The sequence below is a fragment of the Vibrio sp. Vb1018 genome (assembly GCF_033338775.1).
GTDB lineage: Bacteria > Pseudomonadota > Gammaproteobacteria > Enterobacterales > Vibrionaceae > Vibrio > Vibrio alginolyticus.
Window position 1 is genome coordinate 173,015 of sequence record NZ_JAWOTI010000002.1, and the last position, 57,671, is coordinate 230,685.

The 57,671-nt window shown below is 43.3% G+C and carries 54 protein-coding genes and 1 pseudogene (2 of these 55 running past the window's edge); 19 read left to right on the forward strand and 36 right to left on the reverse strand.

Going from position 1 to position 57,671, the window contains the following annotated elements; translation table 11 throughout:
• Window positions 1–526, reverse strand: partial view of a phospholipase A gene (locus tag R7Z10_RS03185; RefSeq protein WP_213867688.1) — the 5' portion only. It extends 503 nt beyond the left edge of the window; the window shows 526 of its 1,029 coding nt (coding positions 1–526); it begins with the start codon at window positions 524–526; the stop codon falls past the left edge of the window.
• Between the two features lie 226 nt (window positions 527–752).
• Window positions 753–1,256 carry a DUF2938 domain-containing protein gene (locus tag R7Z10_RS03190; protein ID WP_258647071.1) on the reverse strand — a complete coding sequence of 168 codons (504 nt, stop codon included), beginning with the start codon at window positions 1,254–1,256 and terminating at the stop codon, window positions 753–755.
• A gap of 84 nt (window positions 1,257–1,340) precedes the next feature.
• Here R7Z10_RS03190 and R7Z10_RS03195 point away from each other — a divergent pair, with 84 nt between their 5' ends.
• Entirely contained in the window at window positions 1,341–1,748 is a 408-nt protein-coding gene (locus R7Z10_RS03195) for a helix-turn-helix domain-containing protein (protein WP_213972736.1), read from the forward strand.
• 72 nt (window positions 1,749–1,820) lie between these two features.
• Here the strand turns inward: R7Z10_RS03195 and def are convergent, their stop codons facing one another.
• The 6 genes from def to R7Z10_RS03225 form a co-directional block, all read right to left on the reverse strand.
• A complete protein-coding gene (def, locus tag R7Z10_RS03200) occupies window positions 1,821–2,327 on the reverse strand; it encodes a peptide deformylase (protein WP_005388756.1) in 507 nt (168 codons plus the stop codon).
• Between the two features lie 234 nt (window positions 2,328–2,561).
• Window positions 2,562–3,026: an ABZJ_00895 family protein gene (locus tag R7Z10_RS03205; RefSeq protein WP_318103906.1), complete on the reverse strand. Its 465-nt coding sequence runs from the start codon at window positions 3,024–3,026 to the stop codon at window positions 2,562–2,564.
• 32 nt (window positions 3,027–3,058) lie between these two features.
• Window positions 3,059–3,388 carry a YceK/YidQ family lipoprotein gene (locus R7Z10_RS03210; RefSeq protein WP_053349143.1) on the reverse strand — a complete coding sequence of 110 codons (330 nt, stop codon included), beginning with the start codon at window positions 3,386–3,388 and terminating at the stop codon, window positions 3,059–3,061.
• 416 nt (window positions 3,389–3,804) lie between these two features.
• Window positions 3,805–5,250 (reverse strand): N-acylglucosamine 2-epimerase, encoded by a 1,446-nt coding sequence (locus R7Z10_RS03215; protein ID WP_318103908.1) that lies wholly within the window; start codon window positions 5,248–5,250, stop codon window positions 3,805–3,807.
• Between the two features lie 107 nt (window positions 5,251–5,357).
• On the reverse strand, window positions 5,358–5,900 hold the full coding sequence (locus tag R7Z10_RS03220; protein ID WP_318103911.1) for an AAA family ATPase: 543 nt from the start codon (window positions 5,898–5,900) through the stop codon (window positions 5,358–5,360).
• A gap of 290 nt (window positions 5,901–6,190) precedes the next feature.
• The gene (locus R7Z10_RS03225; protein ID WP_274648019.1) at window positions 6,191–7,534 is read right to left on the reverse strand and encodes a magnesium transporter; all 1,344 of its coding nucleotides are present in this window, start codon (window positions 7,532–7,534) and stop codon (window positions 6,191–6,193) included.
• A 215-nt stretch (window positions 7,535–7,749) separates the two neighbouring features.
• Between R7Z10_RS03225 and R7Z10_RS03230 the strand changes: the two genes are divergently transcribed.
• Window positions 7,750–8,625, forward strand: a complete 876-nt coding sequence (locus R7Z10_RS03230; protein WP_318058260.1) for a universal stress protein — start codon at window positions 7,750–7,752, stop codon at window positions 8,623–8,625.
• Window positions 8,626–8,668: 43 nt separating this feature from the next.
• Here R7Z10_RS03230 and R7Z10_RS03235 read toward each other — a convergent pair whose 3' ends face one another.
• A complete protein-coding gene (locus tag R7Z10_RS03235) occupies window positions 8,669–9,058 on the reverse strand; it encodes a MazG nucleotide pyrophosphohydrolase domain-containing protein (protein WP_005376487.1) in 390 nt (129 codons plus the stop codon).
• Window positions 9,059–9,084: 26 nt separating this feature from the next.
• On the reverse strand, window positions 9,085–9,513 hold the full coding sequence (locus R7Z10_RS03240; protein ID WP_318103914.1) for a PaaI family thioesterase: 429 nt from the start codon (window positions 9,511–9,513) through the stop codon (window positions 9,085–9,087).
• 211 nt (window positions 9,514–9,724) lie between these two features.
• On the opposite strand from R7Z10_RS03240, the gene gloA reads away from it, so the two are divergent.
• Both gloA and R7Z10_RS03250 read left to right on the forward strand, forming a co-directional pair.
• On the forward strand, window positions 9,725–10,111 hold the full coding sequence (gene gloA, locus R7Z10_RS03245) for a lactoylglutathione lyase (protein ID WP_005376490.1): 387 nt from the start codon (window positions 9,725–9,727) through the stop codon (window positions 10,109–10,111).
• Window positions 10,112–10,122: 11 nt separating this feature from the next.
• Window positions 10,123–11,223, forward strand: a complete 1,101-nt coding sequence (locus tag R7Z10_RS03250; protein ID WP_318103916.1) for an alkene reductase — start codon at window positions 10,123–10,125, stop codon at window positions 11,221–11,223.
• Window positions 11,224–11,328: 105 nt separating this feature from the next.
• On the opposite strand, the gene R7Z10_RS03255 is transcribed toward R7Z10_RS03250, so the two are convergent.
• Complete coding sequence (locus R7Z10_RS03255) at window positions 11,329–11,604, reverse strand: nitrogenase-stabilizing/protective protein NifW (protein WP_017820985.1); 276 nt, start codon at window positions 11,602–11,604, stop codon at window positions 11,329–11,331.
• Window positions 11,605–11,845: 241 nt separating this feature from the next.
• Here R7Z10_RS03255 and R7Z10_RS03260 point away from each other — a divergent pair, with 241 nt between their 5' ends.
• Window positions 11,846–13,696 carry an acyltransferase family protein gene (locus tag R7Z10_RS03260; protein ID WP_318103919.1) on the forward strand — a complete coding sequence of 617 codons (1,851 nt, stop codon included), beginning with the start codon at window positions 11,846–11,848 and terminating at the stop codon, window positions 13,694–13,696.
• 79 nt (window positions 13,697–13,775) lie between these two features.
• Here R7Z10_RS03260 and R7Z10_RS03265 read toward each other — a convergent pair whose 3' ends face one another.
• The 4 genes from R7Z10_RS03265 to R7Z10_RS03280 form a co-directional block, all read right to left on the reverse strand.
• A complete protein-coding gene (locus R7Z10_RS03265; protein ID WP_005376497.1) occupies window positions 13,776–14,246 on the reverse strand; it encodes an RES family NAD+ phosphorylase in 471 nt (156 codons plus the stop codon).
• A 1-nt stretch (window position 14,247) separates the two neighbouring features.
• Window positions 14,248–14,700: an antitoxin Xre/MbcA/ParS toxin-binding domain-containing protein gene (locus R7Z10_RS03270; RefSeq protein WP_017820987.1), complete on the reverse strand. Its 453-nt coding sequence runs from the start codon at window positions 14,698–14,700 to the stop codon at window positions 14,248–14,250.
• Window positions 14,701–14,865: 165 nt separating this feature from the next.
• Complete coding sequence (gene katG, locus R7Z10_RS03275; protein ID WP_318103922.1) at window positions 14,866–17,040, reverse strand: catalase/peroxidase HPI; 2,175 nt, start codon at window positions 17,038–17,040, stop codon at window positions 14,866–14,868.
• A 186-nt stretch (window positions 17,041–17,226) separates the two neighbouring features.
• A complete protein-coding gene (locus R7Z10_RS03280) occupies window positions 17,227–18,768 on the reverse strand; it encodes a glutamate synthase-related protein (RefSeq protein WP_318103924.1) in 1,542 nt (513 codons plus the stop codon).
• Window positions 18,769–18,924: 156 nt separating this feature from the next.
• Here R7Z10_RS03280 and R7Z10_RS03285 point away from each other — a divergent pair, with 156 nt between their 5' ends.
• Window positions 18,925–19,404 (forward strand): YbaK/EbsC family protein, encoded by a 480-nt coding sequence (locus R7Z10_RS03285; RefSeq protein WP_318103926.1) that lies wholly within the window; start codon window positions 18,925–18,927, stop codon window positions 19,402–19,404.
• A gap of 175 nt (window positions 19,405–19,579) precedes the next feature.
• Here the strand turns inward: R7Z10_RS03285 and R7Z10_RS03290 are convergent, their stop codons facing one another.
• The 3 genes from R7Z10_RS03290 to R7Z10_RS03300 all read right to left on the reverse strand — a co-directional run bounded on the left by R7Z10_RS03290 (window position 19,580) and on the right by R7Z10_RS03300 (window position 22,253).
• On the reverse strand, window positions 19,580–20,992 hold the full coding sequence (locus tag R7Z10_RS03290; RefSeq protein WP_318103928.1) for a coniferyl aldehyde dehydrogenase: 1,413 nt from the start codon (window positions 20,990–20,992) through the stop codon (window positions 19,580–19,582).
• Window positions 20,993–21,117: 125 nt separating this feature from the next.
• Window positions 21,118–21,690: a GNAT family N-acetyltransferase gene (locus tag R7Z10_RS03295; protein ID WP_318103930.1), complete on the reverse strand. Its 573-nt coding sequence runs from the start codon at window positions 21,688–21,690 to the stop codon at window positions 21,118–21,120.
• 104 nt (window positions 21,691–21,794) lie between these two features.
• The gene (locus tag R7Z10_RS03300) at window positions 21,795–22,253 is read right to left on the reverse strand and encodes an NUDIX pyrophosphatase (RefSeq protein WP_005376504.1); all 459 of its coding nucleotides are present in this window, start codon (window positions 22,251–22,253) and stop codon (window positions 21,795–21,797) included.
• 168 nt (window positions 22,254–22,421) lie between these two features.
• Between R7Z10_RS03300 and R7Z10_RS03305 the strand changes: the two genes are divergently transcribed.
• Complete coding sequence (locus tag R7Z10_RS03305) at window positions 22,422–23,327, forward strand: DMT family transporter (protein WP_005376505.1); 906 nt, start codon at window positions 22,422–22,424, stop codon at window positions 23,325–23,327.
• Between the two features lie 79 nt (window positions 23,328–23,406).
• On the opposite strand, the gene R7Z10_RS03310 is transcribed toward R7Z10_RS03305, so the two are convergent.
• Entirely contained in the window at window positions 23,407–23,721 is a 315-nt protein-coding gene (locus tag R7Z10_RS03310; RefSeq protein ID WP_318103935.1) for a multidrug efflux SMR transporter, read from the reverse strand.
• Between the two features lie 394 nt (window positions 23,722–24,115).
• Between R7Z10_RS03310 and R7Z10_RS03315 the strand changes: the two genes are divergently transcribed.
• Window positions 24,116–25,480, forward strand: coding sequence for an endonuclease/exonuclease/phosphatase family protein (locus R7Z10_RS03315; protein WP_047101437.1), 1,365 nt, complete (start codon window positions 24,116–24,118; stop codon window positions 25,478–25,480).
• A gap of 283 nt (window positions 25,481–25,763) precedes the next feature.
• On the opposite strand, the gene R7Z10_RS03320 is transcribed toward R7Z10_RS03315, so the two are convergent.
• The 4 genes from R7Z10_RS03320 to R7Z10_RS03335 all read right to left on the reverse strand — a co-directional run bounded on the left by R7Z10_RS03320 (window position 25,764) and on the right by R7Z10_RS03335 (window position 28,617).
• Window positions 25,764–26,297 carry a hypothetical protein gene (locus R7Z10_RS03320; protein WP_033906497.1) on the reverse strand — a complete coding sequence of 178 codons (534 nt, stop codon included), beginning with the start codon at window positions 26,295–26,297 and terminating at the stop codon, window positions 25,764–25,766.
• Window positions 26,291–26,677 carry an MAPEG family protein gene (locus R7Z10_RS03325; protein ID WP_005376510.1) on the reverse strand — a complete coding sequence of 129 codons (387 nt, stop codon included), beginning with the start codon at window positions 26,675–26,677 and terminating at the stop codon, window positions 26,291–26,293. Before R7Z10_RS03325 ends, R7Z10_RS03320 begins: the two co-directional genes overlap by 7 nt.
• A 209-nt stretch (window positions 26,678–26,886) precedes the next feature.
• Window positions 26,887–27,792: an EamA family transporter RarD gene (gene rarD, locus R7Z10_RS03330; protein ID WP_031778926.1), complete on the reverse strand. Its 906-nt coding sequence runs from the start codon at window positions 27,790–27,792 to the stop codon at window positions 26,887–26,889.
• A gap of 102 nt (window positions 27,793–27,894) precedes the next feature.
• Window positions 27,895–28,617, reverse strand: coding sequence for a sulfite exporter TauE/SafE family protein (locus R7Z10_RS03335; protein ID WP_005390054.1), 723 nt, complete (start codon window positions 28,615–28,617; stop codon window positions 27,895–27,897).
• Between the two features lie 444 nt (window positions 28,618–29,061).
• On the opposite strand from R7Z10_RS03335, the gene R7Z10_RS03340 reads away from it, so the two are divergent.
• Window positions 29,062–29,592: a prepilin-type N-terminal cleavage/methylation domain-containing protein gene (locus R7Z10_RS03340; RefSeq protein WP_318103940.1), complete on the forward strand. Its 531-nt coding sequence runs from the start codon at window positions 29,062–29,064 to the stop codon at window positions 29,590–29,592.
• Between the two features lie 49 nt (window positions 29,593–29,641).
• On the opposite strand, the gene R7Z10_RS03345 is transcribed toward R7Z10_RS03340, so the two are convergent.
• A complete protein-coding gene (locus R7Z10_RS03345; RefSeq protein WP_025998672.1) occupies window positions 29,642–30,622 on the reverse strand; it encodes a chemotaxis protein in 981 nt (326 codons plus the stop codon).
• 684 nt (window positions 30,623–31,306) lie between these two features.
• On the opposite strand from R7Z10_RS03345, the gene R7Z10_RS03350 reads away from it, so the two are divergent.
• On the forward strand, window positions 31,307–31,915 hold the full coding sequence (locus R7Z10_RS03350) for a response regulator transcription factor (RefSeq protein ID WP_017821556.1): 609 nt from the start codon (window positions 31,307–31,309) through the stop codon (window positions 31,913–31,915).
• Here R7Z10_RS03350 and R7Z10_RS03355 read toward each other — a convergent pair.
• The 5 genes from R7Z10_RS03355 to R7Z10_RS03375 form a co-directional block, all read right to left on the reverse strand.
• Window positions 31,912–32,799, reverse strand: a complete 888-nt coding sequence (locus tag R7Z10_RS03355; protein ID WP_033906494.1) for a LysR family transcriptional regulator — start codon at window positions 32,797–32,799, stop codon at window positions 31,912–31,914. The genes R7Z10_RS03350 and R7Z10_RS03355 overlap by 4 nt on opposite strands.
• 157 nt (window positions 32,800–32,956) lie before the next feature.
• Entirely contained in the window at window positions 32,957–34,327 is a 1,371-nt protein-coding gene (locus tag R7Z10_RS03360) for a GGDEF domain-containing protein (protein ID WP_213965852.1), read from the reverse strand.
• 9 nt (window positions 34,328–34,336) lie between these two features.
• Complete coding sequence (locus R7Z10_RS03365; RefSeq protein WP_017635347.1) at window positions 34,337–34,933, reverse strand: response regulator transcription factor; 597 nt, start codon at window positions 34,931–34,933, stop codon at window positions 34,337–34,339.
• Window positions 34,926–36,092, reverse strand: a complete 1,167-nt coding sequence (locus R7Z10_RS03370) for an EAL domain-containing protein (protein ID WP_064354730.1) — start codon at window positions 36,090–36,092, stop codon at window positions 34,926–34,928. The genes R7Z10_RS03365 and R7Z10_RS03370 overlap by 8 nt, the downstream gene beginning before the upstream one ends.
• Entirely contained in the window at window positions 36,076–39,741 is a 3,666-nt protein-coding gene (locus R7Z10_RS03375; RefSeq protein WP_318103946.1) for a transporter substrate-binding domain-containing protein, read from the reverse strand. Before R7Z10_RS03375 ends, R7Z10_RS03370 begins: the two co-directional genes overlap by 17 nt.
• Before the next feature lie 446 nt (window positions 39,742–40,187).
• Between R7Z10_RS03375 and ylqF the strand changes: the two genes are divergently transcribed.
• Window positions 40,188–41,132, forward strand: a complete 945-nt coding sequence (ylqF, locus tag R7Z10_RS03380; RefSeq protein WP_005376521.1) for a ribosome biogenesis GTPase YlqF — start codon at window positions 40,188–40,190, stop codon at window positions 41,130–41,132.
• Between the two features lie 337 nt (window positions 41,133–41,469).
• Window positions 41,470–42,651, forward strand: coding sequence for an alpha-hydroxyketone-type quorum-sensing autoinducer synthase (gene cqsA / locus R7Z10_RS03385; protein WP_237306315.1), 1,182 nt, complete (start codon window positions 41,470–41,472; stop codon window positions 42,649–42,651).
• A gap of 103 nt (window positions 42,652–42,754) precedes the next feature.
• On the opposite strand, the gene R7Z10_RS03390 is transcribed toward cqsA, so the two are convergent.
• Window positions 42,755–44,800: a response regulator gene (locus tag R7Z10_RS03390; protein WP_053303516.1), complete on the reverse strand. Its 2,046-nt coding sequence runs from the start codon at window positions 44,798–44,800 to the stop codon at window positions 42,755–42,757.
• 363 nt (window positions 44,801–45,163) lie between these two features.
• Here R7Z10_RS03390 and R7Z10_RS03395 point away from each other — a divergent pair, with 363 nt between their 5' ends.
• A complete protein-coding gene (locus R7Z10_RS03395) occupies window positions 45,164–45,781 on the forward strand; it encodes an HAD family phosphatase (protein WP_318103955.1) in 618 nt (205 codons plus the stop codon).
• Between the two features lie 89 nt (window positions 45,782–45,870).
• Here R7Z10_RS03395 and R7Z10_RS03400 read toward each other — a convergent pair whose 3' ends face one another.
• Window positions 45,871–46,419 carry a GNAT family N-acetyltransferase gene (locus R7Z10_RS03400; protein ID WP_318103959.1) on the reverse strand — a complete coding sequence of 183 codons (549 nt, stop codon included), beginning with the start codon at window positions 46,417–46,419 and terminating at the stop codon, window positions 45,871–45,873.
• A 271-nt stretch (window positions 46,420–46,690) separates the two neighbouring features.
• Between R7Z10_RS03400 and R7Z10_RS03405 the strand changes: the two genes are divergently transcribed.
• Window positions 46,691–47,815: a fatty acid desaturase gene (locus R7Z10_RS03405; RefSeq protein WP_318103962.1), complete on the forward strand. Its 1,125-nt coding sequence runs from the start codon at window positions 46,691–46,693 to the stop codon at window positions 47,813–47,815.
• 359 nt (window positions 47,816–48,174) lie between these two features.
• The gene (gene dcuC, locus R7Z10_RS03410; protein ID WP_005376528.1) at window positions 48,175–49,542 is read left to right on the forward strand and encodes an anaerobic C4-dicarboxylate transporter DcuC; all 1,368 of its coding nucleotides are present in this window, start codon (window positions 48,175–48,177) and stop codon (window positions 49,540–49,542) included.
• A gap of 102 nt (window positions 49,543–49,644) precedes the next feature.
• On the opposite strand, the gene R7Z10_RS03415 is transcribed toward dcuC, so the two are convergent.
• A complete protein-coding gene (locus R7Z10_RS03415) occupies window positions 49,645–50,001 on the reverse strand; it encodes a hypothetical protein (RefSeq protein ID WP_005376535.1) in 357 nt (118 codons plus the stop codon).
• A 576-nt stretch (window positions 50,002–50,577) separates the two neighbouring features.
• On the opposite strand from R7Z10_RS03415, the gene R7Z10_RS03420 reads away from it, so the two are divergent.
• The 4 genes from R7Z10_RS03420 to R7Z10_RS03435 all read left to right on the forward strand — a co-directional run bounded on the left by R7Z10_RS03420 (window position 50,578) and on the right by R7Z10_RS03435 (window position 54,653).
• Window positions 50,578–51,810, forward strand: a complete 1,233-nt coding sequence (locus R7Z10_RS03420; protein ID WP_005388232.1) for an OFA family MFS transporter — start codon at window positions 50,578–50,580, stop codon at window positions 51,808–51,810.
• Window positions 51,811–51,877: 67 nt separating this feature from the next.
• Window positions 51,878–53,491 (forward strand): VRR-NUC domain-containing protein, encoded by a 1,614-nt coding sequence (locus tag R7Z10_RS03425; protein WP_318103965.1) that lies wholly within the window; start codon window positions 51,878–51,880, stop codon window positions 53,489–53,491.
• Between the two features lie 163 nt (window positions 53,492–53,654).
• The gene (locus tag R7Z10_RS03430) at window positions 53,655–54,302 is read left to right on the forward strand and encodes an AcfA family outer membrane beta-barrel protein (protein WP_225473031.1); all 648 of its coding nucleotides are present in this window, start codon (window positions 53,655–53,657) and stop codon (window positions 54,300–54,302) included.
• 15 nt (window positions 54,303–54,317) lie between these two features.
• Window positions 54,318–54,653, forward strand: a complete 336-nt coding sequence (locus R7Z10_RS03435) for a YgiW/YdeI family stress tolerance OB fold protein (RefSeq protein WP_017635355.1) — start codon at window positions 54,318–54,320, stop codon at window positions 54,651–54,653.
• Between the two features lie 81 nt (window positions 54,654–54,734).
• On the opposite strand, the gene yegS is transcribed toward R7Z10_RS03435, so the two are convergent.
• The 4 genes and pseudogenes from yegS to R7Z10_RS03455 all read right to left on the reverse strand — a co-directional run.
• Complete coding sequence (gene yegS / locus R7Z10_RS03440) at window positions 54,735–55,637, reverse strand: lipid kinase YegS (protein ID WP_005376540.1); 903 nt, start codon at window positions 55,635–55,637, stop codon at window positions 54,735–54,737.
• A gap of 8 nt (window positions 55,638–55,645) precedes the next feature.
• Complete coding sequence (locus R7Z10_RS03445; RefSeq protein WP_005376541.1) at window positions 55,646–56,551, reverse strand: LysR family transcriptional regulator; 906 nt, start codon at window positions 56,549–56,551, stop codon at window positions 55,646–55,648.
• A 176-nt stretch (window positions 56,552–56,727) separates the two neighbouring features.
• A pseudogene (locus R7Z10_RS03450) lies at window positions 56,728–57,150 on the reverse strand (bifunctional diaminohydroxyphosphoribosylaminopyrimidine deaminase/5-amino-6-(5-phosphoribosylamino)uracil reductase RibD); the annotation flags it as partial.
• A gap of 49 nt (window positions 57,151–57,199) precedes the next feature.
• Window positions 57,200–57,671 carry the 3' portion of a BatD family protein gene (locus R7Z10_RS03455; protein WP_318103968.1) on the reverse strand. Its footprint extends 830 nt past the window's final position, so only the last 472 of its 1,302 coding nucleotides appear in the window; the start codon falls outside the window, past its right edge — the gene reads right to left on this strand; it ends in the stop codon at window positions 57,200–57,202.

Genomic DNA, 57,671 nt, shown 5'->3' on the forward strand with positions numbered 1-57,671 from the left:
TTTCACGGAATGGACGAGATGCTGCCCCCGTGTATACCTGCCAAAATGATTTAAGAGTCATTCCAAAAAACAGACCATCGCCATCAAACAACAAGTCATCATAGTTCATTGGTACTTTAAAACTGATTTGGAACTCCGCCTCTTCCTTACGCAGTTCATCGCCGTATTTGGTGTCGGCATACGCGCGTTTATTTACTCGATCACTGTACGTAAACGGAAGAATATAGTTAACGCGATGCGCGACCAGACTAAACGGTTCAAACGCGTTTTCTCGTTCTGATTCCAAACGCTTGTCGACCAAGCTTTCCTGAAGTTCTTCTGGCTCTTCAATTTCTGGATCAGCGGGCACTGTACTGGTTACTGTGTCAAGCTCACACTGCCCGCGAATGCTCTTTATGGTTTCCTCACCTTTGCTTTGCTTTATTTTGTCTAGCAAACATAAATCATAAGCACTGGCTGTTTCTCCCATCGCAACTGGCGCTGCCAATAAACTCAGTATTGATATCCCTGCCACTTTTGAAGCCATCTGAAACCCTTAATATTCTTTATGTCAAACCAAATAATTTTAGTTTTTCTTGGTGAACCGCTTGCCATTCTGACGTTAAGACAATGTTAAATGTCCGCCGACTTTACGTCTTGGATAAATGCAACAGACTTCGAACATATCGGCCAACTATGAGCAAAGCGCAAAAAACAACCAAGAGTTGAGCATCATAGATAAAAACCACTCGTTTGCATGATGCTCATGTTCTCTATGCAAAATACTGGCTCGTAACTTTGATTGCAAACCCGGCTATGAATAAACCCAAACCAAAACCCAAATGCGCCAATGTGCTAAGAAAACGGGCTTTCCAAGGTGTTGGGGTTTTACTCGCAGCAAAGCCAAATCCTAGACAAGGTTGAATGACCAAAAATGGGAAGATCAACGTTACCACGCCTGTAATTAAGCTGGGCATTAGACTGGGCTCTACCAACCAATGATGACCAAAAACAGTAACGTGAGCCAAAGCGAAAGTAACGCCGATGGCATAATGCAAAAACCAGCCAAGTGACTTTTCTCCCGGCATCGCCTCTGACGCCATAATTGGCGCATGCATAAACTTTCCTTGGGGCATGTACAAAACCCAGCGCGCAACCAACGCATAGTTTAATGAAGGAATACCAAACACTCTCCTTTGTAACCATGCCCATAAATCCATTATCAAAGTGGCACCAATCCCTATTAGCGCAGCTTGCAATCCCATTAAAAGCAGCATTTTTCTCTCCTCAAGTTTTTGATTTGTTAAGGTCTTAGTTGCATGCTACAACTTAAAGCCAACTTGAAGTCAATGGGGAATAATATGGATATTGCAGAAATGGTTAGAAAATCAGGATTGCCGACTTCAACGCTCAGGTACTACGAACAGCTGGGGTTAATTCGCTCGATAGGAAGGAATGGATTGAGACGCCAATATTCACCAGAGGTACTCAATACACTCAATTTAATTAGTTTGGGGCGTATCGCTGGAATATCGCTTAACGAAATGGCAGAAATGTTGAATCAATCAGAAGTTTCAAAGCCATATATCGATCGTGACTTACTAACGAAAAAGGCACTTGAGATTGATGAGCAAATAAAACGTTTGAAAGCGGTGCGAGACAGCCTAAACCATGTTGCCTCCTGCCCTCATGAGTCACATATGGACTGTTCTTCATTTCAGAAGCTTATGAAGGTCGTAAAGCGTTATGTCCCCCAAAAACAGAGATAAACCGCTCTCACTACCTTCCTATTCTTGATTTACAAGGAAGTAACTCGCGGTTGTGAGTTACTTCCTTTCATATTACTTAGCTTGCGATTTTACGTACTTCTTCACTTTTTTCATCGCCATTTTTTGCTTTAACGGTGAAAGGTAATCAATGAACAAGTTACCAGATAGGTGATCAATTTCGTGCTGCATCACAATCGCTAAGAACTCATCACTCTCGATTGTAATCGGGTTGCCATCACGGTCTAGTGCAGAAACAACAACTGACGTGTAACGCTCTACATCTGCGTAGTACTCAGGAACAGAGAGGCATCCCTCTTGACCAAGTGCTTTGTTTTCTCCGCTCACCACTTCTGGGTTAACCAAGATTAAAGGATCATTGCGTTCGTCAGAGATATCGATGACAACAACCGCCTCTTTTCTGCCTACTTGGGTTGAAGCTAAACCGATACCATTGCCCGTTGCGTAAAGTGTTTCTAGCATATCGTCTATCAGCGTTTGTACTGTCGATACATCAGTGACTTTTTCTGCTTTTACTTTAAGCCTTGGGTCTGGAATGGAGAGAATTTCGAGGACTGCCATACTTACCTTTCATATCTATAAATCGTAATTCGTGGCGAATTATACACACGTTTCTCGATACATAAACCTGCTAAGCTATCTTGCGCACAAGGCATAAACCATTAACTCAAACGACAACACAATAAATGGGTTTGCCTTTTAGACAAAAAATCCTACAAACAGGAAACTAAAACGCCAGCACATTATGGCTGGCGTCTTGTCATGATCCTAATTGAATCGTTTGTTGTATTTTATCTACTGACTTTCCTTGGCTTTGAGTAATACTCTAATCGCCATTTTCTCACCACTTTTTAAAATTAAGTAGGCGATGCCAATCGTTATTAGCATTATGATAGCAATAAAAATACTTACCCCACCGAGCTCAGATAATAAATAAAACGGAGAAATATCTAACGACATTAAGATAAGAGAGAACACTACCAAACTTGCTAAAGCCCACAGTAAAACAGCATACCATCTTGTTTTTGATGGCATTACATCTCCAGTCTTGTAGCCGAAGTAATAACCAACACTCATGGCTGGGATTAACGTGCTAAGAAAGCCTGTACCACTCATTTCTATCCCAACAATATATTCAATGGCCAACAGCAATGCAGCCCAACAAACGGACGCCAGACACAACAGAGACGTAACAAGAAGTACCGATGGTGGCTGGTTTATTTCTGATTCTGAATAGTTACTTTTTAATTCCACTTTCATTTCCTTCCATTTATTTGAATAAAATAAGCGTTTTAGATCATGCTTCCGCTTGGACAACCTAGAGAAACAACACCGCCATAACTCGTTGTTGGTGTAGCTACCATGACTAAATCAACAGGAAGAAACACAACGTCCGTTGCTAACGACAAAGGAATGTCAATCAATGATAGTGGGTATAACGCGATAGAAGTAATATCAGCTCTTAAATAGCAAGGTTGTCGTGCGACTGATAACGCGGTCCCTGAAAACGGCTTTCCGTATCCGCCACCAGCATGCGCATCTATAGACGAACACCCCACCATTAAAGATGCTGACACCACAAGAAATACAACTTGTAGCTTTTTAAATAGTTTTATTTTCATTTAACCTAGATTCCAACTAACTATTATTTTTACAACTAAACCCTCTCTCAAATTGTATGTTCAATGAATTTACTCATATGGGCCAAGTGCAACCATGTTAATACGTTCTATGTATCAGAAACAATTCATTTAGTTCCAATGGCACTAGTGAGATTATGCGACGTGATTGGAATCTCACTTAAGTTTTCATGGACCTATCGCGCTGAAAATTGAATCCTCTACCTGTCATAGAATAAAAATCCGTCAAAACCAGTGGTTCTGACGGCTTTTTGTAAGCGCCCCGTGGGCATTACCTACACCATTATTGCTTGAAGCTTATCTAGTGACAGACCTAGATAGCTAATAGTCGCACTTGCTGTCGGAGGATTTTATTGGCTTTTACGCGGACTTTAACCAACACATCACCATCGACCAACCTAAGGTCGAATATTGGTGAATGTCGCGATGGTGACTCCATCACTTTGTGACGACAACGATTTTACGTCTGCGCTAAAGTAATATGGATTAAGTGGCATTTTACTCTCGGCTAGTCGCGCGTAGTAAAGCTTGGCGGGCTGTTTTGCCATTTGTTGCGCGTACAAATACCCGACCAACGCATGTTCAAACTGGTGGTAACCATTTCCCCAATGGAACGCTTTGGTTGATTTAGGACTCAGACCGACTCCTCCATATTGATGATCCACCCATGCATCCATAAAAGTGGGTAACGTGTATTGAAGCGTTTCTTTCATCGAACCATCAACAAGGGAAACTGTCATTGCCGCTTGATCGAGCTCTGCCCATTCCCAAGACGAGCTATAGTGCTTGTATGGTCTTGATTGCCAAGCAGGAATGCTCTCTTGTGTCCATTTACTCTGCCATTCTGGTGAGAAGAGCGCTTTGACTTGCTCAAAGTTTTGCTGGTATTGCGCTTGTTTAAGTGTATGTTTCATTCCTTTGAAGCCAAACTCTGTCCAATTGGAATTCTCCAACAACTGACCAGTGAGATACGTCATCCAATACGCTTTGATGGTGTGTCCAAAATCATTGTGTTTCGCATCTGGCATCATTACCGCTTTGTGGTGTATCGCGCCATAAAAACGCCGCTCTTTGTCGGAGTGGTAGTTATCCAGCATCACTTGCGTCAGCCACTCCAGATCTTGTTTCCACTTGGCTTGCGCTGGTTCTGGTAAAAGTGGCGCCGTTAACAACAGGTAGCCATTAATTTGGTCAAGTTGAGCGACTAGCTCTTGCTGCTTCGCACTTTCCCCATCACCGTCTTTCAAAACCCAAGCCAGACCGCGATCATCGCTTCGTCGGTATTGTTTAAATATAAACGCTTGCTGGTCGATAAGCGCTTGTTCGACCTTTGGATCTTGAGTCAAGTAGTAGTACATCGCCAAACCCACTAAGGCGTAAGCTTGGTCTTGAGAAGTTCGTTGTTGCCACTCCATCCCCGGTTTCCCACTACGCGTAAAGCTCACAAACCCGCCGTTTTTCTCATCTTGTTGATGATCAATCAGGTAATAAGCCCCTTTCTTTGCCAGCTCTAATGCTTGCTTGTCACCCGTAAGATGAAAAAGTACGCCATAAGCGTAAGTTTGGCGCGATTTCATGCGGGTGTACTCGCGATCGAAGTGCGGGCTAATCCACCCTTTGTTTAATTCTTCACACGGCTTTTGTGGGTCGAGAATGACACCGTTATCACAACGAAAAGTCGGAAAATTCCCCGCAGGTTGCCCATGCGCGCTTTCCATCATCCAATATGGGGCTAGGCCATTCGTCACATGGTTTAACCAATCATCCCCCGAAGGCAGGCCTACATCAGCAAAGCTGTTCATACTCATCGTTGCGAGCAATAAGGTAAGATATTTAAAAGACATAATGCTCAATTAAGTTATTGAATTTTATCCAGTATAAATAACTCCCTTTACGCATATTGTTGTCGTGCTCACAATCGCCTTACGCATTTGTTTGCGTCAATCATCTTTCAGCCTCGTTCGATGACTGAGCCGCGAATAAACGCTACTCTGTCTTCGACTGACATTTTGGGCACTTCGATCAATTGATAACCAAATTTGTGATAAGCGTTGACCATCTGTTGATACGTAGCCACCGCTTCAGAAAAATCTTGCTTTCGCTCTTCGTCGTTGCTGAATATCGATGCCCAAGGTGGAAAAATGAACACTTGAGAATGATAACGAAGCGTCTGGCAATACGTGATGAGCTCATGCGAGATTGGCAGTTGTTCCAACTTACTGTAGCCATATACGTCCGCAATACTGCGATCAAAAAACACATTCCCTTGGTGGACATTGAAAGCTCGGTAATTGCTCACTTCTGCCTTCATCATTTCGTCTCGAAAAGCTTGTTTGTCATTCCAAGGTAATGCTGAACCGTGATTGGCAACCTGCGTTTGTATCACGTGACGACCGGTTTCTGGCGCGCAGATAAAGCCTTGTGTTTTTAGTTGTTCGATAACCGAAGTTTTCCCTGCACCGGGACCACCAGTGAATACGATGAGTTTATTCAAAATTGTTTCCTTATTTTTTGTTTGAGTGAAGTAATGCGTATACAGCCAAGAAAATGGGCATCATCTGGCGTTTGAAATTGGCATTTGGCACGCCAGCGTTAAGCGAGATCGGTAGTGGGAAATTTGGGGGAATAGAACTGGGCAGTGAAGAGATATACAAAGTAAGAACCGAAACGACGTGTTCATCGGTTATGGAAAACGGAGGAATTTTGAGCGAACCAAACGTACCCAAAATATTGGGTTAGGAAATGGTGCGATTGGTTCTGCTGGTTAACACGTCAATTGGATATCTATATCAAGAAAATGGCACCTAAGCCTAAGAACGCAAAGAAACCGACGACATCGGTAACGGTCGTCAATACTACCGAGCCAGCCACGGCGGGGTCAATGTTAAACTTTTTCAACGTGAATGGTATCAACGTACCCGATGCCGCGGCCGCCAAACTATTGAGGAAAATGGCACAGCAAATAATAAGCGCCAATGGCAAAGAGTCAAACACCATGTAAACGACACCCGCGATCACCAATCCCATAATTAAACCATTAATGGTGGCGATTTTTAATTCCTTATTCACCAATAGCTTCAAGTTACTTTGGTGCAAGTGGTTCAATGCGATACCCCGAATGGCCACCGCTAAGGTTTGGCTACCTGCGATGCCGCCCATACTCGCCACAACGGGCATTAAGATAGCAAGCGCAACGACTTGCTCGACCACATTATCAAAAAGCCCAATGATGGCGGAGGCTACGAAAGCGGTCAGCAAGTTAATCACCAACCAAAGTGCTCTTAGCCTTGTCGCCACGCTTAATGGTGTAAACAAATCTTCTTCGCTTCGTACGTTTTCTGCCACTACAGCTTGTAGGCTGAGTTCGCGCAACGTAATCGCAATGGTCGCCATCGACAAGACGCCCATAATTTTGCCACCAGCCATGATAGGAAACCAATGTGCTCCACCATCAATCGAGACTTGTTTGCTGACGCTTTGAATCGTTTGAATATCTTCTAGAATTGGCGTAACTACGGTCAAGTCGGTAAGTTTGATATGATTTTCGTGCAGCAACAGGGTTTGCGGCTCTATCGTACCAATCACACCACTTGCATCACGCACAATAATCAACCGCACAGGACTTTGCCCGCGTTTTAGCAGCTCGGTTTTGATGCCTCCTACGCTGTTTTTAGGGTTTGCGACCAGAAAGTGAGGCTCGGCATAACGTCCAACTTTGTTGTCTTCATACGACAATGCTTGTTGGATATGCGCGACAGACTCTTCACTTTGATCAATAAGGTATTCATCTACAAACTCGGTCGGTAGAAAGTCCGCAAAGATGATCAGTTCAGAATCAGTTATGTACGTCAAGCGTTCATGTTGTAAGTCTTTATTGAGTGATTGATGAATGTGCTTGGCAGTGTCGTATCGGAGCAAATTTAATACCGTCCAATACTTCTCAGGCGGCACTGCTTCTATGACACGTTTACGGTAAGCAATGTTGACCGACTCCAAAATGTTCGCAATCTGTGCTTCTTGATAGTCTTTCAAAAAGCTCAAGTCTTCGGTCGATTCTATCGCTTTAATGATCTCAGCAAGCAAATGTGGCACTTTGCGGTTAATTTGCAATTGGTTGGAATCTATCATTACTTTTACCTATAGCTTTCACTACCACATTCGCCGCATTGACGATATGTGCTATCCGAAGGCATGAATTCTTGATGTTAAAATTCTAGGCGATAGTTGACTTAATTGCGGAATTTATATTTCGCTCGCAGAAACAAAACGCCTCTGCATCAGTTCATGGTATAGACTTGAATGTGTGTCAGGCTCATTCGCCTTGTTTGATAATGGAGTAATCAATGGCACCTGTATTTTTTCTGACTCAGCAGGCCGCCTTACCAAGTCGTAAGGTGCTTCGTAAAGTGATTCAATTTTCGACAGCGCTGGCCCAGCCTATTGTAGTTTTAGTGGAAGACCATCGCCGAAGTGAAGATCACGCATTCGCTCATTTTCTCAGTTTCAACTCTGACCATATAGAAAAAAGACAAGCTGAGTTTGAAGCTTGGACCTTAAAGTTCAACGCATTAATTTTCGAACTTTGTGAAGAAGAAGAGCTTGAAACACCAACGCTCTCTTACGAGCATTTCAAAGGGAGCCATTGGGTTGAGCAAGTTGCGAAACGACTTGTTGACCACACTGACTTACTACTCGTGGGACACTTTAACAAACACGAGATTCAAACGATGCTCACAGAACTAGCACAACAAGATTGCGACTTGTTGCTACTGAGTGAGCGGTCATGGCCTTCTCACGCCAACATGCTTTGTGCAATCGACCCACTTCATCGAGGGGATGAAAAGTCGATAGTAGATAAAGCCATCGTCTCGCGAGGCTCAAAATTGGAACAAACCTTAAGCGGGAAAAAGACGCTCGTTTACTGCCGATACGTCGCACCATACCTCTCTCGCTATCGTGCAGAGATATTAAGCAATCAAAAAGCAGGCATTACAGATTTTATTAGTGCGCAAAAGTTAACGCGAGTTCCATTACTATTACCGGAAGGAAACCCTGAAACGGCGTTACCAAAAGCAGTTAAGCAATCACAAGCGGCGATTTTGATTATGGGGGCATGTAAACGAAGCATGTCATCTCAATTTTGGTCTGGCAGCACTGTAGACACGTTACTTGATCAACCACCTTGTGACCTACTGTTGGTCAACAGTTCCAAGGGCTGACTAGGTATTCTCTATTAACCTATCCTTTCAATACCAAGCGCAGTTATTGGCTCTTTACATCTTCTAACTGCGCGGCTTCATGCTCTGCGTTCAAGGCTTGTTTCTGCTGCTGTTTTATCTCATCCCAACTGCGTCCCGACTCAATCGCAGATACACGCTGATCGTATTTGTTGCAGGCTCTTTCGAGTACTTTCTCAGGATCTATCCCCTTTTCTCTTTCCAGCGCTTTTAATACGTTAAGATAGTTCCACAACACATCGCCTAACTCGTCTTCCAAATGACAAAGGCGATCCTCACGAATCTCTTCGCGGACTTCATCAACTTCTTTGCCAATGGCCTCCAGATAAGTCTCTACGCCTTTAAACCAAGTGTTGGTTTGGTCATATTGAGATTTTCTCGTCGCAATTGCGTACAACTCATCAAATTTCTTCATTATCTCTCCGTAGAACGAGTTTTTATTTACGCCTCTTTAGGACGAATAAACTTCCCTTTTGCCGTCACTCTAACTTCATTATTGACCAGCAATTGAGCCACCAATTGATATATACCGCGGCGTTCACCTTCACAGTGTGCAGTAATCGTGACGTGCTCATCTAACTCAATAGGTGCATGGTAGCGCACATCCAACTGCGCGGTAAGGGCTTGAATGTCTCTAAATAACAAACAGTGCGTCATTGCACCATCGAGCAGCGAACTCGCAATGCCACCATGCAACAGGTCGGTGTAACCCTGATGACGCGGTAAAACGTGAAACTCTCCGACAACAGAACCATCAGCTAGACACTGGTAGTTCACAGCCAAAGAGTTAGGATTTGCATCGATTGAAGAACAAACCGCACATTGATAATGAGATTCGTGAGTGGAATGACAGTAGCTGTTTGTGGACATGATAGTTACTCGGTTTCTCAAAAGAGTAATTAGCATATGCCAACAATTAAAAAGAAACGGCGAGTAATCTTTGTTTGCATGTTGCAGGGCCAGCAACCTCGCTTTTCATAACACTAAATAATCATTTTAATAATTAACGATAATTTCCAGTTTATTTAGAGTGGCGATATGGTTTGCATAGTGATTACGCAACGTTATGAAAAGGCGACTTATGAAGTTTCTCCACACGATGATCCGTGTAGCTGACCTAGACAAATCTATCGAATTTTATACAAAAGTTCTGGGAATGAGTGTTTTGGATCGTTTTGAAAACCAAGAATACCGTTACTCACTGGTGTTTGTTGGTAACCCTGATCAACCAGATGGCGCGACCATCGAGCTAACTTATAACTGGGATACCGACAGTTACGACTTGGGTAACGCATTCGGACACATGGCACTGGGGTCTGAAGATATTTACGCCGCTTGCGAAAAAATTAAAGCGCTTGGTGGCAACGTTACTCGCGAGCCAGGTCCAATGAAAGGCGGAGAAACTCACATCGCGTTCATTAAAGATCCCGATGGTTACCAAATCGAACTCATCCAAACTCAAAAATAACGAGGTTTCCTATGACAGGCGCATTATTTCAACCCATTCAACTTGGCTCTCTCTCATTAAAAAACCGTATCGTTATGCCTCCGATGACGCGCTCTCGTGCTTCTCAACCAGGTAATATCGCTAACGACATGATGGCGACATACTATGCTCAACGTGCTGAAGCGGGCCTAATCGTTGCTGAAGGCACACAAATTTCGCCAATGGGTCAAGGCTATGCATGGACACCAGGCATTTACAGCCCAAAGCAAATTGCTGGCTGGAAAAAAGTAACTGATGCAGTGCACGAGAAAGGCGGCGTTATCTTCGCGCAATTATGGCACGTTGGACGTGTGACTCACCCTGATAACATTGGCGGTGAGCAACCTATTTCTTCTTCTGCGCTAAAAGCAGAAAACGTGAAAGTATTTGTCGATAACGGCACAGACGAACCGGGTTTTGTCGACGTGGTTGAGCCACGTGAAATGACCAAACAAGACATCAAGAACGTTATTGAAGAGTACCGCCAAGCCGCACTAAACGCGATAGAAGCCGGATTCGATGGTATCGAGCTTCATGCAGCGAATGGCTACTTGGTTAACCAGTTTATCGATTCTGAAGCGAATAACCGCACCGATGAATACGGTGGCTCTATTGAAAACCGTCTGCGTTTTCTTGGTGAAGTGATAGAAGCGATGACGCAAGCTATTGGCGCTGAGCGTGTTGGTGTTCGTCTTGCACCATTCACTTCGCTAAATGGCACCGTTGATAGTACGCCAGTCGAAACCTACACCGCCGCTGCAGCGCTGCTTGATAAACTCAATGTGGTTTACATTCACATTGCAGAAGTAGATTGGGACGACGCGCCAGACACTCCGCACAACTTTAAAACCGCAGTTCGTGAGGCGTACAAAGGTACACTGATTTATGCCGGTCGTTACAACGCAGAAAAGGCGCAACACGCGATTGAAAGTGGTTTAGCTGACATGATTGGCTTTGGCCGTCCGTTTGTTGCAAACCCAGACTTACCAAGCCGCATCAAGCATGGCTATCCACTGGCAGAACATGACCCTGCCACTTTGTTCGGCGGCGGTGAAAAAGGCTTAGTGGACTACCCTGCGTACCACGCGGGTTAATTCATCTACGTAAAGCTGATTCGTAACTCGCGACAAACCAAAAGAACCTTGCTCTTCCCCCTGTGACACCAAGATGTAGGGTTCTTTTTAGGCAAGCCACCAGAATTAACGTCTTTGACAAGATGTACAACCTCGGCACGCAGAGCGCGTCGTTTTACTGAGCAAACTGCGTTGTACTTTACAGTAAGCATTCTTTAAAGCACGACGACCTGAAAACCAATCATCCGGTTTAGTGAGGATTAAGTAGCCGTGAAACCTCTTAACCAACTCGGTTCGATTGTTTTCGATAAATCGGCTATCAAACTCGATGTCGAAGTAATTCAAAGCCTCTTCGATACAAGTAAAGCTGGCAATTTTTTCCTGAATCGTATTCTCTGTCATCGTTTCTTTAGCGTAATCATTTTCAATGAAGTCTAAGTGCCTCGCGCTTTACGTTCTTTGATTTAGCTCTTCTTAAGATCATTCTTTATGGGGTTTCCATATTGAAATTCAATTTGGGAATTCGTTAACCCACCTAGCATTTTCATTTTGACAATCACTTTAAGGTACTGATTTAAATAAACATTATTTCTGGTTCATATTTTGCTCTACTTCATTAAACGGAATGTTGGAGCAACACGATATGACTTACAGAGCAGAAGTAGACGGATTAAGGGCGATTGCTGTCACGTTGGTGATTTTGTTTCATGCAGGAGTTGAGCAATTCGCTGGTGGCTTTATTGGCGTCGACGTGTTTTTTGTGATCAGCGGCTATTTGATCACCACCATCGTGATTAACGACTTAGAAAACCAGAAGTTCAGCCTTGGTGATTTTTATGAGCGACGCATTCGTCGCATACTCCCCCTCTTACTGGTGGTGATCGCCGTCAGCTATTTGATGTCTTGGTGGCTATTTTTGCCGCAAGCACACAAAGACGTTGGTCAATTTGCAGTGTCTTCCATTCTCTCTTCATCCAACATTCTTCTGTATTTGAAAGGCCACAATTACTTCGGTTTAGAAGATCAAGCCAACCCGCTGTTCCACACATGGAGCTTGGGCGTTGAAGAACAATACTACATTGTCATTCCTTTGCTACTCATGCTACTCGCTCGTGGCAAAAACGCGTTTTACCTGACTTTTTTCATCACGGTATTTGTGCTGAGTTTGATGACTATTGTCTACGCGAGCAACGATCCTGATTTCGCTTTTTACATGATCTTCTCTCGCGCTTGGGAGCTGGCAACCGGTTCATTACTCGCATTAGTGATGAGAAAAGTCCAAGTTCAATCTAACGATACTCTAGCAACCATTGGCATCGTTTTGATATTGGCTTCCGCGCTTTTGTTTGAAAAATCGCAAGATGGCGCGGGCATTACGCTGCTGGTGCCGGTCATCGGTAGCGCGTTGGTGATTTTGTTTGCCTCTAAAGACAATGTCTGCGGTAGATTACTGAGCCTAAAGTGGGTCGTGTTCGTCGGCTTAATCAGCTACAGCTTATACTTGTGGCACATTCCATTATTTGTCTTTTACCGCTACGTGTTGGACACAACACAAGACATCAATATCCCACTTTACGTTGTCACTCTTTTTGTACTTTCTTACTTCACTTGGCGCTTTATTGAAAAGCCGTTCCGTAGCCGAAAAGCCATGAGCATGCGCACTGTGTCCGCGGTTATTGTGTTGTTGACGTTGCCCTTGCTAACGCTCGGCGTTATCGGTCATCAGAACGGTGGTTTTCCAGAAAGAAGCGCATTTTTCGAGGCCATGCGCGTTAACAACGGTTATGGTTTAGATTGCAACGGCAACACCAACGTTAACGATGTGTGCTCGTCTGCGCCGCAGCCCGCCATCGCTGTGTTAGGCAATAGTCACAGCATGGTTTACGTGAAGCGTCTATCCGAAGTAACACCAACTGGCGTGGTGCAACTTACTCAAGATTCCTGTGCGGTCGGTTATGTCGACATCCTAGAAGCTGCTGGCTCAATTTCTTGCCGACAGTTCTTCAATGAGGCTGTCGATACCATTCTAAGTACCCCTTCCATTCGTCGCGTTGTTATCTCTTCTAACTTCAATAAAGAGCTTTCACAAGCCGATTATGAAGCATCATTAACCAAATTATTGAATGAACTGAAAGGAAAGGAAGTGGTCGTTTTCGGTCCAACCCCTTCTGCACCGTTTGCGGTAGGAGAATGCCTTTGGAAAGCGCGTTTGTTTGGCGAGACAGAAGAGTCTGCCTGCGACTTTTCTCCCAAACAACATCACCCTCAAAACGTGGCGAAGTTAGTGAACTACTTTGAGCAATTTGAGCACGTTGAGTTTGTCGACTTGACCGATGCCATTTGCAGGAATGGCGTATGTCGAATGAAAGTTGGTACAAACAATGCGATGTATACGGATGACAGCCATTTATCTTACAAAGGTGCTGAGTTGGTGCTTGGGCATTACCACAACAGTACAAATGAAGCGCAACAGTTCACTTACGACCGACAATAACCAAGGGAATAAACTTTTATGCTTCAGCGCTTATCTCAGGTAAGCGCTGAATGCTTTAAAGCAAGACAAAGCTAGGCGTCTATTTGAAAATGCGCGGGTCAAACGCGAAATCGAGCTTTTCGGCTTTCTTGATGATCTCTTTCATTTTGGGATGATTTGGATTCACCACGTAGTTTTTATCACGAGGTGAAATCGTTGAAGGCACTTGCAGCGCGGCAAACTCTGGATGAGGATCATTGAGAAACTGATCACCAATGTACTGCGTAGACTCGCTCGCCGGTATTGCTCGCCACGTCACAGGGAGATCTTCTTCATCTAAGGTGGCGATGAGGTATTCTGGCATTTCAATACGATATAAATCGTAAAGTTTGGTGATAGCAGGATCGTTGTTTACGTGCACAAACACTTCCAACGAGCAAAGGGATTCCGATTCAGAGAAGTAGAGGGCTTCGGTTCCTTTTGAGTTCCATCGCCCTCCAAATAACTTTGCGCCAACGGGGCTGAATGGCGTGTCAGCAAATTTCTTTTGTGTGAGACGATAGAGCTTCATATTACGAGAATACCCCGTGCTCTAAACGGCCGATCAAATCTTTTACGATTTCAAAATCCACCGTGGTCGAGACCATATCAAGTGGACGTTTTCCACCTAAGCCATACACATTCTCTCTCATCCATTTTAACGCGCGCTCTTCGTCGTCAAACAGTTCTGTCGCGAGTTTCAATAACATCGCTAATCGATAGATTGCATCACTTTCTTGCGTATTGAAGCGCTCATCGTTTTTTAGACGACGCTTGATCGTGCTAACAGGTATCAATGTGACGTTTTGAAACTCACTCTGAGAAAGCTTCACACGCTCAACAATATTGCGATACACCTTTGGCTCAAAGCCTTTGTGAACCGCATCAGTGCGACCTGTTTCAGCGTCTTCAATACCCAACATAAACCAGAAATTGGCTTTATGAGGTTGTTTCGGTTTGAAGCTTTTTAATGCTGCAGTTGCCATATCAAGCTCCTATGGTTCATATGGTCCAGTTATTATGGTTCAAATGAGCTTAACTTTCAATCAAAGTAACAATCAAAGTAAAAAGATAGGTAAAGAAAAAGGCGAGCTTTTCGCCCGCCTCTCTTACTTATTCATCAACCCATCTACCGACGGGCATCGTTTCACTTATTGCAAGTCAAAACGATCCGCGTTCATGACTTTCGTCCATGCGGCGATGAAGTCATGGATGAATTTTTCCTGATTATCATCTTGCGCATACACTTCCGCATACGAACGCAGGATCGAGTTTGAACCAAAGACAAGATCCACTCGAGTAGCCGTCCACTTCACAGCGTCGGTTTTACGATCACGGATTTCATATTGATTAGCACTCACTGGTTTCCACGTATATGCCATGTCAGTAAGGTTCACGAAGAAATCATTCGACAAAGTGCCTACTCGGTCAGTAAATACGCCCTCTTTTCCACCGCCGTAGTTACTGCCTAGAACACGCATACCACCGATAAGTACCGTCATTTCTGGCGCCGTTAGCCCCATAAGCTGAGCACGATCTAATAAAAGCTCTTCTGGCTTAACCGCGTAGTCTTTCTTCAACCAATTTCGGAAACCGTCAGCAACAGGCTCAAGTACTTCGAACGATTCCACATCCGTCATCTCTTGGGTGGCATCACCTCGGCCTGGCGCGAATGGTACGGAAACATTATGACCTGCGGCACGCGCAGCCAGTTCAATACCTACGTTCCCAGCAAGCACGATAGCGTCTGCAACACTACAGCCCTCTTCTGCTGCTATTTTTTCTAGCACAGCAAGAACACGGCTTAGACGTTCAGGTTCGTTCCCTTGCCAATCTTTTTGCGGAGCCAAGCGAATTCTCGCGCCATTTGCACCGCCTCGGCGGTCAGAGCCACGGTAAGTACGCGCACTATCCCACGCCGTACTTACTAACTCACTAATGGATAGGCCACTTGCTTCGATTTTTGTTTTTACTAAATCAACATCGTAGTCTGTCTTACCTGCGGGCGTTGGGTCTTGCCAAATAAGATCTTCGCTTGGCACATCAGGGCCGAAATAACATGATTTTGGTCCTAGATCGCGGTGTGTCAACTTAAACCAGGCACGAGCAAAAACGTCATCAAAGTACGCAGGGTCATTTTGGAACTTTTCTGCAATCTTACGATATTCAGGGTCCATTTTGAGCGCCATATCGGCGTCGGTCATGATTGGATTGTAGCGCTTAGAACCGTCTTCAACATCGACAGGCTTGTCTTGTTCTTCAATGTCGATTGGCTCCCATTGCCATGCGCCAGCTGGGCTCTTTTTCAGTTCCCAGTCATACTTAAATAGTAGGTGGAAGTATCCGTAATCCCATTGTGTAGGGTGTGTTGTCCAAGCACCTTCAATACCACTCGTTACCGTGTCACGGCCAATACCACGTGTTTTGTGATTAATCCAGCCAAGACCTTGCTCATGAACGTCTGCTGCTTCGGGCTCTGGGCCAAGGTTTGCGGCATCACCATTACCATGACACTTACCCACCGTGTGACCACCAGCTGTGAGCGCGACGGTTTCTTCATCGTTCATTGCCATTCGAGCAAAGGTCACTCGCATGTCATGTGCTGTTTTGAGAGGATCTGGGTTACCGTCTACCCCTTCAGGGTTCACATAGATAAGACCCATCATTACCGCAGCAAGCGGGTTTTCTAAATCTCGCTCACCAGAGTAGCGGCTGTTATCAGCGTCACTTGTGGCTAACCATTCTTGCTCAGAGCCCCAGTAAGTGTCTTTTTCTGGGTGCCAAATGTCCTCTCGTCCAAACGCAAAGCCAAAGGTCTTAAAGCCCATGGATTCGTACGCCATGTTACCGGCAAGGACAATCAGGTCTGCCCAACTTAGTTTGTTGCCATATTTTTTCTTGATTGGCCATAAAAGGCGTCGAGCCTTATCGAGGTTGGCGTTGTCTGGCCAAGAGTTGAGAGGAGCAAAGCGTTGGTTGCCTGTAGCAGCACCGCCACGGCCATCCGCAATACGATAACTACCCGCTGCATGCCATGCCATTCGGATCATTAAACCACCGTAGTGTCCCCAGTCGGCAGGCCACCAGTCTTGGCTATCAGTCATTAAATCTTTTAAATCTTTTTTAAGTGCTTCGACATCTAGCTTTTCCAGTTCTTCTTTGTAATTAAAGTCCTGACCAAATGGGTTGGTTTTGGAGTCGTGTTGATGCAGGATGTCTAAGTTCAAGGCATTCGGCCACCAATCCATCACCGACTTATCTGTAGATGTTTGCCCACCATGCATAACTGGACATTTACCTACCGAACCGCCGTTTGCTTTGCTCATATAATGCTCCTTCGTGTCGTGGTTGTGGTAACCACTCTTTGTTATTCAATAAATCGAATATCCACCTCAAACAGCGTAGTTCATACACTGTTTTTTTAGTTAACGCCAAGTCAAAATTTCAAACATTTCAGCGAATAAATAATTGTTATCAAACATGTACCTATATGCAGAAAATATGGATAGAGATCAGTTTAAGTCCATACCTGAATACTTAATCCCAGACAGCCTCGCCATGTTGTGATCCCAGGTCGCTAAATCATGATGACTAAATTCATTCAGAGCGTGATGACCACAAGCCCTCGCCATGACTTTCATGAGCTCGACCGAGGATTCGAAGAAATTTTTCAGTTGCTGGGATGACTTTTCAACGTCGAGACGCTGCCTCAAATCGGCATTTTGTGTCGCAATGCCTGCAGGGCAATTATTGGTGTTGCAGATGCGAGCCGCGACACAACCGATCGATTGCATCGCACTGTTTGCTATCGCTACTCCGTCTGCTCCAAGTGCCAACGCTTTGACAAAATCCGTAGGAACTCGCAACCCACCAGTGACGATTAATGTGACGCTGTCACTTACACCTTTTTCATCTAAGTACTTACGTGCACGAGCTAATGCAGGGATGGTGGGCACACTAATATGATCACGGAACATAGTTGGCGCCGCACCCGTGCCACCACCGCGACCGTCTAAGATGATGTAATCAGCCCCAGCATCAAGCGCAAACTGAATGTCTTGCTCAATATGGTTGGCACTGAGTTTAAATCCAATTGGAATACCGCCTGTGATACCACGAACTCTGTCAGCAAACTTTCTGAAATCGTGAGTAGTGTGAAGATCTTTGAACGTTGGTGGTGATATCGCTGGTTGTCCCTCGGGGATGCCTCTCACCTGAGAGATCTTACCTACATTTTTATTTGCAGGCAGATGACCACCCGTGCCCGTTTTTGCTCCTTGCCCGCCTTTGAAGTGAAACGCCTGAACATTAAGAAGCTTAGATTCGTCGTAGCCAAATTGAGCACTAGCAAGCTCATAGAAATACCGTGAATTGGCGGTTTGCTCTTCCGGTAACATGCCACCCTCACCAGAGCAAATCCCAGTCCCTGCCAACTCTGCACCTTTTGCTAGTGCAATTTTCGCCTCTTCAGAAAGTGCGCCAAAACTCATGTCCGACACCAACAAAGGAATGGCGAGTCTGAGCGGCTTACGCGCGTTTGGTCCCACAATCAACTCGGTAGACACAGGAACGTCTTCCAACAACGGTTGTGTCGCCATTTGCGCCACCATGATTTGTATAGCATCCCAATGTGGTAGCAAATGCCTAGGAACCCCCATTGCAGCCATCGGACCATGATGACCGAGTTTAGAGAGTCCTTCTCTCGCTAATTGGTGGATAAACTCGAGGGTTGGTTCTTCTTGAGTAGCAGACGCCGTTGGTTCGTCTCTTTTCTCTCGCTTTTGTTCCGGTCCCTCTTTACCGACTTGCTCTGCGGTAAATCGCTTGTGTGTACCATCACAAAAAGGAGCATTGGCGGTATGCTTACATTGGCAGAGATAGGCATCTTCGTCTTTTTCCGCACTAAAGCTCATTGGCTTTAAGCCGGTTCCCGAATGAGACCCATCGCAGTAAGGTTGATTTTTAGAACGCCCACATCGGCAGAAGTAATATTCTTGCCCAGCTTTCAACTCTACTTTGATCGGCTTGTTATCAGCGATGATTGGCTTGCTCATGTTGCCCCCTATTTATTATTGTTAACCATGCTTTCTCGCTGGCTTGCAATAAGCGTAGAACAGGAGCGTAAAGAGCGTCAGTGTCGCCGAGTAAAATGCGCGATTGTCGCCCGACTAACCTATACTTTTTATGGGTCTCATACACGTGGAGGCTATATGACGATTGCAACCCGATTAGATGAATATTTGACTGAGCATAACATTCACTTTCAAACCGTGAATCACAGCCACAGTCATAGCTCGCTACAAAGTGGTGTTGCAGCAGGTGTGCCTTTAATGAATATCGCAAAAGGTGTGATTCTAGAGGCTCATGAAGGGCGTCATATGATGGCGGTCTTACCTGCCAACAACAAAATCAGTTTGTCGAGATTAAACGACGAATTTAATGCCACCTTCCACTTGGTGAAAGAGCGTATGGTTTACCGACTCTTCACCGATTGTGAACACGGCGCTATTCCACCGATTGGTAGCCCTTACCACATGTCGACAGTTTGCGATGAAAGACTAGCAAACTTGGAACATGTCTACCTTGAAGCTGGCGATCATGAAACTCTGATTAAGCTGGACCGAAAGGCGTTTAAAGAACTGATGAACGACTGTAGATATCTAAGATTCAGCAGTGAAGTTCTGCATTAAACTTGCCAAGATCTCTCGACACTTCCTGAACAAGGCTCTATCAACAAGAGCCTTTCTTTGTTTTGTTGGTAGCACGCGATGGAAGTTTCTCGGACTTTGGTGCCCAGCGTTTCAGAGCATATAGAAACAAAAAACCGCCTATTCGGGCGGTTTTTTATCAATCAAATCATAATTATTATCGAACAAAGATCTTTTGGATCGCTTTTATCGCCATAGCCCTACGGCGTATTAATACGCTCGTTCTTGGCAACCATTTCGGTGTGTGAAGAATGGTTTTCGCATGACTAAAAGTTCTGAATCCTTCCTCTCCGTGATAATGCCCAATACCCGATTCACCAACTCCACCAAAAGGCGCATCTTCAGCGCCAACATGTAAAACCGTATCATTAACGCCGACGCCACCACTGTGGGTGTTGCGTACAATATGTTTGATAGTCGATTTGTCGTCCGACATAACATACAGCGCAAGTGGTCTTTGGTGCTGATTAATGTAGTCAATCGCTTCATCAACGGCATTGTAGGGCTTAACAGGTAGAAATGGCCCGAAGATCTCCTCTTGCATGATTCGCATATTCGGCGACACATCCGTGACCAAATGAGGATACAGAAGTCGTTCCTCTTGGGGCGACGCCTCAACAGTGTGAAGGTTAGCACCTTGCGCTTTTGCATCCTCAAGTAGCGCAGTCAAACGATCATATTGTCGTTGGTTGACAATATGGGTCAGCTTTTGATTCTTGTTGGATTTTAAATAGAGCTTTTCAAAACGTTTTAAGAATAGCGAAATGAACTCTTCGACACGTTCTTGCGGTACAAATGCGTAGTCAGGCGCGACACAAATCTGGCCTGCATTAATGCATTTACCAAACAAGATAGCATCAACGGCTTTCTTCATGTCTGCATCTTTTGCAATGATCACCGGGGACTTTCCACCCAACTCTAACGTCACCGGGGTAAGGTTTTCCGCTGCCGCTTTTGCCACTGCGCGACCAACACTCGTAGAACCCGTGAACAAAAGGTGATCGAATGGCAGTTGGCTGAATGCTTGTGCGACGTCTGCTTCACCCTCAAAAACTTCGACATACTCAGACAACCCACGGCAAATATCGACGATGACTTTATTGGTTTTTGGCGTAAATTCGCTGAGCTTCATCATCACGCGGTTGCCAGCAGCCAATGCTGTCACTAAAGGCGCAAGGCTCAAAATCACAGGAAAGTTCCAAGGTGAAATGATCCCGACGACACCTAACGGTTGATACTGAACGGTGACTTTAGAAGGTGCGAGCAATAAGCCGGATTCGCGCTTGCTGGGTTTGCACCATTTTTTTAGTCGTTTGAGGGTATAATTAATATGCGAGACCGTTGGCAAAACGTCGGTCATAGCGGTATCAAATTCTGAGCGATAGCCAAAATCGTCACTTAACGCTTCAACCAGCGCTTGTTTGTTCTCAAGCAGCGATTTTTTTAACAAAACGAGGCGCTGTTTACGTTCATCCAAACTAGGATAAGGCTCGGCTGCATATGCCGCTTTTAAGCGTTCGAGGCTTTGCTGTAACAAGTTATCTACTTCAACCTCTGTGATTGCGTTCATGATGCTTCTCCTAGCCTAGTTTCTGCCAATGACGCCCCAAGTTAACACGAGCGCAACAATGTTACTATTGTAGCGCTCGTGAAGTTAGAGTTCGAACTCTGATTAAAATATCTCTAGGGTGGATACTACGTCAAACGTAGTTCATAAATGCCTAGTCGTTGAGAGCGGTCAAGCATATCAAACTCATGATCAACGTATTCTTTTAATGTGGCGCCTGCACGCTCAGCAATATTGATGCTAGCGATGTTATCTTCCAAACAATGGAACTGAATGAATTGTGCGTGCCCTTTCTTCTTCAAAAAAGGGATCAATACTGCAAGTACTTGATCAATCACACGATGGCCTCGCCCACTATTGGCAAGCCAGTAGCCAATTTCAGTAACACGTGTATGTGAATCCACACCTTTAATGCCAATAACACCCGTAAGTTGCTCATCAAAATAAATTGCGCACCAGTGGGAATCCAGCGCGTTACTGTTCACTCGCTGGGAAATGTAGTTAACGGCCTCTCTATGATTCGTGACAGAATCCGTCCAAGGTAGATAGCCCTCAAGGCTCTCTCGGTGAGTGTTCACAACCTCTAGTAAAGCGGACGCGTGTTTCGTGTTGAGGGGCTCAATTGAGACCCTTTGCGAGACGGAAAAACGCTTCTGTAAGTGATTTCCTTGATACGTCTCTTGGCATGTGACTTCATCCATAGATGTTATTCCTTTTTATTGTGAACGCTCAGCGCAAATCCTAACGCTTCATTTTATGAGAACAAACCTCTCTATAAAAACTAATCAAAGCCGTTGCCGTTCATTTAGCCCTTTTGATCGATCAGCGTAAATGGCGTTAGTGATGCCACATCTACATAATGTTTCCATACATGTTCATATAGGTGATGCTGATTGGCAAACGGAGCCAGCTGCTTAGCTTCTTCAAGCGTACACCAGCGATACTCTGTATGCTCTTCGTTAAGAACAACTGATTGGTTAGGCGGACAAAATAGCACAAAACATGGGATAACCATGATACGGTTATTTTTTGCTTCGTAGAACTGCTCTAGAAAGTCTGCTGTATGTAACTCAACTTGGTCAATTAGTGTCTCTTCTTTTAACTCTCTTAAAATGGTTTGCCACCCGGCTTCACCCGCTTCGATACCACCTGCAACATGGCACCAATAGCCACCTTTTACGCGTTTGAGTAACAGCATTTTTTCTATGCCATCAATTTTTGAAATGACAACGCCTGAAACATGCGTTGCTTTTATCGGGATCATGTAAGCTCCTTAAATATCGAGTTTTTATTGTTACGCTGAGAGAGGCAGATTAATTGCTACGTATTCTACTGTTTATTCATCTTGTCGACAGAAGTGTTTGAGTTTAGAGGATTTAATCGCTAACTAAGTATGCTAAAGTGAGATCTGTCGCAACAAATGAGCAGTAAAATGTCCAATTCATTCAACACTATGATTCCCATCGGTGTGCGCTTTATGGTGCTTTCCGCGTTCGGCTTTGCTCTGATGTCGGCTACAGTAAAGCACGTCGGCAACTACGGTATCCCCGTTTTTGAAATCGTTGCAGCAAGAGCGCTCGTTTCACTTATCATTAGTTATTTCGATGTAAAGCGAAAACGAATTTCTGTATGGGGCAATAATAAGCCATTACTATTTGCACGCGGTGCTGTGGGCACGATGGCTCTGATGTGTGTATATTATTCAGTGACCACCTTACCTTTGGCAGAAGCGACGATATTCCAATATATTCATCCGGTGTTTACTGCACTACTCGCCGTATTTTTCTTGAAAGAGCGCATCCAGCCGTCAACTTTCCTTTGTATTGCGTTGTGCTTACTCGGCATCTATATCATGGTAAGCCCAGAAACGGGGCAAGGCTCAGATAGCGCTTTACCAATGTTTAGCGTCATGATTGCGATCTTAGGCGCATTTGGTAGCTCAATTGCCTACGTCATTGTCAGAAAACTGAGTCAGACAGAAGACAGCTCAGTGATCATTTTCTATTTCCCGTTGGTTGCTCTCCCCGCTTCACTCTTACTGATTGGCGACGATTTTGTAATGCCCGATCTATATCTGACTTTCATGTTGGTTCTAGTTGGTGTCTTTACCCAAATTGGGCAATTGGGGTTAACCAAAGCGATGCAAACTCAACAAGCGGGTAAAGCCTCCGCTTATTCGTATATCCAGATCGTATTTTCTGTGTTGTTAGGCATCATTTTCTTTGGCGAGGTTCCGATCATTTGGACGTACGTCGGTGGCGGTCTGATTGTTACAGGCGCATTAATTAATGCGTTTGGTCATCACTTACGGTTACCTTTTATTAAGCGCAACGCTTGATATACCTACCCAGAACCGTAAACACGACATTTAGAAAAACAGCCAGAGTGACTCTGGCTGTTTTGTGTTTAGCCTAACGTTAAGCTGATATTTTTAACCCTGCGATACCAGCGACAATCATTAGCAAGCTTAAGGCTTTGATAAGTGTTGCTGGCTCATTGAACAGATAAATACTCACGACTGCCGTGCCTATTGCGCCAATCCCTACCCATACGCCATAAGCAATGCCTAAAGGCAAGATTCTTAACGCAATGCCAAGCAACCAAAAGCTCAATAACATAAAGACAATAGTGAATGCCGAAGCACCGAATTTGGTAAACCCTTGTGAATATTTAAGACCGACAGCCCATGCGATTTCACACAAGCCCGCAATGAAGAGAATTCCCCAAGCCATGTCACATTTCCCAACGAGATGGGGTCGTCCCCGAGAAAAGATAGAGCGGTGAGGTCGTCCTCACTTCTGATTGACTGCTTATTATATACAGAAATTTAAACATAAAAAATAAAACACGGCGATAAGCATACAACTCAAACATCTCATGTACGCTTAAATTCTACGCTTTTCTTTTTAACGGTGGCGGACTCTCTATTTCGCATCAATAACGACACCGTTTTTTAACAATTTACATATAACCTTCTGGTGTTGAAAGTGTTGCATTTATTGCACAAATCACACAAAAACTAATTGAACATGTAAATATGAAAACGTTTGTGTGACTAATATCGCTTAAAACAATGACTGATGACTTTAATATTCAGCCGAATTAATTATAAGGTATGACGTACCCATGAAAGCAATCAAAACCTCTATCGCTGTCCTTGTTGGCGCCGCTCTACTATCTGGATGTAATGACGATACTGAATACGTCAATGTCCAGCCTAAAGAAGTAAAAATAGCGACTTACAACCTCTCTTTTGACCGCGCTACCTTCGAAACTTTGGTAGATGAAATGCAAATTGAACCAACGCAGCAAGCTGCGTTGGTCACCTCTTATTTAGACGGTTCAATCGCAGCCGAAGACAAAACCACTGCGGAAAAAGTCATTCAAATTCGTAACGTTGCAGCAATCATTCAAAAGAATCGCCCTGATGTTCTCATGATGGCGGAATACAACAACGATGGAACAGGTGAAAGCAAAGCAGCCATTGAAGGATTCCAGAAGAACTACTTGTCTGTCGCGCAAAGTATCGATGGCGCGGGCGGTGAAGCAAACCTTGAGCCTATTGAATACCCTTATGCTGAATCTTATTCAACCAATACAGGGTTATTGAGTGAGTTTGATCTCGACAACAACGGAACCGCAGGTCAAATGCCAGGTGATGCATGGGGCTTTGGCATGTACCATGGTCAATATGCATTTGCCCTTATGTCTAAGTATAAAATTGACACGGCAAACACACGTACATTCCAAGCATTTAAATGGAAAGATATGGAAGGTGCGAAAATTCCAACCATTACTATCTGTGACGGTTCGCAAAAGATTCCAGACGGCATGAAGTGTGGTGATGAATGGTACTCAGCGGAAGAATGGGATCAAGTGCGTCTATCTTCGAAAAATCACGTCGACGCGCCAATCATCATTCCAACTCGCAATGGCGAAGAAGTTGTACACTTGTTGATGTCTCATCCTACTCCACCAGTATTCGACACCGGTAAAAACAAAGCGCAAAACGCAGCAGAAGTGGAGTTTTGGCATCATTACATTCAAGGTAAAGACTATTTTTACGACGATGCGGGTAAAACAGGTGGCTTAACGAACGGCACTAAATTCGTAATGATGGGTGATCAAAACCTTGATCCAGTGGCTGGTGACGGTATTAGCTCTGTAATGCAAGAGCTGCACAACGATCCATTGGTTAATCAAACCGTGATGAATGGTGAGCTTTACCCAACAAGCTTTGGTGCAGCTGAACACGCTGTTGACCGCAGTTCAACTCACCCATATCCGAATCGCATCACTTCAACGTTTGGCTTAGGGGTAGACTATGCCTTGCCTTCAGCAAATTTGAATGTAATAGACTCTGGTGTGTACTGGTCAGCGTCTTATGAAGAAGGCCGTAAACTATTTAACGATGCACGTATCGGTAAGTATGGTGATGGTAAGGATGTATCTTCCGACCATCGCATGATCTGGATTAAAGCACAGTTCTAGACTGCATAAAAAAAGCCAACCACAAGGAGTCGTGATTGGCTGTATATATTTGTGAACAAGATGGTTCACTAACAACGTCAGTTGGCTAGGTGACCCTCGGCTTAGAAAGGGTCACTCATACTAAAGCATGAGGCGTGCCAACTTTTCAGTGCACAAAAACAGGTTGTTATTTAATCACTTTCATTAAAACTTAACCAATAGCTACTGTTTGCTCACCGAATAAATTGCAATTTGCAAACTACCATTGGCATTTCGCAATAAACCTGATCTTTAGCTCTTGCTTTTATTGCTTCCTAGCTAAGTCGCGTGCAAGGATTAACGCAAGTCCGAATACTTGCAAGAAGAGTCCGATATTCTTGTACCAAGCGATCTTTTCATCCTGCTTTGCCATTACCTCATTGAGCTCTACATTCTCAATGTAGTAATTATCGATGCGGTCTCTATACGAAGCTTGTGCCTGATTTATCTTTGACATCAGTTGAGGAAGTTGATCAATTTTTATTTCATCCGACTCGTTGAGAACCCAAGAAGATAAATGCCCTGCTAATACCTCTTCTAGCTCTAAAGGTATCGCTACGCTCTGACTTATGTGCACATGCAGCAGTAAAGCTTCTCTTTTCCTTTCTAGGGTTTCCACACTGTTCCATGCGAGTTGGATGGAATACAAGTTTTCTGCTGTTTGCTCTGCGAGCTGCGAGTGCTGTTTACCCAACTTATCAAGGACTAAGCTAGTAACGATGATCGCGCCAATATTCAGTACTAATCCAATCAGAACGAGTACCCAAGGTGGTGGAATGTAACGTCGCAGACTTACCATAACTTATCGTATGGCAGGTAAATCATATTTAACACAACCAATGAAAGTATCACCAGAAATGTCACCTGCATCCCTCTAATGCGCTTTTTCAAGTCTTTTTTCAATATGCCTTTAGCATGAATAACTCGACCAATTACAAAAATAATACCGGTGAGATGTATCCATGTTGGGTAAGCACTATTGAATTCTAAAAGTGCCATTAAAATCAGGGTGATGGGGATATATTCTGTCGCATTACTCTGGGCACTACGAGCAATTTGTAGAGCCTCTACCCCACCATCTGCATAAGCAATTTGATTTAAGCGACGTTGCTTAATTACTTGAACAGCCAACCAAATAATGAGTATTGCGAGAATGTTGGCATACAGAGCTGTGATCATATGTCGTCCTTCTTGATCTGGTTTTCACTTATATAAGCGTGTCACTTGGCTACAACTATAGCGGTATCATTATGATAATGCGTCAAATAATCTCAAGTTATGATTTCTATTCGGGCAAAAAACGAAAGCCAATGCTTCATGACATTAAAAATGCCCTCGAATGGAGGGCATAAGAATAAAGAAGCTAATATGTGAGAATATTGAAACCACTATAAGGGGTGTTTGACCAGCTTTTTGCGCCGATGCCCTTTGATAATACTTTCAAAAATTGTGAACAACAGCCCTACCCAAATAAATGCAAAGGTCACCGCTTTCACTTCGTCAAACAACTCGCCAAAAAACATAACTGCCAACACAAACTGCAAGCTTGGCTCGATGTATTGCATTAGACCGACGGTTGATAAATTAGTTATACGTATTGCGATAGAATAAAATACGAGTGGTAAAAGTGTGATAGGTGCACTGCCAAAATACAAAAGCAATGTTGTGGTATCTGTGCCCGAAGCCAGTTCACCAGTTGCCCATTGTTTATAGAGCAAATATGCGAGTGCAACTGGAGTCAGTAACAACGCCTCAACAAACAAGGTTGTACTCCAGTCATAATTTATCTTCTTCTTGTACAGCCCATACAAAGCAAAGAACAACCCCATCGTTAGTGCGATAACGGGTAGCTGACCATAGTGAATCACTTGATACATAACACCAATTGTTGCCAGCACGATTGCAATAAGTTTGCCTTTTGAGAGCCTATCCCCAAGAATAAATACGCCCAGCGCAACAGATACTAATGGTCCAATAAAGAAGCCTAAGCTGGCATCGATGACCCGATGATGGGTCAAAGCCCAAGTGAACGCACTCCAAGAAATACACATCAAACTGCTCGCCACAAACGTGTACCACAAGGATTTTTTATCAAGCCAGATTTCTTTCCAATTCAGCCCTCGACGGGTTATCCCAAGTACAATTAGAAACCCGACAGGTACAGACCCAATGATTCGCCATGCTAGCAACTCATCCATAGAAGCATTCGGTAAATAACGATAATAAATTGGTAGCAATCCCCAGATCACAAAGGAGAATGCTGCCATAAAAGTGCCATAACGAGTGTTATTCATAAAACTATCGCCCATCTAAACGACCAATTTGGCGTAAGTAAACAAGTCCGCCATACATAAAAAGGAATGCAATCCCGCAGTGACTTTATGATGCAGATGGCATTATTGGCTCAACGCTTGTACGACGGCGGTAAAGCCACTCACAAAACACAACATAAGTGCCCCAAACCGAATCTTTTCTTTTGGTAACGACTGGGTAGTTTTCATTGCTAGCCAGTAACCAAGCGCCGCAGCAGGTAATAGAGGAATAGTAATGACCAAATGATGCAATGTGAAGAAGCCCACTGGGATTTGTACTATTAGTGAAATAATCGAACTGAAAACAAAAAAAGCCGATAAGTTGCCGCGTAACTGATTTGCTTCTTGATGCTGCAACAATAACGCCATCGGAGGGCCTCCAATCGCAGAACTGGTACCAAACAACCCAGAAAAGAAGCCAGCACATGTCATACGCGAAGGCGTAGGCTCAACCCGAAACGGTAAAACACTCACCAAGACTGCAAACAGCACCAACAAACCAATCCAAAGCGTGAGAGTTTGTGTAGATACAAAAAAGAGTAGCAAGCCACCAGCAATTGATCCCGGCACTCGCCCAATCAACGCCATCTTTAAGCCGCCGATTTCAACACTACTGCGGTGCTTCATCGCATTCATCAACGAAATAAATAACGCGACTAAACAGATTGGCGCAGGAACATATTCTGGCGCCCAAAGAATCAGTAAAGGTGCGGCAACAATAGCCAAGCCAAAACCGATTGCGGTCTGGACATAAGAGCCAAGAAATATCAAACCTATTGCAAGGAAGTTTATCGAATCGAATTCCATTTAGATTATTCTTATATTTGAAAAATAAACACAAAACCAAAGCACATTCACATGGTGAATACCTCAGGCATACTGCGATATGAATTCCGCGTAGCATTCATCAAAGTGAATAAAAAGACAATCCATTTGTGCGGTTCGCCCTCATTTGCATTTTGTATTTCATTCCGCTGATGTACATGTTTGCTTACATCGAAGAGGATTCATGCTCGCCTGTTCACGCAGCATTTCTTCAGCGGAATTAATGACCTCTTAAAATCTAGCAGAATTAGACCCGTGAATTCTCCGTTGCATTTAATGGATTCAGTCAATTAGTGCGGCGTCGGTATAGCACTTTACAACTCACCTCTTTATACTACTGATCGATTTATCATTACCGTACTTATTTACACAATAAACAAGTGTACGGTCAGTATTTTTCTACCTTTAACTTGCTGTGAAAATAATATGAAAAAACAAACGGGATTTACTCTAATAGAGTTAGTCGTAGTTATTGTCGTGCTCGGTATTCTTGCTGTCACTGCCGCGCCACGCTTTTTAAACCTTCAAAGTGATGCACGTGAAGCTCGTTTGGAGGGAATGAAAGGCGCTATTGCGTCAGCATTAGGCGTCGGTTATGGGAAAATTGCGATTGCGGGGTTGGAAAGCAAGCCTTACGTTTCAAACTTCGTAGACAGTGCTTTAATGGCAGATTTACCATTTGACGGCTGTAATATTGGTGGTTCAAAGCGCTGTGTTTTTTTATATGGATATCCTGATTCTGATAGCGAATCGATGAAGTTACTCGTGCAAGGACTGAACGAAGAAGACTCGGATTGGAAAACATTTCATCACCCGGCTGGTTCAACAACTCGCGAAATGGTCATTGCTGCAGCCGACGAAAAAAGAGCTAGCCTTACACAATGCGGAATTTTATATGGGCCACCGCAGACTCCAAACGAGAGTTACACCTTAGATATTCTTCCCTGCCCTCAATAAAAATAAGGCTGCCAATCGGCAGCCTTATTTGTTTCATCTGATCGGTTTTTTACGCAAAGTTAAACACGTATTTATCCATCATATTCACCATGCGGCCAATCTCTGGCTTGGTAATCGTATCATTTGCGCCAAGAGATAGTGCTTTCGCTCGGTTATCCTCACTCATCAATGACGAGAACATAATGATCGGCATTTCATGAAACGCTTCGGTATCGCGTAGTCTCTTCACTAAGTGCATACCATCCATTCGAGGCATTTCTACGTCCGTAACCACCGCATCTAATAGCTCTTTAACTGGCAAGTTTTCTTCTTTCGCAACCTCGATCAAGCTCATCAACTTCTCATGCGCCTCACCACCGTCTTTACATGTGATCACATTGTAGCCTGAAGAAGCTAATGTATCTTGGATCAAAGAGCGAATAAATGCTGAGTCATCCACCACCATGATCGTTTTCGCATTACGCTTACCGACCATTCTCTGGTTGAGATCCACCGACTTGTCCCCTTTCACATCGTATTTTTCCATACTCAATTCTGGGTTGATGTCTGCGATGATTTTTTCAAAATCGAGAATCATGATCAGGTTGCCTTCTTTACGGACAACGGCTACTACACAATCTTGTTCGCCCGCTTCCAAAAACTGACTTGGTGATTCCACATCATTCCAAGAGATACGATGAATACGCGAAATGCTGTCAATTAAGAAGCCATTGGTCATTTTGTTGAAATCCGTAACGATTACAAACTTGCGCTCCAGATCTTGTCGTGTTGGCACACCTAACCAACCAGCTAAATCTACTAAAGGCGTCAGTACATCTCTGGATGAGAACACACCAATCATATGAGGTTGTGCGTTTGGATAATCGGTTGTTTCTGGCACGCGAATCACTTCTCGTACTTTCGCAACGTTAATGCCGTAATAACAAGTTTTTGTGCTGCCATCTGGCAATGTTTTTTCTAAATGAAACTCGATGATTTCAAGCTCATTGGTACCACTTTCTGTCAAAATGGTGCTGGTTACGTTACTCATAAAGCCAATTATCCAACCAAAAATACGCATCAGAAAAAGTTTGATGCAAACGCCATGAGAAGCCATTCTCTGGCTAAAAATCCAAAAGTCCTTTTTAGTCGTTACAACAAAATTTGTAAACCATCAAAAGGACGGCTAACGCACATTTCCATACCAAACCATGTAAAATTGTCTCATTTTTGAACACGACATTATGAGTGGCCAAAGTGCGAATTAACACCTCCACTTTTAGCGGCCGAGTCAATGAAAAGTTTAGAAATAATTTGAAGTGATGTTCAGCGTCAATAGCCAAACCTATCTAACAGATATCAGTACAAAGTTGGCTAGCGTGCTCATGCCTGGTGTAGAACAAGCTCTCTTCAAGTGGCTTGGTATAAAACTGCGCTTGTGAACACACGGGTTTAAATCGAAGCGCTAGAAACATCACAAGAAAATCTGAAGGCATAGAACACTGAAAGAACACTTTCAGTTTGTTAGTTTTCTGTCAGCGTAAGTTTTAAGTAATCATCCTATCACTAGGTATTTCAATACCTGACATCGCTATTCCCATAATCAAGACACTGATTTTCACTTTTGGAAAGAGTCATTTTCCTTCCTCTTAGCAAGGTTTTTCCTACAATCCTATTCATCCAATTGCGCTGTCGCCTGACAGCACACTAGTTGATGTATTAGGTGAGGTTAACTTTGAATAATGTTCTTATTATCGACGCTCAACCATTGTATAGCGAAGCACTTGCTTCTCTAGTTGAATCCGTAATCAACGCAGCTGAAGTGATTCAAACCACTGACAGTGCGGAAGTGATGGATCTTGTTCGAGGCCAAAAGATTGATTTGATTATTCTAGACGTAGTGCTTGGCGACCGCGATGGTATGCGTTTAGCCAAAAACATTTTAGCGACGGGATATCGTGGCCGACTGTTATTTGTTTCTTCACGCGACTACTCGAGTCTTTCTAAAGCAGCGTACGAAATGGGCGCCAACGGCTTCTTAAGCAAACATGAAACAAGAGAGACCATTATCGACGCAATTGTGAGTGTTTCACGCGGTTACTCAATGTTTAAGTCGACTCACACACCATCGTCGGGTAACGTAACACTTTCAAATCGCGAAGCCATGGTGTTCCATTATCTTGTACAAGGCTACTCAAATAAGAAGATTTCTGAACAACTTTCACTCAGCGCTAAAACAATCAGCACCTACAAAACGCGTATTCTGAAAAAGTACCATGCGGACACGTTGATTGAACTTCTGCATACTATTCCTCAGTCAGAAAACATTGAGTTTTGCCGCTAAGCGCTCATGTATTTTGCAATAGCACCGATTAACAACTGGTGCATTGCATCATGTCTTAAGCTTTGCTTCACCTGTACAACCACTTTTGGCCAGCCATCTGGGTAAAAATGCTCTGGCACTCTTATAAATTTATATCCATCAATTGGCGCCTGATATTCAAGTAATACGGTTGCGGCGCTTTTTTGCTTAATTAGCTTCAATACGCTGCTTACGTTGTCTAGAGCCGCAATACGGTTGATGACCATACCGTGGCTTTCCATTGCACGCTTAACGAGCTGCTCTTTCTCTTTCCAACCGATAATCTCTAACATGATAAAGGGAAGTTTGGCTGCTTCTTCCAGGGTGGTAATTCCCAGCTCTTCAGGGACAACTACCACAGCAGGCGCATAGCCGATGAACTTCTGATAAACAGATTTCGGAACATCCTCGTTGAAGTAATGTAACTGCGCATCCACTTTGCCTAGGATTATCTCTTCTATCGTATACTCTGTAATCGTTGCTATCGAAATGTGCGCCTTGGGAAACAGCACCATTAAATCCATTGCAAGTAAATGCCCAAATGAGTATTGAGCGGTTTGCGGTAAACAAATGGTGATGTCTTTTTCGTAATTTTCCGGTTCAAACTCATCTCTAATTAGACAAGTTTCAAGCTTCTCTAGTGCATCGGAAATTTTAGGTAATTGACGTTTTAAATAGTCCGTTGGTTCCATGTGATGAGGATGCCGAATAAACAATTCATCGTTTAGCTGGAGTCGCAATCGGGCAAGGTATTTGCTAATTGACGCTTCACTCTTCCCCATCGCTTTCGCAACGGGCTTGAGCTGACGGTGCTTATCCAGTAAGACAAGTATTTTAAGTAAGTTTAAGTCGAGATCTTTGTTCACGTGCGACACCAGATGTAAGGTCGAGAAGAAATAGAGCAATCACTATTTGTTGACTGCTCTAATATAAAAGACCACTCATTCTGTTTGGTCAAATTAATCAAACAGTTATGTCATGGTTATGTTCCGTAACTTAACATTTAGTCAATACTAGACCTGCTTAATGGGACTTTTGTCTGTGTTTTTTCATCTCATAGAGATCTTCATCTGCACGTACAATAACGTCCTGAAGCGTTTCGTGTAATTCATTCGCCGCGATACCAGTACTCACACTAACTTCGATATCCAAGGTTTTTAGTCGGTTATCTTTAACGACACTACGAAGCTTCTTCGCCAATATTGAAGATTGGCTGATACTGCAACCCGGCAGAATCGCAACAAACTCATCACCACCAGTTCGAACTAGATAATCACTATTTCGAAACACTTTAGACATAGCATCAGCAATAATCCCAATAACTTCGTCCCCTACATGGTGACCGTAATGGTCATTGATTCGCTTGATCCTATCGCCATCTATTGCAATGACGGAATATGGCGCGGTTTCCAAACGACGTTTGAATTCGCTATCTTGAAAGACTCTGCGGTTAAACAATCCCGTTAAATCATCTTTCGTCACGTTCGTCAGTGCTTTCGCGAGGCGAAGTTTGCTCTCTTTAGATTCATAAGCTTTGTTGTAATACGCTAAGGTTACGAAAAAGAGGATGATAAACAAGAACACGTAATCCAATACAATTTTACTGAATGGGTACATGTAAACAATGAGATTGTTGTTGTCTGCGACATATGATTGGGTGTACGCGAATGATGGAAAGGGGTAGCCAGCGAAGTAAATCACCATTTGCTTGTTCCCATTCGCTATTTGAACATCCACCGCTTTCCCATCATTATAAAGCGGCGAGAGGTACAATTGTTCCGAAAACTCTCCCACTAACTCACCTTGAAAGTAAACCGGACTCATGATGCTTATCGCCATGTCATCGGAGTATGTCGTTTTAAATGGTAGGGAAAACAATACCCGGTCCGTCAGTTGCTCTTTCCACGCAGCTAACACACAAGAATAATTACTTTTACACCAATCAACATCAAATGTGGCTTTCACTCCCTCTAACGCTTCAATCGGTCTCTCTAAGATGAGTTTGTTTCCAGTATAAGAACGAAAATACATAACGGCATTTTGTCGATTGAACGCATTTGATAAATACGCTTCAGCCTGATGAAGCGATTTCCGTGCAACAGCTTCAACGTAATTAAGTTTTTCATAACGTGACAGGGAGTAAATCGCATCTTGAAAGCTCAGCTCTGTTTGCGCTTCTACTTCACTCACGCTCATGCCTTTGTATTGCTCGAGCTGCGCTTCCGTCAATAGCCCCATGAGAATTACTTTTTGTTTTATTTTGGCTAAATTATTCGCGTAAGTGTTGAACTGCTTTACTTCATAAGAAATTAACACCGCACCAATCATTGTGACAGAAGTGACGAATAGTAATGTTGCGATGAAAAGAGACAACGCGATACTTTTAAGTGTCATGATGCGGTCTTACGCCCCCGCCACTCTTGTTAGCTCAACAATGTTCTTTACGTTAAATTTATCCAATAGACGACGTTTGTATGTGCTGACTGTTTTGTCACTTATTGATAGCACTGAAGCGATTTCTCGATTGGACTTTCCTTGTAATAAATACTTCATTACTGCGCTTTCTCTGCTTGAAAGTTGTGGCATTTCTCGAACGCTATTAACAACTTGCTTAAATTTGAAGAAGGTATACCCCTTCTCTACCGCTTCTATCGCGTCTTTAAGAATGTCGTGATTTTCCGATTTACACACATAGCCATCAGCGCCAGAACGAAAAGCCATTTGGCTGTACATTTGGCTAGTTTCAGCGGAGAAGAAAATGACTTTGCCTTCATAACCATGGGATTTGATACGTTTGTAGAAATCAAACCCATCGCAATCTGCCAAGTTCACATCTAAGATCAACAGTTGAATTTCTTCCTTTTTCAATATTTGTAATGCCATCTTCGCTGATGTTGCAGTAAATACCCCATTTGTTTTACCTAACTCTTCCAGCAACGACTTGATTGCAACACAAACGAGAGGATGATCGTCAAAGATCAAGTAATTCAATTTATTCATATCTTTCATTTAGTATGGTTATGGCTTCTAGTGGCATGGGTTTATCAATGTAGAAGCCTTGGCAAAGATCAATGCCATACTCACGTATCGCTTGCAGTGTGACTTCGTCTTCAATACCTTCCGCGACCAATCGTATATTCAAACTTTTCGCTAACGCGCAAATAGCAACAACGATGTTGCGTTTTTTGATATCGCATTCGACACCTTGTACAAACGAACGATCGATTTTTAACTCGTTGAATGGCAGTTGAGCCAGTTTTTCAAACGTCGATGACCCCGTGCCAAAATCATCTATTGAGACAGTGACACCGTTCATCCTCAACTTGAGTAAATTCTTGTACAGGGACGCGCTAGTCTGAAATGTATCTCGCTCTGTAATTTCAATGGTGATTTGTGATGGGTCAATCTCGCTCTCTAAACATTGCTGTAAAAAGTAATGAGAGAACGCCGTATCTTCTAAATTTTCATGGTCTACATTGATGGATACGTTTTGCGTCAATCCGCGGTGTTTCATGTCATAGATAACATTACTCAATACAGCTTGAAACAACTCTCCAGAAAGGCGGCAACGCTCTACAATTGGCAAAAAATAATGAGGGGGTAACACACCATAAATAGGATGATTCCAACGCGCGAGCGCTTCATACCCAAGCACTTCCCCACTTTGCACATCGACTAAAGGCTGGTAATAATTTTTCACGCGCCCTTCAGCCAGAGCAAACAGGAATTCTTGATCTTCCACTTCAATAGGTTGCGCAAAGCTGACTTGTTTCGCTTTTTCATCTTTTATTTTACCCAACAAATCAACGACTTCATTTTCATCGTATGGCTTAGGCAGCTTCCCTAATACTTCAAAACTAAATCCCTCGCACATGGCTCTTACCGCAGAAATAATGGTCAATTCCATTGCACTGACCAGTACAACTTGCCCCTGGTACTGGACTTTATCGAGCATTTCCATCATATCGATGCCGTCTTTTCCGGGCATTTGGATATCACAAAAAATCACGTCAAAATATTGTTCCTGCACACTCTGAATAGCGGCATCCACACAGTTAAAAGGGATGACTTGCGCGCAATAGCGATCCAATATTTGCGTAAGTATTGTGGTTTGTAGCGGATGGTCATCAATCACCATCACATTAAATTGTGTATTCATTTGTCTCTACCCAATAGTTTATGTTTTCGATCTCCTGCTCGATTCGTAAAATTAGCTCCGCTGTTCGCCTGTCAAACTCCGCAGCAGTAACTCGTTCTGCCTCAATGCAAAGCTCAGTCAGCATGCTTACCCCTATCGCCCCAACCGCTCCTTTGATGCCATGAATGACCCGTTTTTTGTCTCGCTCAGTCGATGCGGCGTTTAAGTTTTTTATATCTGTAGACATTGATTGACTAAACACGCGCGCAATCTCTTTTGCGTCCTGTGCTTTGAACCGTTTAATCCAGCCGGGCAGCCTACCCCTCTCTTTTTCGCCAATAAATGGAATCAAAACGGTTTTTAATTGATTAAGGTCATAGGGCTTGTAGAGCACATCATCAATGCCGATATCCTGTGTGCGCTCAATGGCAAGACGAGCATCTTCTGCTGTCACACCGATGATTGGAATTGCTTTAAATTCGGAGTTTTTCACGTGCCTAACAAGCTCATAGCCATCCATTTCTGGCATATGAAAATCGGTCAGCAGCAACACAACGTTTTCATCTTGGTTGATGTATTCCCATGCTTCGCGGCCGTTATTTACAATGACAGGTTCGATTCCAAGTTCATGAAGCTGCATTGCTATCACACTTTGGTTAATGGGATTATCTTCTGCGACCAGTACCGTGCCGAGAACCCAAGAAACCACTTCTTGATTTACGTCACTAAGCTTGGTTTCTTGCTGCGTTTGGCTGAGCAAATTGAACAATGTATCTGGATACTGAAGCTCTCTTAACGTAAGACTGCCAAGTACTCTTTGTTCGTCACGCAGCATTAGGCCATTAAAACTGGCATCGCTGTCGTGTATAGGGTGAAGGTTCGCCACCATTGTTTTTAACGTCGCTGGACGCATTTTCCACGCGTCACACCACTGGCGAATATTAAGTGGTAAGCTCTCGCTATACGTCCAGTTCAAACAAACGTCTGGCTCAGAGTCGCAATGCTCAATTGGCAGTTTGACGGTAATCGTCGTGCCTAAGCCAAATTGTGAATCGATGCAGAGCACGCCGCCCATGCAGTCGATCAATCGGTCAACAATGCTCAGCCCCAATCCAGTGCCGCCATATTTACGCGTAATAGTGTCATCCGCTTGAACAAAAGGATTGAGAATGCCTTCGAGTTGGTCATCCGTCATGCCGATACCTGAATCTGCCACTTTCAAGATAAGCTGCTTTTCATGAAGAATGACACTGATTCCAACCTCGCCTTCCGCAGTGAATTTCACCGCATTGGAGAGTAGATTGGTGGTAATTTGCACCAATCGCAGCGCGTCGATTTCAATGAAAGCATTCGAAAATGGTTTGATTGTCACTTTGTAATCCAAACCTTTCGCGAGCGCTCGTGGTTCAAAGCTTCGAAACACATCGCACAAGGTTTTAAGCAAGTCGGTCTTAACTGGGGCGACGGTTAAGTACCCTGCCTCTAACTTTGAATAATCCAGTACTTCGTCTACTAACGTATTCAAATGATTGAGCGAGCGTATGGCTTGGGCAATTAACTCGCGATTTGAATCTGCCGTCACTTGGTGATTTAGCAAATCGAGGATGCCGTGTGCTGCCGACAATGGCGTTCTTAATTCGTGACTCATGGTTGCCAAAAAGTTTTCGCGCGCACGTACCGCGGTTTGCGCTTCTTTTTGCGCATCGATTAACGCCTGCTCACGTTCTTTTTGCTGGGTAATATCTTGAATAACAGTCAGTACAAACTTGTTCTTACCGCTAGGAGAAGCGATGACTTTGCGTTCTCGATATACATGTTTAATATCAAGTTCACAGCCCGACGAGGCAACCTCTTCTGAAATACGCTTTCCAGCAATAACAGTGGTCAGTTCATCAAAATTATTCACCAGAGGAGCGTTTGCAGAATCACTTTTCAACTTACATTGTTGGCACTGTTTACTGTTGTAGTTGGCACAATTGCTCATCTCCATATGGTTATTTTCACTATGGATAAAAACCAAGCTATTGATCTCTTTGATGATGTCCATCAGCCATTGCTTTTCCGCTTCCTCATTGTCAGCATTAAATTCGGCTAACCTCACTTTAAGTCGCATGTGAGATAAGATGAAATACGCCGCAATTAACATGAGACAGAATATGAATGAACCAGCAACAACAAATGTAGCGATCTGCTCCGCGTCATAGCCATAAGTCAGTTTGAAGCTTCGGTGAGAACGCAGCAGTTTTTCGATCTCGTTAGAATCAATGGTTTCGATGATGCTGTTCAACATGTGTTGAAGTTGTGTATTGTGGTTTGCAACCGCAAATGCATTAGAGAACGTCAAAACGTCCTCCGCATTGATCACCAAGTCATCGACTTGATCTTGTGCAATCATGTTGTGAACGATGTCGTCAGGAATATAAGCCACATCCAAAACGCCCGATTTCAAATCGGTAAGCAGCTTCTTCAAATCATTATAATGATCAACTTGGCCTTGCTGCAAAGTGCCCAAATGAACTAACCCTTGCTTTTTCAAAGTGAGCAGAATACCCGCTTCTTTCAGTGCAGATTTATCGCGCTTACTCTGCTCCGCTTGGATAGCCACGTAATTACTGTGCATGAATGGTTTAGTGAACAACCAATCTGACTTAGGTAGCTCACCCACATAAGAGATGGGGACTATATCGGCATCAAATGCCGTTAATCCATTAGAAAGGCTCGACGTCGGCTTCACATACTTAAAGCTCAAGCCAGTACGAGACTGCAATAAGTCGACAAAATCTGGAAAGAAGCCATCTAACTCGCCCGTTTGCGAATCTCGGTAGAGAAACGGATAAGCTTCGTCACTGCTGCTGTAAGTTATCACTAGTTTGTTTTGATGATTACGTCGGTAATCTACCAATAACTTATCACTGATATGGTAAGGATTTTTCGAGGCGACGGAGCGAATGTTTTTTCCATTTTGCTCCCACTGAAGGATTTTGTTGATGTCATCGATCAGACTCTGTTTGTCCAACGAAGCGATAAAACTCACCTCTTCGTTTTTCAACCAACTGGGAATATCGACAACCCCTTTTACAATGTCATTCAAATCCAAATATTGGGTAATACCAACATAAGTGTAAATCAGCGCGTTCGCTTTACCTCGCTTAACTTCATTAAACGCCTCTAAACGTGTTTTAACGTAATGTATCTTATCGATACCGCGTTCAGTGAGGTTGTCACAATACACACTGCCCTCAACACACACCCATTTAAGATCACGCGCATCACTATCTCGGTAAGTGGCATTCCGATACCAAACCGCGATAGTGCTCGAAAAGAAAGGCATCGAAAACAAGAAACGCTTTTCTCTTGCTGCTGTTTTACTAAATCCAACCGCACCATCAATCTTCTTGCTTTCGACATCCGCAAGTAAAGACGGAATATGCTTGTAAGTCCGAAGTTCTAACTCATAATCCAAAGCTTTAGTAATGTTAGACAAATACTCAAGACTAATTCCGTACGAAGGACCAACGCTACCGTCAAACGAGTCTTTAGCTTCGTCTTGCGCAATAACACCAACGATGACCTTCGGTTTAGGACTCTGTTTGGCAGTTGAGCAAAAAGAACTCGCTAAAAAAATTAAGGCGACGGACGATACCGTAATACTTCTAAGAATACTGAGCATGACTGCTTCCTCTGAATGGAAGCTCAGACTAGTTTTTGTCAGATAAAAGTCAAACTTCGCTCAATAGCGAAATAAAAATAAAGATTTGATATAAAACCAAAAAACCAAAATTCGTCAGAACAATCTGACAACACAATCCACCTTTGACTACACAGTGTTTGCGTTCGGTCTCTCACCCAGACGGATATTCACTGCGAGTCGGTATACATAAGGGATGTGTGCTTTTAGGTTTACACGCCATAGCTTTTTACTTTCATCTTGAATGATTCATCATCATTCCATGATAAACTGGCGTATTAACATGAAAGAAAGCTCAACTCCGCGGTTTCGAGCAGCTTGAAGTAAACACAGTTTTAGAAAATGCGTTCTAGTATTGTATTACTCAAGACTCACATCGCTACTTTTACAACCGCTGGAGCATTAGAAAAATTAAGGTATAAATTCAAATGGTTAATAACTCAATCCAGTGGTTTCCTGGCCACATGCACAAAGCACGTAAAGAGATCGAAGAAGCAATCCCTCAAGTGGATGTGATCATCGAAGTACTGGATGCTCGTATTCCTTTCAGTAGTGAAAACCCTTTGATTTCTCAAATCCGTGGTGACAAACCTGTCGTTAAAGTTTTGAACAAACGTGATTTGGCCGATCCAGAGTTAACTCAACTGTGGATTGAGCACTTGGAGCAAGAGCAACATGTAAAAGCAATGGCGATCACGACTTCTGAACCACAAGAAGTGCATCGAATCATGGAGCTTTGCCGCAAACTTGCCCCACACCGAGAAGAAATTGGTAAAAACATTCGCACCATGATCATGGGCATCCCAAACGTTGGAAAGTCGACGATCATTAACACCCTCGCAGGTCGAACAATCGCTGTAACAGGTAACCAACCCGCGGTTACACGTCGTCAACAACGTATCAACCTGCAAAATGGCATCGTATTATCTGATACTCCAGGAATTTTATGGCCAAAAGTGGAAAATCCACACAGTGGCTTCCGCCTTGCGGCTACTGGCGCGGTAAAAGATACAGCGATGGAATATGACGAAGTCGCATTCTATACCATTGAATACCTAGCAGCTCATTATGCAGACAAGCTTAAAGAGCGTTATCAAATTGAAGAGCTTCCAGAATCAGACATCGAGATCATGGAAGAAATTGGTCGTCGCCGCGGTGCACTACGTGCAGGTGGACGTGTTGACTTGCACAAAGTATCAGAGATCTTATTACACGAACTTCGCCAAGGCACTTTGGGCCAAATTACATTAGAACGCCCAGAAATGATCACTCAAGAGCTGATTGAAGTCGAGATTGAAACCGCCCGTAAAGAAGAAGAGAAAGCGAAGCGTAAAGAAGAGCGTCGTAAGCGCTATTTACGTAATAAGCGATAAGCTTGTCTCTTATCTACTCATGTTTCAAGGCGCGATTTTCGCGCCTTTTTTGTTATCTAATGCGCCCATTTTTTTCACTTTTCAAACTTTATATTCCTCATCCAAAATCCCAGATATGAAGCACGAAAAAACACCGCAAAATCGCCGTATAAACTTTAAGCACAAACTAGTTTAGACCCCGGGCCCCTATAGAGTTACAGCCACCATCCAACCCTCAAATGTCGAGTTTGCAAGGGTCTGCAAACTTATGCAACCTGGTTAGTGACACTCTCCCCAAAATCCGCAATATGAATAAGTGTCAGCGCTGGCGTTTTTCCATATGAAGAAGAGATTTATTATGAGTGAAACTATACAAAGCAAACCACTTCCCTCCTTTATCGAGGAACGCCTAGATTTTTATATTCAAGATCTAATCGAACCGAATGAGAACAAAAAACACCTTGTTCTTGGTAAACGCCCACCGTGTAATGCCGTTGTCCTGCAAAGCAATGATTACCTTGCACTGTCTCATAACAAGGAGATTCAAAGTGCGCATCGTGATGCGATTTCCCAGCACGATGACAACGTCGTGATGTCCGCGATTTTCTTACAAGACGATGAATCGAAACCTGTATTTGAAACGCAACTAGCCAGTTTCGTTGGTATGCCTAGTTGTCTACTTTCTCAATCTGGTTGGGCTGCGAATCTCGGTTTATTGCAGACTATTTGTGCACCGAACATACCTGTGTACATTGATTTCTTTGCACATATGTCTTTGTGGGAAGGCGCACGTATTGCCGGAGCACAAATTCATCCGTTCATGCATAACAACACCAGTCACCTAAGAAAGCAGATTTCACGTCACGGTTCAGGGATCATTGTTGTGGATTCGGTTTACAGCACTATCGGGACCATCGCTCCTCTACGTGATATCTACGAAATAGCACAGGAGTTTGACTGCGGCCTGGTTGTAGATGAATCACACTCTTTAGGTACACACGGTCCACAAGGTGCGGGGATACTGCAGGGTCTTGGCTTAACTCATAAGGTAGATTTTATTACCGTTAGTCTTGCCAAGACATTTGCTTATCGTGCTGGCGCGATTTTAGGCCCAGAAAAACTGGCGAAGACGCTTCCGTTTGTGGCGTACCCTGCAATATTTAGTTCTACTGTATTACCGCAAGAGATCATTCGGCTAGAGAAAACACTGGACGTCATAAGAAAATCAGATGATAAGCGAGATATTCTGTTTGAAAGAGCCAAGTCTTTAGCCGTTGGTTTAAAACGCATTGGATTTACTATTCGCAGTGAATCACAAATTATCTCATTAGAATGCGGCAACGAGAGAAACACTGAGCGAGTCCGCGATTTTCTCGAAGAGCGAAATGTTTACGGCGCAGTGTTTTGCCGCCCTGCAACTGGAAGGAACAAAAACATCATCCGTTTTTCAGTCAATGCAGACATGACAGCTGCTGAAGTTGATCATGTACTCACTGTCTGCCAACAAGCATTTGCACACCCTGACTTAGAGTTTGTGTAAGTTAGTGTGTAGATAAAACTAAAGAGCTCAACAGTTTTGCTGAGCTCTTTATTCGTGTTATTCGTTGTGAGCAACTCGCCTCAAGAAAACAAGTCGCGAATGATTAGATCCAGTTTGCGATTTTATCGAACAAACGATTTTTATCCGCCGGTTTTACGATGAAGTCAGACATACCCGAAGACCCAATTTTGTCCAACGTGACAGGTGAACTATCCCCTGTATGCGCAATAATAGGTACCGACGCATAGTTTTTATCCGAGCTTCGAATTCGCCTAGACGCTTCTACACCATCCATAATTGGCATTTCGATATCCATCAGAATGAGATCAACATCTTCTTGCTCTAGTGTATCCAGAGCCTGCTGCCCGTCTTCTTTCTGAATCACTTCAAAGCCTTGCTTTTCAAGTAACATTGCCGTGAATTTACGCAAAGATTCATTATCATCCACGACCATAATTGTGCGCTTATTTGAATTATCTAACGTCACCGAGGCCGTTGGTGTCGATACATAGCTTGAATCATATAAGAGACGCTCAATAGTTGGTTTAGTATTCAATAACCAGGCTTGCGTTTCGATCCAAATAGGTTCATATGCAGCCTTACGTGCTCTCTGAGTCGGATGATGCTCAAAAAGATAAACTATGCGTGCTTCAGTGAAAGACAAGAGAGATTCTAATCTATCCAATTGGTTTGCTCTTGGATCTAAGCTCTCAAGATCGATAAAAATCAGATCGAATTCGAACTCGTACTCTTTCTTTTTGAGTACTTGGTTGACATCTAAAATTGTCGAGTCAAAGCCCATAAAACGGCTAATATCTGTTACTTTAGACACCAAGATATCTTGGCTAGTCACCGTTAGAATGGTTTTGAGTTTAGTCAGATCGTTTTTGATTTCAGTAACGGTATCAGATGTCGTTAGTGGGAAAGTTAACGTAAATTGAGACCACTCCCCTAACTGAGATTGACACTCAATGTTCCCCCCAAATGAACGCATGACTTTTTTACAAAACGGTAGGCCCAAACCATAACTTCCTGATTTGCCGGTGGTGTAAAAGTCTTGAAAGATATTGCGTAGAACATCAGGAGCAATACCAGCACCATTATCGGTTACAACAATTTGATTAAAGCGTTCTGAACTTATCATGGATACATGTATGTGAAAATCTTCAGATTTACGGTGATGGAAGGCATTCTTGAAAAGATTATACATAACGTATTTAAGCAGCGTATCACTACCTAGAAACTCAAACTCACTTCTCGCATCCAACGATATGGCAAATCGATCAGTGGCACGTTTATAACTGAAGCTTTCAATTGCCTGTTCAACGACCGAGTGAGCTGAATATTTTTTGAAGCTAGAACGAGAAACTCGATTTTCATCAATCGAAGTCAGCAATAAATCGATGGTTTCATTACCCGATTGGATAATGTTCATTGCATCCTGACTCACTTCACGTAATAAGGTGACATCTTCTACACTCATGACGTACTGCTCTTTTCCTGCCTCTTTCATGTTGGGCAAGATCGACTGGATAACATCTATTGAAGTGCAAAGCCCACTCAACGGGTTACGCATTTCATGTGCAATCCCTGCCCCGAATGATTTTGCCAGCGAGACTTTCGCTTCATGTTCAACTTGGTTACGAAAATAGAACAAATTACCGAAGACATAAATAAACAGAAAGATTGGCACATGAGTCCAATCCATGGTCAAGTCAAGATGGAACCCTTTTGCAACCCAAGCGAAGAATGTTGCTAAACCTATCCCAGCAAAGGTTTGAGCAAACATGACCCTAGTAACATGAACCAGTAAAATGTGTAAGAAAATTGCAGACATAAACGACATAACCCATACATTGGACCAGTCATTCATCAGTAACATATAAAAAAAGAAAAACGGTAAGCACAGCGTTATCGTCACTTGGTAGTAAATAGGAACATAATCTCTCCAAGTCGATGATAAGCGGTTTCTAAAAATGATGCCGAAAAACAATAACGAGCAAAACAATCTAAGAGGTAAATTTTCATAAGCCTGTGGAAAGGCAAACTCCCAGACAAAGTAGTACAGCGGAAAGCCAAGAAACCCCATCCAGCCAACGAGAGTTAGGTTTGGTTCTGCATATTGATAAACCTTACGTATCGAGTCCATATAATCTGTTTTGCTTACTCCGCCTGACGCACAACAATGTGATTTTGATTCACTTTTATCATTTTATTATTAACTAATTATATATTAATCATCATTTATAAGCAGCGCGAAATGACGTAAACAGCTCGCAATACTTATCTTTAGTTTCAATCTTTTAAGACAGCTGCACTTGATTTACAACCAAATAAACAAAGTTGCATATAGTTTAGTGTAATTTTGCGATAATCGCTCTGTATCCAATTGGATGTTAATCTCATTTTGTTCTAGAAACTCAAGTCGCGCCTTTGGCACGGCTTTCCAACGATTTAAAAACAGCACTCACCGCATATGGCGCGGTGACAAACAATTGGCTTGGGGTGTGTCATGAATTCTTTCCAGATAAAAAATGTCATTTTTGATGTAGGTAATGTATTGGTACGCTGGTCTCCAGTAGAAATCGTTCGCTTAACATTTGGTGGTTCCGTAGAGTCAGAGAAAATGGCTCAAATGCTATTTTCATCACAAATCTGGAAAGATTTAAATAAAGGGACGATCTCCGAAAGGGAAGCAAAACAGCGTTATCAACGTGAACACCAAGTAACGACGGAAGAAATGGACCGCTTCTTTTATTATGTAAAACACACTCAAATACTACTTTACGGCAGTATAGAGCTGTTAAAACGAGTAAAAAGTGCCGGATATGGCGTATATGCGCTCACAGACAACATCAACGAAATGGTGGAACATCTTCGTACTACCTATGAGTTTTGGCCACTGTTTGATGGAGCAATCATCTCTTCTGAAGTTCAATTACTAAAACCACAAGCGGAGATCTACCAAACTCTACTTTCAAAGTATCAGCTTAACCCCGAAGAGACAGTATTTCTTGATGACATGCCTTACAATGTTGAAGGTGCCCGAGCAGTTGGCATGGCTGCTATTCAGTTTGAAAATGCTCAGCAATGTGAGCTCGAACTAAAAGCCATGGGGGTTAACTTCTAGAAAGCTTTTAATAACACATAACGTTAGGGTGCATAAACAAAAAAGAGCAGTGTTGAGACTGCTCTTATCTAATGTTTTAGAACGCTAGGTTAGGAGTAAATCACGTTTTCCTCAATCCGACTAACTAATGACTGGGCGTTCTTCCAACGGAATACTTTTTCTAACACCTCTTTGCCATCAGGTGCGCGCCAAGTTCGCTCTTGATCCTCTTGTCCACCAATGTGGCGATAGAATTCAATCGCAGAAATGTTTTGCGACACAACTTCTAAATAAAGACCTGTGTCTTTAAAGTACTGCTGTTGCCATTCTGCGACAGCAAGTAATAGCTGCTTACCAATCCCACGACCACGGTAACTGTCATCAACATGCAATGCGTCAATAAAGGTTCCACGCTCGAAATCATGATTGCCGAACACACAAACAAAGCCAAGTAGCAAACCTCCCTCCTCCGCCAAGACAATGTGCTGATTGAATGGTGGGTTGGTCAAACGGGTTTGCCAAATCAGTAGTTTGTCGTCAATCGCTTCTTTCTCAAGATAGTTATCACTAAGAATGCCACGGTAATGACGCTTCCAGCTATCCGCATGAAGATGCGCAATGCGCTCGTAGTCCTTATATTCCGCTAATCGTAAATCCATTACGTATTCCTATTTTCTTACATTTTTGCTTCTTTATAGAGTCTCGGTATATTCCACCTTTATAACACTTGTTTCTTGGCAGATTTTATACACCTTAAGCCAGAGCTCATTTTTTAATACTACTCATTATTCAATTAAAAGCAAAATATCCCATCAAGTTCCTTAATCTACACCCAAAGGAATAGTCACATTTGTCTAACTTTAATTTGACTTACATGTGTACGCTGATATTCTAGCGAACAGTTGTTAGCTCAAAGTTAGGGATACACCTGTGACTCAAAACAAACCACCTGTTATCTGGTTGAATACATTAATATTTTCTGCCAGTTTTGTTCTGACTTTTATTGTAATGCCTTGGTATGCATATCATTTTGGACTAGGTTGGGAACATCTAATTTGGGGAGTGATTGCATTTAGTTTTACTAACCTTTCTATTACAGCAGGCTATCATCGTCTCTGGAGCCACAAAACATACGAAGCTCATCCTATTTTGCGCGCCATTTTTGCGATTGGAGGAGCATTTTCTTTGCAAAATAGTGCATTACATTGGTCTTCTGATCATCGTGTGCATCACAAACATGTCGACAATAACGATAAAGATCCGTACTCAGCCAAGCGGGGTTTTTGGTATTCTCACATTGGGTGGATGTTACGTGATTACAATAAATCAAAGGAAAACGAATATACAAACTGCCGTGACCTAAAGCGCGACAAAATCGTCATGTGGCAGCATAAGTATTATGTTCCACTTGCCCTACTGACTAATATTGGTTTCCCAGTCATGCTCGGACTGATCTACGGTGATATCTGGGGGATGTTATTGGTCGTTGGTGCGACTCGACTCTTTATGAGTCACCATACGACTTTTTTCATTAACTCCCTCGCACATATTTGGGGTAAGCAAACTTTCACAGACAAAAACACTGCTCGCGATAATGGTGTACTCGCCTTTTTCACATTTGGAGAGGGTTACCATAATTTCCATCATATTTTCGAGAATGACTATCGCAATGGCGTGTATTGGTGGCATTACGACCCAACGAAGTGGTTGATAAAGTCATGTTCTTGGCTAGGACTCACATCTAAGTTGCGCACAACGCCTACATTTAGAATTGAAAAAGCCCGTGCGAGTCAACTTTTGAAGAAAGCAAGAGAAAAGCTAGAATCGAAACCGAACACGCAAACGATCCTCGATCAGCTACAGCACGAGTTTGATACTCTAGTTCATCACATGCAGGAATACTACGAGATGCGCAAAGAAGTACTCGGTGCCAAAACTGCCAGTGTGGTAAAAAAATACGAATGTTCTGTAACGAAAATGAAGTACCAGCAAATTAAAGCAGAGTTCGAACGGCAGCAACGTAGTTGGAACCTTATGGTTCGTCGATACGCATAGTTTATCCTCATTCTTACGATTACTTAGCTTCGCTTCGGCGAAGCTTTTTTGTTGTGAAGAGTGTTTTCCAATAATTGCTTATTGAGTAAAGTCTTTTTCCTATTGTGAATCAATTCACTCATTATTCATTCACTTTCCTAGTCATATTTTCCTTCCTATAAATAGCTTCAAACCAGCACATAACACTTAGAAAACCAAATTCCAACAATACAATCTAACGAAATTATTTATTAAATTATTATTTGTCTCAGATCATGCAAGCCCCATATTTGTCTCGTGCCACAGCTAAGAATTCTGTAAATTCCTTGTCATAAACTGAAACAGTTTCTTTCTTTTTTACATAACATTCGGAGATCCCTATGTTAGAGCTCTTAATTGGCTTAGTGGTTACCATTGCGGTGGGTTACTTTATTGTCAAAGGCTATAAAGCTGCGGGCGTGTTACTGACAGCTGGTATTGCTTTACTTCTTATGACTGGCGTTTTGGGGCACGACGTGCTGCCGTCAAAAATCACCTCAACTGGTAACATGGTGACAGATGCGCTTGAATACGTGAAATACATGCTTCAATACCGCGGTGGCGGTCTTGGTATGCAAATCATGCTGCTTTGTGGTTTTGCGTCATACATGACTCATATCGGCGCGAACAACGTGGTAGTGAAACAGTTCTCTAAACCGCTTTCTGTCATCAAGTCTCCTTACGTCCTTTTGGTAGCGGCTTACATTGTGGCGTGTTTAATGTCTCTTGCGGTAAGTTCTGCAACAGGCCTTGGCGTACTATTAATGGCGACACTATTCCCAATGATGGTCGCGATGGGCATTTCTCGTCCAGCAGCCGTTGCAGTGTGTGCCTCTCCAGCGGCAATCATCCTTTCTCCTACTTCTGGTGATGTTGTTATCGCAGCAGAAAAGTCTGGTTTAGAGCTTGATGTGTTTGCGGTACAAACTGTGTTGCCTGTTTCTATTTGCGCAATCATCGTCATGGCAGCGGCAGCGTTCTTCTGGAACAAATACTTAGATAAGAAAGAAAATACGCCAATGGAAAAAATTGATGTATCAGAGATCAAAGCTGACGCACCAGCGTTTTATGCAGCTCTTCCATTTCTACCTATCATCGGCGTTTTCCTATTCAACGGTCGTACCATTCCAGGACTTAGTCTAGACATCTACACTATTGTGGTTGGTTCGATTTTCCTTGGAGCTCTGATCCATTATGTTGTAAATAAGTTCGATGGTAAGAAATCACTAGAAGATTTAGATTCTTGTTACGCGGGCATGGCTGACGCGTTTAAAGGCGTTGTGATGCTTTTGGTTGCCGCAGGGGTTTTTGCACAAGGTCTGATGTCTATCGGCGCTATCGATAACCTACTTCATCTCGCAGACAATGCTGGTGCAGGCGGCGTTGCTTTAATGCTTATTCTAACTGCATTGACAGTTGCAGCAGCAATTGCAACGGGTTCGGGCAACGCGCCTTTCTATGCGTTCGTGGAGTTAGCACCATCTTTAGCTGCTAAAATGGGATTAAACCCTGCGTTCCTAATTATCCCGATGCTTCAAGCATCAAACCTAGGCCGTACTATCTCACCAGTATCTGGCGTAATCGTTGCGACATCAGGTATGGCAAACATCAGCCCGTTTGAGGTTGTAAAACGCACATCCGTTCCAGTTCTAGCAGGCCTTATCACGGTGATTATTGGTACTATGGTGCTTGTTCCAATGAGTGCCTAACGGTATTGCCACGATCAAACTAAAAGCAATATCCGAACAAAATTACGTTTAATTAAAAACGCCAGCAAATGTGCTGGCGTTTTTTTATTCTAATGTGATGATTTACGCTGACTTAAATCGGTCAGGAATCTTAGTGATGCTCTCTCTGTAGCTAAACCATAAGTAGGTAACGGCAAGCGAAAAGAATAAATATGAAAGTGCGAATACGATTGGAGACGTGATTAATTCCGCGGACATTCCCCACATCACACCGACTACGGTTATCGTCAACTTAGAAAGCATACCGCAAATGAGTAGGAATAAAGCAAGCTGTGGAAAGCGCGAGCTGCGAAATGCGAAGAAATAACAGCTACCTACCGCTAAAGAAGCAATAGATAAGCCCAACATAAATGAATGGATGTGGTCTGCTGATGCGATACCAGCGGATACCGAAGCCATGAGTAATAGGAACAGTTTCATAAGTCACCTCACAACAAATCTAAAAAGCATCCCTTCATAAATGAAAACTCATTTTTCACTATATTCTGCGCCTAAAATCAGCAATTACAAGTTACTTTTTTGCTCACTTAATGAACACAAAAGCTAATCAGCTTCAATTATTACAAAAGGTTAACAATTAAAAATTAAGAAACCCTTTGCATCTGATACTTACGACAGCCAGATGATAAATTCTCCATTTTTGTTACAGATGGTTAACATGGAAACATTTTGAAATTTTTTATTTGAAATGTGAACTGTGCACTCAACAGCGTAAAACCTCTCTGTCTTGACTCATCATTCGTTATTAGTGAACAAAAAATGCCACTTTTTTACAACGTTCTTACTACATACAAAACCATGAATTCACATCCACTTTTAATGTTGCAAATTATTTTATCAGTAACCGTAAAAAGAGATTCCAATCACATATTTATTGGTTATAATCCGCGCTCATTGCGTTAAACGTTGAAAAACGCAAACTAATTTTGAGAAAAAACATCTTTAAACCAACCTTCTTTGCGGCATTGCCAATAAGAGGAAAAACTGAGAATAAAAATGAGCAAGATTGATAAAGCTATGCGCATCCTGTTAGCAGGGTTCTGTATCAACCTTTGTCTTGGCATCCTGTATGCTTGGAGTGTATTCAACAAGGCACTGGTAACTGAATCAGGCTGGAGTGCTGCAGAAGCTTCTGCACCTTACGCAACTGCAACCATCACTTTCTCTATCTGTCTTCTTATTGCAGGTATTCTTCAAGACCGCATGGGCCCTCGAATGATCCTTATCCTAGGTACTGTTCTTACAGGTCTGGGCATGATCGCTTCTGGCTTTGTGAACTCTCCACTAATGTTGAACATTACATTCGGTGTGATCACAGGTGCAGGTATCGGTTTTGGTTACGCATGCCTATCACCTTCTGCGATGAAGTGGTTCCACGCTTCGAAGAAAGGTATGGTTAACGGCATTATTGCGGCAGGTTTCGGTCTAGCGGCTATTTACCTTGCGCCAGTAACTTCTGCGCTAATAGACAGCATGGGCATTCAAACTAGCTTTATGGTTCTTGGTGTTGGTATCCTAGCGATTGCAGTTCCTCTTGCAGCAACCATCAACAACCCACCAGCAGACTACACACCTGCTGAGCCTAAAGTAAAAGAAGGCCAAGCACCTAAAGCGGTGAAAAAGTCAGATGACTTAACTTGGAAAGCAATGTTGAAAACGCCACAGTTCTACTCTCTATGGATCATGTACGCGTTTGCAGCTTCTGTTGGTCTAATGATCATTGGTAACATCACGACAATCGCAAGCGTTCAAGCAAACTTGCCAAACGCGGTTTACCTAGCGTCTATTCTTGCTGTATTCAACTCTGGCGGTCGTGTTGCCGCGGGTATGCTTGCAGATAAAATCGGCGGTGTTCGTACGCTTCTACTCGCGTTCGTTCTACAAGGCGTAAACATGGTGCTGTTCGCGACGTTCGACTCTGAGTTTACACTGATCATCGGTACAGCAATCGCAGCGGTAGGTTACGGCACACTTCTAGCGGTATTCCCTACTCTAACGGCTGAGTTCTACGGTCTGAAAAACTACGGCACTAACTACGGTGTGCTTTACACAGCATGGGGTATCGGTGGTGCAATCGGCGCAGCGGTTGTTGGTTTCTCGATGACAAATGGCGACGGCTACACCTTGGCTTACACAATTTCTTCAGCAATGATGGCAGTATGTATCGTACTAGCGTTCATCACTAAGCCATTGTCTGAAGCGAAAGTAGCACAGCTAAAAAACGCATAATTGCGAATTGATTTGATAGCAAAAAGGCTTAACCTATGGGTTAAGCCTTTTTTGTTATCGGTCGTTTATGGAAAGCCCTATCGAATTTGCACCAGACTACTATCTAGAGAACTTCTTCAAGCTGACTCATCACGCAGTAACTTGGTACAGCGATTTACTGACCAAGGAAGAACACGCATGGCTTTGCTCGTTTGATTCTTTGAGCAAACACGCCCAGTGCCTTTTGGTGCGTTTATACAGCCGAAAGGGGTGTTGGTTTCGAAGCGATAAGCTGAGTTATCAAGAAATACCTTCTATCAATGAAGCACTGGTAGAATTGAGTCAGCATGAGTTTGTAGCCCTTTCCCCACCCCTTTCTCATCAAGAGTTAGCGGCCAATTTACTGACCAAACCAGAAATCTCCACACTTTATCCCGAACTGCCGAAATCACTCAAGAAAGACGCCCTTGTCGAACGTTTGAGTAATGCGGAATTTGATCGTATAGAGAAGCTTGAGTTTACGATCGTCAAACTCAATTCAGCTCATATGATCGACGTGTTGCTCACTCTGTTTTTTGCCAACACCCATCAAGACTTAAGTCAGTTTGTGCTTGATGACTTAGGTTTGCATCAGTTCGAGCAATATCAATTGAGTAAAGTGCGCCGTTTCTTTGATTCACGTGAGCAAATAGACCGTTTAATTGAACTGAGCCAGTTGGCCAACCTGTACTGGCAATTTGACCGAAAAGACAAAGCCAATCTCGACTTATTAATTGAGGCAATGCCTCAGCCCGTTAAACACCGTTACGTAGATCGTAAACGCGAGCACATGTTGAATGACATAGCACGTGATTACGAACGGCTTAATGATCTAGAGACCGCCCTATCTCTATTTGGGCAAACTCAACTCACACCGAGCCGAGAACGACGCGCACGTATCTATGACAAATTAAACCATGATGATTTATTTGGTGACATTGTCACAGATATGCTTCACTCACCGATCGATGTGTCTGAGCTCGAAGTTGCACAAAAACTTGAGCAACGGTTAAAACGAAAACAAGGCGAGAAAGTGCCAAGAGTGACGAAGTCAACCTGTACGGAATACCGCCTTGAACTGGATTTATCTCAACAGAGAGTCGAACTCGCCAGCAAAGCGTATTTTGAGTCCTTAGGCTGGACTGTATTTTACGCCGAAAATGCACTGCTTAATGCATTACTTGGTCTCACTTTTTGGGATGCGATTTTCGCTCCCATCGAAGGCGCATTCATCAATGCCTATCAACATCGTCCTCTGGATTTGTACCATTCTGATTTTGTTACCAAACGCCAAGCTTTGATAGATGCGACGTTTGGTGAGTTGGAAACGGGCAATACTCATACGTTGTTAACTAGGTACGATGAGAAGTTTGGTATCAGCAATCCATTTGTGCATTGGAGCTTAATAAGTAAAGAGCTACTCGAAACGGCACTTGATACAATCCCAACTAGCATGTTGGTGGCGCTATTTAAAATACAATTGAGTGACCTAAAGCTTTACCGCAATGGGATGCCTGATCTGATTGCTTTTAAAGGAAACGAGTTCGAATGGATTGAAGTAAAAGGGCCAGGCGATAAACTCCAAGACAACCAATGGCGTTGGATTAAAGAGTTTACTCGCCTTAATGTGCCATTTGCGGTGTGTTACGTCGCCGCAAGTTAACTCTCTTTATATAAAGAGCTTGGCGCATATTCATTAAAACAATTTCTTTTTTACCGCACCTTGCTCTTTTTCTGAAATATTTTTGTTTCTTCACGATCACTTCACGCTTCATCACACACAATGCGCTTCTACTCATTAAGTTGATTTGAAGAGGCAAAATAAAATGAACAAAACCATTCTTGCGTTACTCGTTACCTGCTCAGTTTCGGTATCTGCGGCTCCTTATGTAGGTCTGGAATATGGACTAGGCACCACTGACCATGACTTGGAACCTCACTTTTCAGCTGAAAATGTAACACTTAATCCAGAACTTGAGGATGGTATTTTCTCAGGTTTTATCGGTTACTCGTTTAATGACAATTGGGCAATTGAGCTAGGTTACAGCCAGTTTGACCTTGATGACGGCCGTTCTAAGAACCTTGGTATCAAGACAATTGATGGCAAAGATTACCATCATGAAATGGATTGGGATGCGTCAATCAAAGCCAAACAAGTCTCGCTAGCACCAGTGTTTAGCTATGCATTAAGTGATAAATGGACAACAAAATTCAAAGCGGGTTTAACTTACACGCAATACGACGCCAAGGTTGCTCAACATCAAGAATATGAGCTTGTCGCGAATGACGATGTGGAAATAAGCAACTCGCTTTTCCATAGCTCAGAGAAAAGCAACGAGTTAGGCGCAATGTTCTCTGTGGGCGCGGAATACCAAGTGTTGCCAAAGCTCACCATTGGCGCAAACGCTAAATACCAACTAGACAGCTACGCAAACACTGCATCCTTTAACGTAGGCACAACTTATTACTTCTAATATAAGGAGATGATAATGAAAAGAGTATTGTTAACATCCATGCTTGCTCTACTTTCAAGCTCGGCTTTCGCCGCGTTTAATGGTCCAGAAGTCAGTGCAATCAATACGGTGAAAGAGGCGCGCAACGCAACCGACGACAGCGCTGTAGTGCTAACCGGGCATATTGTTCAATCATTTGGTAACGAGACTTACTTGTTCAAAGACAACACTGGTGAGATCGAAGTAGAGATCGACAACGAAGATTGGATGGGTCAAGAAGTGACACCAAAAGATACCGTAATGATTCGAGGAGAGGTTGATTCAGATTGGACAACTACGCAAATAGACGTTGAGACCATTCAAAAACGTTAAGAAGTTGACTAATACCTCAACACAAATAACACAGCCACATTTTAGTGGCTGTGTTACGCAATAATCATGGAAAACGCTCGTTTAGCTAGTCAAGCAAGGGCAATCTTGCGGTACGACTAATCGTATACTCTTAGGCTGAACATCAAATCTAATGGTTCTCGAATGATAAGGTTCTCCATCTAAATTAAGAGGCAATGGATTCGGAAAATCTATCTCCAACCAGCTTGCTTTAGTGTACTTCACAAACTCTCCTTTCTCACTCGGGTTATTGATCTCGTCGATTACTTTAGGCAGCTCATGAGGTAAAAATGGGCGCACCAATGTTAGATCCATCATCCCATCATTAATCATCGCTTTTGGAGCTAACTCTTGCCCACCTCCAGCAAGGCGCCCATTACAAAACGCACCGAGCAACATTTCTCCCTGATACGCGCCACCTTCAATCTTTATTGTTCCGTCATATGGTTTAAAGCCAAGTGCTTTTATAACACCAGTTAACGTGTAAGCTCCGCCGCCAAGAAAGTTTTTGAGTTCAACAGGCGTTTCTGCTGTAACTTCTGCACCAAACCCTGCTGTTGCCACGTTAATAAAGCAGCGATCGTTCGCTTTGACGCAATCGACCAAAGCGGACTGCCCCTCAACAGCAAGAGATAAAGACGCCTTAATGGAATTAGGTACTTGAATAGCGGTAGCAAAGTCATTGGCGGTACCAAGGGGAATAATGGCTAACTCAGGGCGTTTTTCTTTGTCAATTTGAATAATCGCAGAAGCCGCCTCATTGACGGTCCCATCGCCACCAGCGACAACAATACGTTCAATGCCTTCATCAACCGCTTCTTTAACTAGCCGCGGCATGTCTTGAGATTCCCACGTCACACGCACCTGTACGTCGATGCCTTTTTCTCTCATTTTCATGATTGCATCTCTTAACTCTGGATTCCCAGCTTTTTTTCCGTTAAGGATGGCACGTATTGTCTTTTTCATTGCACTTCCTATTGGTTGATGACTTTTCCTGCTTGCTTAATCTGTGAACGTAACCACTGATGGGCGCTGTCGTTTGTGCGACTAGGATGCCAGATTGTACAAAGCTCATACATTTGTTCATCAAATGGCATTGATAAAGATTTAACATGATAGGTGTTATTGAACAAGTTGATCATCGACTCTGGCATTAAACCAATGTATTCACTACCACAAATAATTGGGAGCATTTCTAGTACGCCTGAGGCTCGATACTTAATCTTTCTCTTATCCAAGTCGACAATGTCATCGGCGTTTAACAAGCTCTTACGACTCTGCCACTGCGAAACCACTACGTGTTCTTCTTCAAAAAATTGTTCAGCCGTAATCTCGTCATTCAGGCGTGGATGCGCTTCGCTACATACCACCACCAAACGCTCCGTAAGTACAGTTTCCAGTTTTAACACCGTTCTTGCTCTTGGTGTGATATCAATGATCAAATCGTATCGTTGTAACCGCAGATCACTTTCAAAATCTTCCGTAAAAAGCGGATGTACTTCTAATGCAACATTTGGCGCCGACACACGGATTTGTTTCATGACTTGAGGTAGCAACTCAAAGCTTGCAACGGACACACAGGCAATAGAAAACACTCTATTCGACACTTTAGGGTCAAACTCACTAGAGGCCGATAATGTCGAAGTGAAATTTTGTACTGAAGCTAGAAGAGCAGGATAAATATCCATCGCAAACGAGGTAGGCTCGACACCTTTAACGCAACGATGAAACAATGGATCATCGTAGATATCACGTAGCCTTGCTAGCGCTTTACTCACCGCAGGCTGGGTGATGTTTAAACGCGCCGCCGCCCGAGACAAGTTACGCTCTTCATAGATGGCAGTGAAAATGGGAATAAGATTAAGGTCGGTCGGTTTCATGCTATTAAATTTTTCAAAAGTCACTTTCTCTATTTTAATCTAACAGCATGATCCTTCACGTAGCCAAGTGCAATAAATGGGCGGTATCGCTTGTTTTAATGAGTTTTAACTCAATTTTGACGCACTTCATTCACCACATAAACTGGCACCATAGTGCAACGTAAAGCTTGACTTAGGCTTTGCCTAGGTAAGGGGGTAAGAAACTCGCTGACTTCCTCGCCGCACAAACCCGTTTCTACCTCTATACCTGCTTGTTTTAGAATCTCGATACCTCGACCACTGTTGCGCGGGTCGGGGTCCAATATGGCTACGACGACTTTGCTTATGCCGGATTTGACTAATGTCACCGCGCAAGCTGGCGTGCGACCAACAAACGAACACGGTTCCAGCGTAACGTATGCCGTCACCGATTCTAACGAGCCTTGATACGCATTCAGCGCTTCCACTTCCGCGTGATTGCCACCAATCGCTTGAGTATGACCTTCAGAAACGATTTGATTGTCTTTCACTAACACGCAGCCAACCGGCGGGTTGGGTTGACATTCAGGAAGCGCATTTTTGGACACTTCCAATGCGCGGCGCATAAACTCTTGGCTCATTTGAACTCTATTCTCTAATAAAAACGAGGCGCTATATTAGCGCCCCGTTTTATTCATTGCCATCTCTTCCAATGACTTTGTCCAGTTCTGGTAACGCTCGCGGAATACGGAATTTAAAGCGTTTTTGTTTGGTCTGGACTTTGCGCCACATCGACTTCAGTAAATGAGCGCTATTTTCACCATTTTGCATTCGCGACGCACTTTTTTGCCACGATTCACTCGTATCGGCTTTGTTCATTTCCAGCTCTGCCGTATTTAAACGCAATTGTTTGTACAATATGGTCCTTGCTTCAGACCAACGTTTAGCCTTTAACAAACGGTGGAACGTCAACCATGCTGGTGTCGGTCTGTTGCGGTAGTAACGTTTAATGGCTACCAATGAAATAATCACAAAACCCAGCAACACAAGCGTGGAAACAATCCATGCAAAGTACGTTCTGATGAAGGACTTCAACGTGTGCTTCGCGGCAAAAGTTTTGCCCTCTAACATCACCGTTTCCACTTGCTGAGTCTTACTGTTC

What these genes read in the sequence shown, in the direction of transcription:
- R7Z10_RS03190 (WP_258647071.1), bottom strand. Translation starts at nt 1,256, where the DNA reads ATGCTGCTTTTAATGGGATTGCAAGCTGCGCTAATAGGGATTGGTGCC.
- R7Z10_RS03195 (WP_213972736.1), top strand. Translation starts at nt 1,341, where the DNA reads ATGGATATTGCAGAAATGGTTAGAAAATCAGGATTGCCGACTTCAACG.
- def (WP_005388756.1), bottom strand. Translation starts at nt 2,327, where the DNA reads ATGGCAGTCCTCGAAATTCTCTCCATTCCAGACCCAAGGCTTAAAGTA.
- R7Z10_RS03205 (WP_318103906.1), bottom strand. Translation starts at nt 3,026, where the DNA reads ATGAAAGTGGAATTAAAAAGTAACTATTCAGAATCAGAAATAAACCAG.
- R7Z10_RS03210 (WP_053349143.1), bottom strand. Translation starts at nt 3,388, where the DNA reads ATGAAAATAAAACTATTTAAAAAGCTACAAGTTGTATTTCTTGTGGTG.
- R7Z10_RS03215 (WP_318103908.1), bottom strand. Translation starts at nt 5,250, where the DNA reads ATGTCTTTTAAATATCTTACCTTATTGCTCGCAACGATGAGTATGAAC.
- R7Z10_RS03225 (WP_274648019.1), bottom strand. Translation starts at nt 7,534, where the DNA reads ATGATAGATTCCAACCAATTGCAAATTAACCGCAAAGTGCCACATTTG.
- R7Z10_RS03230 (WP_318058260.1), top strand. Translation starts at nt 7,750, where the DNA reads ATGGCACCTGTATTTTTTCTGACTCAGCAGGCCGCCTTACCAAGTCGT.
- R7Z10_RS03235 (WP_005376487.1), bottom strand. Translation starts at nt 9,058, where the DNA reads ATGAAGAAATTTGATGAGTTGTACGCAATTGCGACGAGAAAATCTCAA.
- R7Z10_RS03240 (WP_318103914.1), bottom strand. Translation starts at nt 9,513, where the DNA reads ATGTCCACAAACAGCTACTGTCATTCCACTCACGAATCTCATTATCAA.
- gloA (WP_005376490.1), top strand. Translation starts at nt 9,725, where the DNA reads ATGAAGTTTCTCCACACGATGATCCGTGTAGCTGACCTAGACAAATCT.
- R7Z10_RS03250 (WP_318103916.1), top strand. Translation starts at nt 10,123, where the DNA reads ATGACAGGCGCATTATTTCAACCCATTCAACTTGGCTCTCTCTCATTA.
- R7Z10_RS03255 (WP_017820985.1), bottom strand. Translation starts at nt 11,604, where the DNA reads ATGACAGAGAATACGATTCAGGAAAAAATTGCCAGCTTTACTTGTATC.
- R7Z10_RS03260 (WP_318103919.1), top strand. Translation starts at nt 11,846, where the DNA reads ATGACTTACAGAGCAGAAGTAGACGGATTAAGGGCGATTGCTGTCACG.
- R7Z10_RS03265 (WP_005376497.1), bottom strand. Translation starts at nt 14,246, where the DNA reads ATGAAGCTCTATCGTCTCACACAAAAGAAATTTGCTGACACGCCATTC.
- R7Z10_RS03270 (WP_017820987.1), bottom strand. Translation starts at nt 14,700, where the DNA reads ATGGCAACTGCAGCATTAAAAAGCTTCAAACCGAAACAACCTCATAAA.
- katG (WP_318103922.1), bottom strand. Translation starts at nt 17,040, where the DNA reads ATGAGCAAAGCAAACGGCGGTTCGGTAGGTAAATGTCCAGTTATGCAT.
- R7Z10_RS03280 (WP_318103924.1), bottom strand. Translation starts at nt 18,768, where the DNA reads ATGAGCAAGCCAATCATCGCTGATAACAAGCCGATCAAAGTAGAGTTG.
- R7Z10_RS03285 (WP_318103926.1), top strand. Translation starts at nt 18,925, where the DNA reads ATGACGATTGCAACCCGATTAGATGAATATTTGACTGAGCATAACATT.
- R7Z10_RS03290 (WP_318103928.1), bottom strand. Translation starts at nt 20,992, where the DNA reads ATGAACGCAATCACAGAGGTTGAAGTAGATAACTTGTTACAGCAAAGC.
- R7Z10_RS03295 (WP_318103930.1), bottom strand. Translation starts at nt 21,690, where the DNA reads ATGGATGAAGTCACATGCCAAGAGACGTATCAAGGAAATCACTTACAG.
- R7Z10_RS03300 (WP_005376504.1), bottom strand. Translation starts at nt 22,253, where the DNA reads ATGATCCCGATAAAAGCAACGCATGTTTCAGGCGTTGTCATTTCAAAA.
- R7Z10_RS03305 (WP_005376505.1), top strand. Translation starts at nt 22,422, where the DNA reads ATGTCCAATTCATTCAACACTATGATTCCCATCGGTGTGCGCTTTATG.
- R7Z10_RS03310 (WP_318103935.1), bottom strand. Translation starts at nt 23,721, where the DNA reads ATGGCTTGGGGAATTCTCTTCATTGCGGGCTTGTGTGAAATCGCATGG.
- R7Z10_RS03315 (WP_047101437.1), top strand. Translation starts at nt 24,116, where the DNA reads ATGAAAGCAATCAAAACCTCTATCGCTGTCCTTGTTGGCGCCGCTCTA.
- R7Z10_RS03320 (WP_033906497.1), bottom strand. Translation starts at nt 26,297, where the DNA reads ATGGTAAGTCTGCGACGTTACATTCCACCACCTTGGGTACTCGTTCTG.
- R7Z10_RS03325 (WP_005376510.1), bottom strand. Translation starts at nt 26,677, where the DNA reads ATGATCACAGCTCTGTATGCCAACATTCTCGCAATACTCATTATTTGG.
- rarD (WP_031778926.1), bottom strand. Translation starts at nt 27,792, where the DNA reads ATGAATAACACTCGTTATGGCACTTTTATGGCAGCATTCTCCTTTGTG.
- R7Z10_RS03335 (WP_005390054.1), bottom strand. Translation starts at nt 28,617, where the DNA reads ATGGAATTCGATTCGATAAACTTCCTTGCAATAGGTTTGATATTTCTT.
- R7Z10_RS03340 (WP_318103940.1), top strand. Translation starts at nt 29,062, where the DNA reads ATGAAAAAACAAACGGGATTTACTCTAATAGAGTTAGTCGTAGTTATT.
- R7Z10_RS03345 (WP_025998672.1), bottom strand. Translation starts at nt 30,622, where the DNA reads ATGAGTAACGTAACCAGCACCATTTTGACAGAAAGTGGTACCAATGAG.
- R7Z10_RS03360 (WP_213965852.1), bottom strand. Translation starts at nt 34,327, where the DNA reads ATGACACTTAAAAGTATCGCGTTGTCTCTTTTCATCGCAACATTACTA.
- R7Z10_RS03365 (WP_017635347.1), bottom strand. Translation starts at nt 34,933, where the DNA reads ATGAATAAATTGAATTACTTGATCTTTGACGATCATCCTCTCGTTTGT.
- R7Z10_RS03370 (WP_064354730.1), bottom strand. Translation starts at nt 36,092, where the DNA reads ATGAATACACAATTTAATGTGATGGTGATTGATGACCATCCGCTACAA.
- R7Z10_RS03375 (WP_318103946.1), bottom strand. Translation starts at nt 39,741, where the DNA reads ATGCTCAGTATTCTTAGAAGTATTACGGTATCGTCCGTCGCCTTAATT.
- ylqF (WP_005376521.1), top strand. Translation starts at nt 40,188, where the DNA reads ATGGTTAATAACTCAATCCAGTGGTTTCCTGGCCACATGCACAAAGCA.
- cqsA (WP_237306315.1), top strand. Translation starts at nt 41,470, where the DNA reads ATGAGTGAAACTATACAAAGCAAACCACTTCCCTCCTTTATCGAGGAA.
- R7Z10_RS03390 (WP_053303516.1), bottom strand. Translation starts at nt 44,800, where the DNA reads ATGGACTCGATACGTAAGGTTTATCAATATGCAGAACCAAACCTAACT.
- R7Z10_RS03395 (WP_318103955.1), top strand. Translation starts at nt 45,164, where the DNA reads ATGAATTCTTTCCAGATAAAAAATGTCATTTTTGATGTAGGTAATGTA.
- R7Z10_RS03400 (WP_318103959.1), bottom strand. Translation starts at nt 46,419, where the DNA reads ATGGATTTACGATTAGCGGAATATAAGGACTACGAGCGCATTGCGCAT.
- dcuC (WP_005376528.1), top strand. Translation starts at nt 48,175, where the DNA reads ATGTTAGAGCTCTTAATTGGCTTAGTGGTTACCATTGCGGTGGGTTAC.
- R7Z10_RS03415 (WP_005376535.1), bottom strand. Translation starts at nt 50,001, where the DNA reads ATGAAACTGTTCCTATTACTCATGGCTTCGGTATCCGCTGGTATCGCA.
- R7Z10_RS03420 (WP_005388232.1), top strand. Translation starts at nt 50,578, where the DNA reads ATGAGCAAGATTGATAAAGCTATGCGCATCCTGTTAGCAGGGTTCTGT.
- R7Z10_RS03425 (WP_318103965.1), top strand. Translation starts at nt 51,878, where the DNA reads ATGGAAAGCCCTATCGAATTTGCACCAGACTACTATCTAGAGAACTTC.
- R7Z10_RS03430 (WP_225473031.1), top strand. Translation starts at nt 53,655, where the DNA reads ATGAACAAAACCATTCTTGCGTTACTCGTTACCTGCTCAGTTTCGGTA.
- R7Z10_RS03435 (WP_017635355.1), top strand. Translation starts at nt 54,318, where the DNA reads ATGAAAAGAGTATTGTTAACATCCATGCTTGCTCTACTTTCAAGCTCG.
- yegS (WP_005376540.1), bottom strand. Translation starts at nt 55,637, where the DNA reads ATGAAAAAGACAATACGTGCCATCCTTAACGGAAAAAAAGCTGGGAAT.
- R7Z10_RS03445 (WP_005376541.1), bottom strand. Translation starts at nt 56,551, where the DNA reads ATGAAACCGACCGACCTTAATCTTATTCCCATTTTCACTGCCATCTAT.